Origin of the sequence: Streptomyces roseifaciens (assembly GCF_001445655.1) — a bacterium.
Taxonomy (GTDB): Bacteria; Actinomycetota; Actinomycetes; order Streptomycetales; family Streptomycetaceae; genus Streptomyces; species Streptomyces aureoversilis.
The window spans coordinates 115,091-170,960 of sequence record NZ_LNBE01000002.1 but is presented as its reverse complement, the minus strand read 5'-3'; the positions used below and the strand labels follow the sequence as shown (position 1 = coordinate 170,960).

52 protein-coding genes and 4 pseudogenes (2 of these 56 cut by a window edge) are annotated in these 55,870 nt (G+C 71.7%); 32 read left to right on the top strand and 24 right to left on the bottom strand.

The window, feature by feature from the left end; translation table 11 throughout:
- Together AS857_RS02605 and AS857_RS02600 are read left to right on the top strand one after the other, a co-directional pair.
- Positions 1-579, top strand: the 3' portion of a protein-coding gene (locus tag AS857_RS02605; RefSeq protein ID WP_058041461.1) for a hemolysin family protein. The gene continues 438 nt to the left of window position 1, outside the view; the window shows 579 of its 1,017 coding nt (coding positions 439-1,017); its start codon lies off the left edge, out of view; the stop codon is at positions 577-579.
- 90 nt (positions 580-669) lie between these two features.
- Positions 670-1,509: an SGNH/GDSL hydrolase family protein gene (locus AS857_RS02600; RefSeq protein ID WP_058041460.1), complete on the top strand. Its 840-nt coding sequence runs from the start codon at positions 670-672 to the stop codon at positions 1,507-1,509.
- Between the two features lie 49 nt (positions 1,510-1,558).
- Here the strand turns inward: AS857_RS02600 and AS857_RS02595 are convergent, their stop codons facing one another.
- Both AS857_RS02595 and AS857_RS02590 read right to left on the bottom strand, forming a co-directional pair.
- Positions 1,559-2,392: an ATP-grasp domain-containing protein gene (locus tag AS857_RS02595; RefSeq protein ID WP_058041459.1), complete on the bottom strand. Its 834-nt coding sequence runs from the start codon at positions 2,390-2,392 to the stop codon at positions 1,559-1,561.
- Between the two features lie 124 nt (positions 2,393-2,516).
- Positions 2,517-3,347 carry an alpha/beta fold hydrolase gene (locus AS857_RS02590; RefSeq protein WP_058041458.1) on the bottom strand — a complete coding sequence of 277 codons (831 nt, stop codon included), beginning with the start codon at positions 3,345-3,347 and terminating at the stop codon, positions 2,517-2,519.
- Positions 3,348-3,466: 119 nt separating this feature from the next.
- Between AS857_RS02590 and AS857_RS02585 the strand changes: the two genes are divergently transcribed.
- Positions 3,467-4,399: an RNA polymerase sigma-70 factor gene (locus tag AS857_RS02585; RefSeq protein WP_058041457.1), complete on the top strand. Its 933-nt coding sequence runs from the start codon at positions 3,467-3,469 to the stop codon at positions 4,397-4,399.
- 17 nt (positions 4,400-4,416) lie between these two features.
- On the opposite strand, the gene AS857_RS02580 is transcribed toward AS857_RS02585, so the two are convergent.
- Positions 4,417-5,163: an SDR family oxidoreductase gene (locus tag AS857_RS02580; RefSeq protein ID WP_058041456.1), complete on the bottom strand. Its 747-nt coding sequence runs from the start codon at positions 5,161-5,163 to the stop codon at positions 4,417-4,419.
- 205 nt (positions 5,164-5,368) lie between these two features.
- Between AS857_RS02580 and AS857_RS02575 the strand changes: the two genes are divergently transcribed.
- Complete coding sequence (locus AS857_RS02575) at positions 5,369-6,112, top strand: GntR family transcriptional regulator (RefSeq protein ID WP_058041455.1); 744 nt, start codon at positions 5,369-5,371, stop codon at positions 6,110-6,112.
- Between the two features lie 73 nt (positions 6,113-6,185).
- On the opposite strand, the gene AS857_RS02570 is transcribed toward AS857_RS02575, so the two are convergent.
- The 3 genes from AS857_RS02570 to AS857_RS02560 form a co-directional block, all read right to left on the bottom strand.
- On the bottom strand, positions 6,186-7,367 hold the full coding sequence (locus tag AS857_RS02570; protein WP_058041454.1) for an ROK family protein: 1,182 nt from the start codon (positions 7,365-7,367) through the stop codon (positions 6,186-6,188).
- Positions 7,368-7,451: 84 nt separating this feature from the next.
- Positions 7,452-8,102 carry a response regulator transcription factor gene (locus tag AS857_RS02565; protein ID WP_058041453.1) on the bottom strand — a complete coding sequence of 217 codons (651 nt, stop codon included), beginning with the start codon at positions 8,100-8,102 and terminating at the stop codon, positions 7,452-7,454.
- A gap of 9 nt (positions 8,103-8,111) precedes the next feature.
- On the bottom strand, positions 8,112-9,323 hold the full coding sequence (locus AS857_RS02560; protein WP_058041452.1) for a sensor histidine kinase: 1,212 nt from the start codon (positions 9,321-9,323) through the stop codon (positions 8,112-8,114).
- Positions 9,324-9,430: 107 nt separating this feature from the next.
- On the opposite strand from AS857_RS02560, the gene AS857_RS02555 reads away from it, so the two are divergent.
- Together AS857_RS02555 and AS857_RS02550 are read left to right on the top strand one after the other, a co-directional pair.
- Entirely contained in the window at positions 9,431-10,168 is a 738-nt protein-coding gene (locus tag AS857_RS02555) for an ABC transporter ATP-binding protein (RefSeq protein WP_058041451.1), read from the top strand.
- Positions 10,165-10,911 (top strand): ABC transporter permease, encoded by a 747-nt coding sequence (locus tag AS857_RS02550; RefSeq protein ID WP_058041450.1) that lies wholly within the window; start codon positions 10,165-10,167, stop codon positions 10,909-10,911. Before AS857_RS02555 ends, AS857_RS02550 begins: the two co-directional genes overlap by 4 nt.
- Positions 10,912-10,952: 41 nt before the next feature.
- Here AS857_RS02550 and mug read toward each other — a convergent pair whose 3' ends face one another.
- The 4 genes from mug to AS857_RS02530 form a co-directional block, all read right to left on the bottom strand.
- Positions 10,953-11,495: a G/U mismatch-specific DNA glycosylase gene (gene mug / locus AS857_RS02545; RefSeq protein ID WP_079110106.1), complete on the bottom strand. Its 543-nt coding sequence runs from the start codon at positions 11,493-11,495 to the stop codon at positions 10,953-10,955.
- The gene (gene purB, locus AS857_RS02540; protein WP_058041448.1) at positions 11,492-12,925 is read right to left on the bottom strand and encodes an adenylosuccinate lyase; all 1,434 of its coding nucleotides are present in this window, start codon (positions 12,923-12,925) and stop codon (positions 11,492-11,494) included. The genes mug and purB overlap by 4 nt, the downstream gene beginning before the upstream one ends.
- A gap of 123 nt (positions 12,926-13,048) precedes the next feature.
- Complete coding sequence (locus AS857_RS02535; protein ID WP_245699609.1) at positions 13,049-13,267, bottom strand: hypothetical protein; 219 nt, start codon at positions 13,265-13,267, stop codon at positions 13,049-13,051.
- Between the two features lie 76 nt (positions 13,268-13,343).
- Positions 13,344-14,012 carry an HNH endonuclease family protein gene (locus AS857_RS02530; protein ID WP_420823904.1) on the bottom strand — a complete coding sequence of 223 codons (669 nt, stop codon included), beginning with the start codon at positions 14,010-14,012 and terminating at the stop codon, positions 13,344-13,346.
- A 182-nt stretch (positions 14,013-14,194) separates the two neighbouring features.
- Between AS857_RS02530 and AS857_RS02525 the strand changes: the two genes are divergently transcribed.
- The 4 genes from AS857_RS02525 (at position 14,195) to AS857_RS02510 (ending at position 20,637) form a co-directional block, all read left to right on the top strand.
- Positions 14,195-15,766, top strand: coding sequence for an alkaline phosphatase D family protein (locus tag AS857_RS02525; protein ID WP_058041446.1), 1,572 nt, complete (start codon positions 14,195-14,197; stop codon positions 15,764-15,766).
- 63 nt (positions 15,767-15,829) lie between these two features.
- Positions 15,830-17,230 carry a dihydrolipoyl dehydrogenase family protein gene (locus tag AS857_RS02520; protein WP_058041445.1) on the top strand — a complete coding sequence of 467 codons (1,401 nt, stop codon included), beginning with the start codon at positions 15,830-15,832 and terminating at the stop codon, positions 17,228-17,230.
- Positions 17,231-17,488: 258 nt separating this feature from the next.
- The gene (locus tag AS857_RS02515) at positions 17,489-18,877 is read left to right on the top strand and encodes a GNAT family N-acetyltransferase (protein WP_058042057.1); all 1,389 of its coding nucleotides are present in this window, start codon (positions 17,489-17,491) and stop codon (positions 18,875-18,877) included.
- 74 nt (positions 18,878-18,951) lie between these two features.
- The gene (locus AS857_RS02510) at positions 18,952-20,637 is read left to right on the top strand and encodes a DUF885 domain-containing protein (RefSeq protein WP_058041444.1); all 1,686 of its coding nucleotides are present in this window, start codon (positions 18,952-18,954) and stop codon (positions 20,635-20,637) included.
- Positions 20,638-20,752: 115 nt separating this feature from the next.
- On the opposite strand, the gene AS857_RS02505 is transcribed toward AS857_RS02510, so the two are convergent.
- The 3 genes from AS857_RS02505 to AS857_RS02495 form a co-directional block, all read right to left on the bottom strand.
- A complete protein-coding gene (locus tag AS857_RS02505; RefSeq protein ID WP_058041443.1) occupies positions 20,753-21,124 on the bottom strand; it encodes a hypothetical protein in 372 nt (123 codons plus the stop codon).
- Entirely contained in the window at positions 21,124-21,354 is a 231-nt protein-coding gene (locus tag AS857_RS02500) for a hypothetical protein (protein ID WP_058041442.1), read from the bottom strand. The genes AS857_RS02505 and AS857_RS02500 overlap by 1 nt, the downstream gene beginning before the upstream one ends.
- A gap of 78 nt (positions 21,355-21,432) precedes the next feature.
- A complete protein-coding gene (locus AS857_RS02495; protein ID WP_079110009.1) occupies positions 21,433-21,945 on the bottom strand; it encodes a rhodanese-like domain-containing protein in 513 nt (170 codons plus the stop codon).
- A gap of 88 nt (positions 21,946-22,033) precedes the next feature.
- Here AS857_RS02495 and AS857_RS02490 point away from each other — a divergent pair, with 88 nt between their 5' ends.
- Positions 22,034-22,480 (top strand): Lrp/AsnC family transcriptional regulator, encoded by a 447-nt coding sequence (locus AS857_RS02490; RefSeq protein WP_058041441.1) that lies wholly within the window; start codon positions 22,034-22,036, stop codon positions 22,478-22,480.
- Positions 22,481-22,540: 60 nt separating this feature from the next.
- Here AS857_RS02490 and AS857_RS42230 read toward each other — a convergent pair.
- The 3 genes and pseudogenes from AS857_RS42230 to AS857_RS02475 all read right to left on the bottom strand — a co-directional run.
- A pseudogene (locus AS857_RS42230) lies at positions 22,541-23,299 on the bottom strand (SbcC/MukB-like Walker B domain-containing protein); the annotation flags it as partial.
- A gap of 8 nt (positions 23,300-23,307) precedes the next feature.
- Entirely contained in the window at positions 23,308-26,286 is a 2,979-nt protein-coding gene (locus AS857_RS41800) for an AAA family ATPase (RefSeq protein WP_058041439.1), read from the bottom strand.
- Positions 26,283-27,452 (bottom strand): exonuclease SbcCD subunit D, encoded by a 1,170-nt coding sequence (locus AS857_RS02475; protein WP_058041438.1) that lies wholly within the window; start codon positions 27,450-27,452, stop codon positions 26,283-26,285. The genes AS857_RS41800 and AS857_RS02475 overlap by 4 nt, the downstream gene beginning before the upstream one ends.
- 99 nt (positions 27,453-27,551) lie before the next feature.
- On the opposite strand from AS857_RS02475, the gene AS857_RS02470 reads away from it, so the two are divergent.
- The gene (locus AS857_RS02470; protein ID WP_079110008.1) at positions 27,552-28,523 is read left to right on the top strand and encodes a polysaccharide deacetylase family protein; all 972 of its coding nucleotides are present in this window, start codon (positions 27,552-27,554) and stop codon (positions 28,521-28,523) included.
- A 45-nt stretch (positions 28,524-28,568) separates the two neighbouring features.
- Here the strand turns inward: AS857_RS02470 and AS857_RS02465 are convergent.
- A pseudogene (locus AS857_RS02465) lies at positions 28,569-29,193 on the bottom strand (YigZ family protein).
- A 642-nt stretch (positions 29,194-29,835) separates the two neighbouring features.
- Here AS857_RS02465 and AS857_RS02460 point away from each other — a divergent pair.
- The gene (locus tag AS857_RS02460; RefSeq protein WP_144440701.1) at positions 29,836-31,470 is read left to right on the top strand and encodes a hypothetical protein; all 1,635 of its coding nucleotides are present in this window, start codon (positions 29,836-29,838) and stop codon (positions 31,468-31,470) included.
- Positions 31,463-32,338, top strand: a complete 876-nt coding sequence (locus tag AS857_RS02455; RefSeq protein WP_058041435.1) for a hypothetical protein — start codon at positions 31,463-31,465, stop codon at positions 32,336-32,338. The genes AS857_RS02460 and AS857_RS02455 overlap by 8 nt, the downstream gene beginning before the upstream one ends.
- Before the next feature lie 21 nt (positions 32,339-32,359).
- Here the strand turns inward: AS857_RS02455 and AS857_RS41795 are convergent, their stop codons facing one another.
- The gene (locus tag AS857_RS41795) at positions 32,360-32,656 is read right to left on the bottom strand and encodes an ADP-ribosyltransferase (protein ID WP_275477348.1); all 297 of its coding nucleotides are present in this window, start codon (positions 32,654-32,656) and stop codon (positions 32,360-32,362) included.
- Between the two features lie 12 nt (positions 32,657-32,668).
- Positions 32,669-33,067, bottom strand: a complete 399-nt coding sequence (locus AS857_RS37110) for a hypothetical protein (RefSeq protein WP_162492563.1) — start codon at positions 33,065-33,067, stop codon at positions 32,669-32,671.
- Here AS857_RS37110 and AS857_RS42520 point away from each other — a divergent pair.
- The 3 genes and pseudogenes from AS857_RS42520 to AS857_RS02440 form a co-directional block, all read left to right on the top strand.
- A pseudogene (locus tag AS857_RS42520) lies at positions 33,030-33,161 on the top strand (IS110 family transposase); the annotation flags it as partial. The gene AS857_RS37110 and the pseudogene AS857_RS42520 sit on opposite strands and share 38 nt — an antisense overlap.
- A 70-nt stretch (positions 33,162-33,231) precedes the next feature.
- Positions 33,232-33,663, top strand: a complete 432-nt coding sequence (locus tag AS857_RS02445) for a CoA-binding protein (protein ID WP_058041433.1) — start codon at positions 33,232-33,234, stop codon at positions 33,661-33,663.
- Positions 33,660-34,157, top strand: a complete 498-nt coding sequence (locus tag AS857_RS02440) for a GNAT family N-acetyltransferase (RefSeq protein WP_058041432.1) — start codon at positions 33,660-33,662, stop codon at positions 34,155-34,157. Before AS857_RS02445 ends, AS857_RS02440 begins: the two co-directional genes overlap by 4 nt.
- A 45-nt stretch (positions 34,158-34,202) precedes the next feature.
- On the opposite strand, the gene AS857_RS02435 is transcribed toward AS857_RS02440, so the two are convergent.
- The gene (locus tag AS857_RS02435) at positions 34,203-34,778 is read right to left on the bottom strand and encodes a helix-turn-helix domain-containing protein (RefSeq protein ID WP_058041431.1); all 576 of its coding nucleotides are present in this window, start codon (positions 34,776-34,778) and stop codon (positions 34,203-34,205) included.
- 112 nt (positions 34,779-34,890) lie between these two features.
- Between AS857_RS02435 and AS857_RS02430 the strand changes: the two genes are divergently transcribed.
- Both AS857_RS02430 and AS857_RS02425 read left to right on the top strand, forming a co-directional pair.
- Positions 34,891-35,757: an EamA family transporter gene (locus AS857_RS02430; RefSeq protein WP_058041430.1), complete on the top strand. Its 867-nt coding sequence runs from the start codon at positions 34,891-34,893 to the stop codon at positions 35,755-35,757.
- 413 nt (positions 35,758-36,170) lie between these two features.
- Complete coding sequence (locus AS857_RS02425) at positions 36,171-36,908, top strand: hypothetical protein (protein WP_144440699.1); 738 nt, start codon at positions 36,171-36,173, stop codon at positions 36,906-36,908.
- 207 nt (positions 36,909-37,115) lie between these two features.
- Here the strand turns inward: AS857_RS02425 and AS857_RS02420 are convergent, their stop codons facing one another.
- The 4 genes and pseudogenes from AS857_RS02420 to AS857_RS40910 form a co-directional block, all read right to left on the bottom strand.
- On the bottom strand, positions 37,116-38,414 hold the full coding sequence (locus AS857_RS02420; RefSeq protein WP_058041428.1) for an IS256 family transposase: 1,299 nt from the start codon (positions 38,412-38,414) through the stop codon (positions 37,116-37,118).
- Positions 38,414-39,784, bottom strand: coding sequence for an IS701 family transposase (locus AS857_RS40920; protein WP_058041427.1), 1,371 nt, complete (start codon positions 39,782-39,784; stop codon positions 38,414-38,416). The genes AS857_RS02420 and AS857_RS40920 overlap by 1 nt, the downstream gene beginning before the upstream one ends.
- 1,212 nt (positions 39,785-40,996) lie before the next feature.
- Positions 40,997-41,261 (bottom strand): annotated as a pseudogene (locus AS857_RS42225) (transposase); the annotation flags it as partial.
- Between the two features lie 20 nt (positions 41,262-41,281).
- Positions 41,282-41,443, bottom strand: coding sequence for a hypothetical protein (locus AS857_RS40910; protein ID WP_245699554.1), 162 nt, complete (start codon positions 41,441-41,443; stop codon positions 41,282-41,284).
- Positions 41,444-41,909: 466 nt separating this feature from the next.
- Between AS857_RS40910 and AS857_RS02400 the strand changes: the two genes are divergently transcribed.
- The 13 genes from AS857_RS02400 to AS857_RS02340 form a co-directional block, all read left to right on the top strand.
- Complete coding sequence (locus tag AS857_RS02400; RefSeq protein ID WP_079110005.1) at positions 41,910-42,908, top strand: LuxR C-terminal-related transcriptional regulator; 999 nt, start codon at positions 41,910-41,912, stop codon at positions 42,906-42,908.
- Positions 42,909-43,305: 397 nt separating this feature from the next.
- Positions 43,306-44,943, top strand: a complete 1,638-nt coding sequence (locus AS857_RS02395; RefSeq protein ID WP_058041425.1) for an AMP-binding protein — start codon at positions 43,306-43,308, stop codon at positions 44,941-44,943.
- 11 nt (positions 44,944-44,954) lie between these two features.
- Positions 44,955-45,191 carry an acyl carrier protein gene (locus AS857_RS02390; RefSeq protein ID WP_058041424.1) on the top strand — a complete coding sequence of 79 codons (237 nt, stop codon included), beginning with the start codon at positions 44,955-44,957 and terminating at the stop codon, positions 45,189-45,191.
- Between the two features lie 11 nt (positions 45,192-45,202).
- Positions 45,203-46,156, top strand: a complete 954-nt coding sequence (locus AS857_RS02385; RefSeq protein ID WP_058041423.1) for an amidohydrolase family protein — start codon at positions 45,203-45,205, stop codon at positions 46,154-46,156.
- A 28-nt stretch (positions 46,157-46,184) separates the two neighbouring features.
- A complete protein-coding gene (locus AS857_RS02380) occupies positions 46,185-47,111 on the top strand; it encodes a chlorinating enzyme (protein ID WP_160330172.1) in 927 nt (308 codons plus the stop codon).
- Positions 47,101-47,382 (top strand): hypothetical protein, encoded by a 282-nt coding sequence (locus AS857_RS02375; protein ID WP_058041421.1) that lies wholly within the window; start codon positions 47,101-47,103, stop codon positions 47,380-47,382. Before AS857_RS02380 ends, AS857_RS02375 begins: the two co-directional genes overlap by 11 nt.
- Positions 47,383-47,458: 76 nt before the next feature.
- Entirely contained in the window at positions 47,459-48,388 is a 930-nt protein-coding gene (locus AS857_RS02370; RefSeq protein WP_058041420.1) for a beta-ketoacyl-[acyl-carrier-protein] synthase family protein, read from the top strand.
- 49 nt (positions 48,389-48,437) lie between these two features.
- Positions 48,438-48,893, top strand: a complete 456-nt coding sequence (locus AS857_RS02365) for a GNAT family N-acetyltransferase (protein ID WP_058041419.1) — start codon at positions 48,438-48,440, stop codon at positions 48,891-48,893.
- Positions 48,894-48,920: 27 nt separating this feature from the next.
- Positions 48,921-49,868: a hypothetical protein gene (locus tag AS857_RS02360; protein WP_058041418.1), complete on the top strand. Its 948-nt coding sequence runs from the start codon at positions 48,921-48,923 to the stop codon at positions 49,866-49,868.
- Positions 49,865-51,199, top strand: a complete 1,335-nt coding sequence (locus AS857_RS02355; protein WP_058041417.1) for a cation:proton antiporter — start codon at positions 49,865-49,867, stop codon at positions 51,197-51,199. Before AS857_RS02360 ends, AS857_RS02355 begins: the two co-directional genes overlap by 4 nt.
- Positions 51,200-51,560: 361 nt before the next feature.
- Entirely contained in the window at positions 51,561-53,393 is a 1,833-nt protein-coding gene (gene asnB / locus AS857_RS02350; protein WP_245699607.1) for an asparagine synthase (glutamine-hydrolyzing), read from the top strand.
- A gap of 48 nt (positions 53,394-53,441) precedes the next feature.
- Complete coding sequence (locus AS857_RS02345) at positions 53,442-54,281, top strand: TauD/TfdA dioxygenase family protein (protein WP_058041415.1); 840 nt, start codon at positions 53,442-53,444, stop codon at positions 54,279-54,281.
- Positions 54,278-55,870, top strand: the 5' portion of a protein-coding gene (locus AS857_RS02340) for a GMC family oxidoreductase (RefSeq protein WP_058041414.1). 18 nt of this gene lie beyond the right edge of the window; only the first 1,593 of its 1,611 coding nucleotides appear in the window; it begins with the start codon at positions 54,278-54,280; the stop codon falls past the right edge of the window. The genes AS857_RS02345 and AS857_RS02340 overlap by 4 nt, the downstream gene beginning before the upstream one ends.

The window sequence follows — 55,870 nt, the reverse complement described above, 5'->3', positions numbered from 1 at the left end:
CGGGCGCTGCGCCCGTTCGTCTTCGCCATCAACGCCTTCGCCAACGTCCTGCTGAAGCTGCTGCGGGTGGAGCCGAAGGACGAGGTGGCGGCGACGTACTCGGACGACCAGCTCGCGCGGATCGTCGCCGACTCCAGCGCGGCCGGCCTGCTCGACTCGCGGTCCACCGAACGGCTGCGGGACGCGCTGGTGCTGGGCAAGCGCCCGGTGATGGACGTGGTCACGCCCGTCGAGCGGGTGGTCTCCGCGCCGCTCGGCATCACGCCCGAGGGGCTGGAGCAGCTGTCGGCCGAGTCCGGCTTCTCCCGGTTCCCGGTGGTGGACGCCTCCGGCCGGATCCTGGGCTACCTGCACGTGAAGGACGCGCTGGACGCCCGGCCGCGGGACTTCCCGTTCCCGCTGCAGCGGATGCGCCGCATCGCGACGGTGCGCGCGACGACGCCGCTGGACGACGTCATCACGACGATGCGCGGCACCGGCACCCACCTCGCGGCGGTGATCGGCGAGGACGGCCGGCCGGCCGGACTGGTCACGCTGGAGGACCTCCTGCGCGAGCTGGTGGGCCGCGCGGTGCAGTGACGCGCCCCGGATCCGCTTCCCCGCCCCCGTCCGGCAGTGCCCGGGCGGGGGCGGGGCGGTTCACGGCGGAGGAGTAGGATCACCCGCGCCATGCAGATGAATGTCACATACACCAGCTTTGTCGCGGTCGGGGACTCCTTCACCGAGGGCATGTCCGACGGGCTGCCGGACGGCTCCTACCGCGGCTGGGCCGATCTGCTCGCCGCGCGCCTGGCCGCCCGGACCCCCGGCTTCCGCTACGCCAACCTCGCCGTGCGCGGGAAGCTCATCGGGCAGATCGCCGACGAGCAGTCCGCGCCGGCCGCCGCGCTGGGCGCGGACCTGGTCACCCTGGTCGGCGGCCTCAACGACGTGCTGCGGCCCAAGTGCGACGTGGACGAGGTGTGCGCCCGGCTGGCGGAGGCCGCGGACCGGCTGGCGCCCAGCTGCAAGCAGCTGGTGCTGATGCGCAGCCCGGGCCGGCGCGGCCCGGTCCTGGAGCGGTTCCGCCCCCGCATGGAGCAGCTGTTCTCCTTCGTCGACGAGCTGGCCGAGCGGCACGGCGCGCTGGTCGTGGACCTCTTCGGCGCCGAGGTGCTGGGCGATGCGCGGCTGTGGGCCGACGACCGCCTGCACCTGAACGCCGAGGGCCACCGGCGGGTGGCCGAGGCGGTGTGGCAGGCGCTCGGCCACGAGGCCGGGTCCGACTGGCGCGAGGCGCTGCCGCCGGCCGTGCGCCCGGGCTGGGCGTCCCGGCGCGCCGCCGACGCGCGCTTCACCCGCGAGCACCTCGTGCCGTGGATCGGCCGGCGCCTGACGGGCCGCTCGTCCGGGGACGGGCGGACGGGTGCGCACTTCAGCGCCGACCTGGGCAGGGCGTTCTGGGTGACGCCGGCGGCGGACGGGGCGGGCCCCGGCGAGGTGGCGGCCTGGCTGCGGGCGGAGGGCTAGGCCCTGCCTCCCGGGCCGGTGCGGCCGCCGACGCCGGCGACCGCCCGGTCTACGAGACGCCGCCGAGCAGCCGGTGCAGCGAGGCCTTGAGCGCGTCGACGAAGGCGTCGCGCGTCCGCGGGGCGACGAGGTCGAGGGACAGGTAGGGGTTGAGGTCCTCCAGCTCGACCAGCAGGAGCTCGCCCTCCGGGGTGCGGCAGGCGTCCACGCGCTGGATCCCGTGCTCGATGCCGTTCCAGTCGATGAAGAGCTGCGCGAAGGCCAGATCTTCGGCGGTGGGCTCGTACGGTTCGAGGACCCAGCGCCGGGCGGGGTCGGGTGCGTGGAGGGCGTACTGGAAGGCGTCGTCGACGAAGTAGAACGAGACCTCGTAGCGGAAGTGGATGCGGGGCTGGACGAGGACGCCGTCGTAGTCGACGTCCGCGAGCTCCTCGCGCGGGACGAAGCGCAGGCCTATGGAGTCGGCGCCGAGCTTGGGCTTGACGACGTACTCGGCCACGTCGGGCAGGCGGCCGGCGTCCTCGGGGCGGTCGGCGGTCGGGATGACGGGGTGGCCCGCCGCGCTGAGGTCCGGCAGGTACTGCTTGCCGGCCATGTCGGCCCTGCCCGTGAGCTGGTTGTAGACGAGCACGCCGTCCTGCTCCGCCCGCCGGGCGAAGTCGTCGTACGCCTCCTGGTAGTGCAGCACCGGCCCGCTGTTGCGCACCACGACCGCGTCGAAGCCCTTCATCAGCGCGGCGGCGTCGAGCGGGTGGCACAGCGCCACGTCGAAGTCCTCGCGCAGCCGGGAGGACAGGAAGATGTCCTCGTCGCAGTATCTGCGTCCCTTCGCCGGGTAGGCGAGGTCGGTGACGTAGAGGACACGGGGCCGGACGGACGACATGGGGCTCTCCTGAAGCATTGACTGCCCACGGGCTGTCCACCCGATGGTATCCGTGCAGGTCAGAGAGGGTTCACCCAGACCCCGAGCGCCCCGGGGCCCGGCGGGCTCCCGGGGCGGGGAGTGTTCACCGCGTGGCGTCCAGGACGACTCTGGCCACCAGGGCCGGGTCGTCGTTCATGGGCACGTGCCCGCAGCCGGGCAGCCGTACCAGCCGGGCCCCGGGGATGACCTTCTTGGCCCGGACGCCCTGGCGCCGCAGCAGCAGCCGGTCGCGCGTGCCCCAGGCGATGGTGACGGGGACGTCCGCGATGTCGTGCGTGAACAGGACGCTGCGGCCGGCCTCCAGCGTGGGGGCGAAGCCGGTGCATTCGCGCAGCGCGCGCGTCTCGGCCATCACCGCGTCCGGCGAACGGCGGCCGGGGCGGGCGTAGATGGTGCCGGCCAGCGCCGCGCGGCCGGCGGCCGTGCGGGCCAGCCGGGCGACGGTCTGCGGCGGCAGCGACTCGGCGCCGCGCTTCATCCCGCGCAGCACGCCGAAGGCGTAGCGGCGCTCGCCCGCGGTCCAGAAGCCGGCGGGGGAGATGGCCGTCGCGGAGCGTACGAGCTTCTCGTGCGCGAGCTGCAGGGCCAGCAGTCCGCCGAGCGAGTTGCCGACCACGTGCGGCCGGTCGAGGTCCAGCGCCTCGAAGAGCGCCCCGAGGACGGGGACCACGCCGCGCAGGTCGTAGGCCACGCCGTCCGGCAGCGCCGGGGAGTCGCCGAAGCCGGGCAGGTCGACGGCTATGACGTCGCGCTCCGCGGCGAGGATGCCGGCGACCGGGTCCCACGCCTGCAGGTGGTGGCCGATGCCGTGCAGGAGCACCAGTGGCTCCCCGCCGCCGAGCCGTTCGTAGGACACCTCCGCGGTCCGCCGTCCGGCGGGGGTGTCGATGGGGAAGACGACCGTGTCGGCCATGGGTGGCTCCTCGTCATCCTGGGGTGCCGGTGAGGTATTGAGACAGGATGTCAGTAAGAGTTACCGCAGGGTAGACCTTGTGCGAGTCCTGTACGACGGTGCTCCGAGAGCGAGTTCACATGGACAAGCCCCACCGGGTCCGCTGGGATGGAGCGGTGACCGCACCAGACGCCGCATCCGACGCCGCACTCGACGCCTTCGAGGAGCACCGCTCCGTCCTGACCGGCGTGGCCTACCGGATGCTCGGCCGCGTCGCCGACGCCGAGGACGTCGTCCAGGAGGCCTGGCTGCGCTGGTCCGGCGCCGCCCGCGAGGACGTGCGCGACCCCCGCGGGTACCTCGTGCGGGTCACCACCCGGCTGGCCATCGACCGGCTGCGCCAGGTGCAGGCGCGGCGCGAGGCGTACGTAGGCCCCTGGCTGCCCGAGCCGATCGCCACCGACTACGGCCCGGCCGTCCCCGACACCGCCGAGCTGGCGGTCCTGGCGGACTCGGTCTCCCTGGCCGTGCTCGTGGTCCTGGAGTCGCTCTCCCCGCTGGAGCGGGCGGTCTTCGTGCTGCGGGAGGCGTTCGGCTTCCCCTTCGGGGAGATCGCCGTGACGCTCGACCGCTCGGAAGCGGCCGTGCGTCAGCTCGCGGCCCGTGCCCGCCGCCATGTCGACGAGCGCAGGCCGCGCTTCACCGTGGACCCGGCCGAGCAGCGCGACCTCACCGAGAAGTTCCTCGCGGCGGCCACGGGCGGCAGCATCGGGAACCTGCTGGAGCTGCTCGCGCCCGACGTGCGGCTCGTCGGCGACAGCGGCGGCAAGTCCAAGGCCCCGCTGCGCGTCATCGAGACGGCGGACAAGGTCGGCCGCTTCCTGCACGCGGTGGCGCAGCAGCCCCTGCCGGGGCTGGAGGTCCGCTTCATGGAGATCAACGGCCGCCCGGGCCTCCTCGTCCTCTCCGGAGGACGCCCGGACACCGCCTTCAGCCTGGAGGTGGCGGACGGCCGGATCACGACGGTCTACCTGGTGCGCAACCCCGACAAGCTCGGCGGCCTGGCGGGATAGCCGGCACGGCCCGTCGCCTACAGGCCGCCGGCCACCCGCAGGACCGCTCCGGTGGTGTACGAGGCGTCCGGCGAGAGCAGCCACGCCACCGCCGCCGCGACCTCGTCGGGCTCGCCGGGACGGCCCATCGGCACCCGGCCGGGGTTGCGCCACGGCCGCTCCGGGTCGCCCATCGCCGCGTGGATGCCGGTGACGATCATCCCGGGCTGTACGGAGTTGACGCGGATGCCCTCCTCGGCGAGCTCCTTGGACAGCCCGATGGTCATCGCGTCCACGGCGGCCTTGCTCGCCGCGTAGTGCACGTACTCCCCCGGGCTGCCGAGGGTGGCCGCGCCCGAGGAGATGTTCACGATCGCGCCGCCCCGGCCGCCGTGGCGGGTGGACATCTCCAGGGCGGCCCGCCGGGCGCAGATCAGAGCGCCCGTCACGTTGACGTCGACGACCCGCCGCATCCGTTCCACGGGCGTCTCGGTGAACCGGCCGAGCAGGCCGGTGATGCCCGCGTTGTTCACCAGCCCGGTGACCGGGCCCAGTTCCGTCCGCACCGTGTCGAAGAGGGCGTCCACCGCGCTCTCCACGCTGGTGTCGACCTGTACGGCGACGCATCCGACGCCTTCGGCGCGCACCGCCCGGGCCGTCTCCTCGGCGGCGTCGGCCGCCCGTTCGTAGCCGATGCCGATGCCGTGGCCGGCGCGCGCCAGCCGCACCGCGACGGCGGCGCCGATCCCCCGGCTGCCTCCCGTGACCACCGTGACCTGGCCCATCGCCCCTCCGCTCGCTCGCCCGGGCCCGTACGCACGTGCGCCGGGGCCCATGGGCGACGACCGTAACCGAAGGGCTCGAAGGGATCGCGTACCGGGCCGTTAATCGGGGCATTGGTCTTGACCAAGTCCGGGCACCGTCCTATGGTCGCCATACTGCAACAACCTTTAATAAAGAAGCGCGCAAAATGCTTTGCGGAGGATCAGGGTGGGGACCACGCAGCTCGAAACGGTGCCGGAGCCGAAGTACTGGCACCTGAAGACCGTGCTCAGCGAGGCGCTCGACTCCGAGTTCGCGGTGGGTGAGATCCTGCCGAACGAGCGGGAGCTCGCCGCCCGGTTCGGCGTCGCACGGGCCACGCTCCGGCAGGCACTCGAACAACTGGAGCTCGAAGGACGGCTGCAGCGCCGCCGCGGCGTCGGCACCACCGTCGCCCCGCCCCGCGTGGGCGTGGCCGTCGGTGAGGCCGAGGACGCCTGGCCGGGCGCCGCCACGGATTCCTGGCAGGCCGTCGACTGCCAGGAGACGGCGCCGCCCACGGCCGTCGCCCGGCTGCTCGGCACGGCCGCCGGCCAGACGGTGCACACGGTGCGCCGGATCCGCCGGACGCACGGCCAGCCCGTGGCCGCCGAGCTGCTGTACGTGCCGGGGTCGTCCGTTCCCGGCCTCGCCGCGATCGACGCCGCGTCGGGCGCCGCCCGCGCCCGTACCGTCCTGCGCGAGCTGCAGCGCCTCGGCCTGGAGGGCCAGGACCGCGCGGTCGAGCTGGGCTCGGCCCGCGCCGAGGACGCCAAGCAGCTCGACCGGCTGCCCGGCGCGCCCGTCCTCCTCGTCACCACGCGCTACTTCGCCGGGGGCGCCACGGCGGCCGTGGCCGTCGCCACCTACCGCGCGGACACCTGCCGGCTCACGTTCGGTGAGTCCGGAGTGCAGCTCCTGGCCGCGGGCTGACCGGGCCGGGCAGGATTGAGCCGGGCGTCCCCACCGCCCGGTTCCCCGCTCCCCGGCACCTGCGCCAGGGCGTTCACCGCCGCGCGGTGACCGTGCTCTCCACGGCGAACAGCTGCTTCTCCACGTGGTCGAGGGCCAGGCGCAGCGCGCCCGTGGCCACCGCGGCCTCGCCCAGCATCGACTGCACCACCTGCGGCGGCCGGAGGCAGTAGCGGGCCAGCTCCGTGCGCAGCGGCTCCAGCACTCCGCTGATCCCCGCCGCCCAGCCGCCGACGACGACCAGCTCCGGATCCAGGGCCAGCACCAGCGCGGCCACGTCGTGCACGAGCCTGCGCATGAAGCGCTCCACGGCCGCCGCGGCCTGCTCGTCGCCCTCGCGCGCCAGCGCGAAGACCCGTGCCACCTGCTCCTCGTCCAGCGGGTGCAGCGGCTCCCCCGTCGTGGACAGCACCTCTTCGGGGGTCGCCTCCCGGCCGAGCAGGTGCAGGGCGCCGATTTCGCCGGCCGCGCCCCCGAAGCCCCGGTGCAGCCGCCCGCCGATCAGCGAGCCGGCCCCCGGGCTGAGCCCGGCCAGGACGAAGACGACATCGTCCGACCCCGTGGCGGCGCCCTTCCAGTGCTCGGCCACCGCGGCCGCGTTCGCGTCGTTCTCCACGAGGACCGGGCACCGGAACGAGCGGCGCAGCCGCTCCCCGAGCGGCAGGCCGGTCCAGCCCGGCAGCGCCGTGCCCAGCCGGACGGTGCCGTCGGCCTCCACGATGCCCGGGCTGGCCACGCCGACGGCCCGCAGCCCGCTGCGCGGCACTCCCGAGCGCGCGAGCAGATCGGCGACCGCGTCCCGCACCCGGTCCAGCCGCTCGTCCGCCGGGGCGGTCTCCGGCACGTCCAGGGACGCCGAGCCCATGACCCGCCCGCTCAGATCGGCCATCAGGGCGGCGATCCGGTGCGGCCCGATCTCGATGCCCAGCAGGTGGCCGGCCTCCACCCGGAAGCGGAAGCGGCGCGCGGGGCGGCCCTGGCGGCGCGCCTCGCCCTCCCCGGCGGGCGCCTCCACCACCAGGCCGGACTCCATGAGGCCCTCGATCACGCCCTCCACGGTCGGCCTGGACAGGCCGGTGACCTTGACCAGGTCCGTGAGGGTGGGCGCGGTGGACAGCGGGGACGCGGGAGAGACGGCCGTGCGGAGCGCGTGCAGGACCACGGCCGAGTTGATCCGCCGCAGCAGGGACGGATCCCCGCCGGTGAGCCGCCCCAACGTTGCCGCCTCCTCGCTTTTGCGCATCCTTTGCTTACTGGCCGGATCGTATCGGGTGCGGTGACCGGCGGCGAGCCTCGGGACTCACCCGGGCGTGACGAATCCCGACTCGTACGCCGCGATCACCGCCTGGGTGCGGTCCCGCGCCCCCAGCTTCGCCAGCACCGCGCTGACGTGCGTCTTCACCGTCTCGGAGCCGAGCAGCAGGGTGGCCGCGATCTCCGCGTTGGACAGGCCGCGGGCCATCTGGCGCAGCACCTCCGCCTCACGGGCCGTCAGGGCGGCCTTCTCCATCGCCGCCCGGGCCCGCTCGTTGCCCCGGTCCGCCGCGATGTTGCGCAGCACGGCCGGGAACAGCAGCGAGTCGCCGGCCGCGACCGTGCGGACCGCATGGACGATCTCGGCGGGCGCGGCGCGCTTGAGGAGGAAGCCGTCGGCGCCGGCGCGCAGCGCGTCGTAGACGTACTCGTCGTTCTCGAAGGTGGTCACGACCATGATCTTCGGCGGCGGCTGCACCGTGCGCAGGACGGCACGCGTCGCCTCGATGCCGTCCAGCAGCGGCATCCGTACGTCCATCGCGACGACGTCCGGGCGCAGCTGACGCACCATCGGCACCACGGCCGCCCCGTCGGCGGCCTCGCCCGTCACCTCGATGTCGGGCTGTGCTTCGAGGATGGCGCGCAGGCCCGCGCGGACGAGCGGCTCGTCGTCGACCAGCAGAACAGTTATCGGCACCGGTTCACCCTAGGCGCTCAGCGGGAGCACGGCCCGCACCCGCCAGGCGCCCTCGTGCACTCCGGTCTCGGCGTGGCCGCCGAGCAGGGCGGCACGCTCGCGGATGCCCCGCAGGCCGCTGCCCGTGCCGCTGACGGCGCTGACCGCGGCCCCGGGGAGGGGGTTGCGGATGTCCAGCTCCAGGGCGTCCGCGCGGACCGCTATGCGCAGCGACACCGGCATCGGGCCCGCGTGCCGCACCACGTTGGTGAGCGCCTCCTGGGCGATGCGGTAGCCCTCGCGCGAGACCGGGCCCGGCAGGGCCTCCAGGGCGCCGCTGACCTCGGCGGTGACTTCGGTGCCGGAGCCCCGGGCGGCGGTGAGCAGCCGCTCGATGTCGGTCAGGGCCGGGCGTCCCGCCGCCGGTCCGGACGCGTCCTCGCGCAGGACCTTGAGGACGCGTTCCAGGTCCTCCAGCGCGTGCCGGCCCGTCTCCTCGATGGCCGCCAGCGCCTTGTCGGTGAACTCGGGCGAGCCTGCGGCACGCGCCGCGCCCGCCTGGAGCACGGCGACCGTCAGCGCGTGCCCCACGGAGTCGTGCAGCTCCCGGGCGAGCCGGTTGTGTTCCAGCAGGCGTTCCGTGCGCTCCTCCAGCGCGGCCAGGCGCTGGGCCGCCGAGGGGCCGAGGAGCGCCCGTGCGGCGCGCGCGGTCACCTCGCCCGCGACGACGACGAAGGCCAGGAGCAGCGCCAGGGCCGCCAGGGCCACGAGCGCGTACCACCAGTGGCTTCCCCGGGGCTTCCACAGGGACAGCACGCTCTCCGGCCGGCCGCCGCACGCGGCGCTGATGAGGTTCACCGCGAGCGTCGGCGTGTGCACCGAGAAGAAGGCCGTCAGCGTGCCCAGTTCGTACCGCAGGACCAGCCACAGCACCGTGCGCCGGCGATCGCTCCACGAGGCCGAGGGTGCGGGCGTGAAGTCCGGCTCCCGGCCGTCCCGGCGGGCCGGATGGAGCAGCAGCTGCGCCTGCATCCCCTCCGAGAGCCGCACCCTCGGGACCGTTCCGGCCACCACCAGCAGCGGCAGCGGCGCCACGAGCAGCCAGGCGCCCGCGAGCGTGTCCATGTTGGCGAGCCCGGGGAACACGAAGGCGAACACCGTGGCGACGACCATCGCCATCACCAGGTGCAGCCAGCGGGTGTACGTGACCGCGCGGGTCACCGGGCGCAGGGGAGCGATCATGGCCTCATCCTTCCAAGGCCGCCCGGACGACGGCCTCCCCCGTGTGGGGGAGGCGGTCCCCACGCGCGGGGGAAGTGCCGCCTCCGGCAGGGCGCGAGCCTTGAGCCATGACCTCGATCGAAATCCGTGAACTCACCAAGCGGTACGGCCCGGTGTGCGCCCTGGACGGGCTCACCGTGACCGTCCGGCCGGGCCGGGTGACCGGCTTCCTGGGCCCCAACGGCGCCGGGAAGTCCACCACGATGCGCATGGTCCTCGGCCTCGACCGGCCCACGTCCGGCGCGGCCCTGGTGGGAGGCCGTCCGTACGCCTCGTTCGCCGAGCCGCTGCGGCACGTCGGCGCACTGCTGGACGCCTCGGCCGCCCACCCCGGCCGGACCGCACACGACCACCTGCTCACCCTCGCCCTCGCCAACCGCATCCCCGCCCGACGCGTCGGCGAGGTGCTGGAGGAGACGGGCCTGGCGTCCGCGGCGCGGCGCCGCGTGCGGACCTTCTCCCTGGGGATGCGGCAGCGCCTCGGGCTGGCCGCGGCGCTCCTCGGCGACCCGCCCGTGCTCCTGCTCGACGAGCCCGCCAACGGCCTCGACCCCGAGGGCATCCTCCAGCTGCGCCGGCTGACGCGCCGCCTGGCGCAGGAGGGGCGGACCGTCCTGATCTCCAGCCACCTCATGAGCGAGATGGCGCAGACCGCCGACCACCTCGTCGTGCTCGGGCGGGGCCGGCTGCTCGCGGACGCCTCCCTGAGCGACTTCGTCGGCGGGAGCGCCTCCCTGGAGGAGGCCTACTTCGCCCTGACCGACGGCTCCGCCGAATTCACGCACCAGGAAGGCACGCCCTCATGAACGTCCTCGCACCCGTCCTCCGCTCCGAGTGGGCCAAGATCCGTTCGGTGAGGTCCCTGCTCGTCGCCCTGTCGGCCGCCTTCGTCGCCTCCGTCGGAGTCACCGTGCTGGTGCACGCGATGGTCGGCAGGGCCGAGGCCGACGAGGCGGACTTCGAAGCGGTGTACAGCTCGTACTTCGGCCTCAACTTCGGGCACATCGCCGCCGTCTGCTTCGGTGTGATGGCGGTGGCCGGGGAGTACGCGGGCGGCGGGATCCGCCTCTCGCTCGCCGCCGTCCCGCGCCGCGGCGTGTTCTGGGCAGGCAAGCTGCTCGTCCTGGGCGCTGCCGCCCTGCCGGTGGGGCTGGCGACCGGCTTCGGCTGCTTCCTCGGCGCGCAGGCGCTGCTGGGCGAGTACGGCGTGGGGCTGGGGACGCCCGGCGCGCTCCGGTCGGCGGTCGGCTGCGGCGTCTACCTCGCGCTGCTCACCGTGTTCTCGGCGGGGGTGGCCGCGGTGGTCCGCAGCCAGGTCGGGGCGCTGTCGGTGCTCACGCCCGTGGTGTTCCTGATCTCGCCGGTCTTCGCTGGGGTCTCCGGCATCGGGAAGGTGGTGGCCTTCCTGCCGGACCGGGCGGGCCAGCAGATCCTGCACCCGGTTCCCGAGGGCCCGCTCGGGGCGTGGTCGGGGCTGGGCGTGATGGCGCTGTGGACGGCGCTCGCGGCCGCGGCGGGGTGGTGGTCGCTGAGCCGCCGCGACGCGTGACCCCTCTGGGCGCGCGACGGCGGGCGCGGCAGCGCCCTGGCTCAGCTCTCGCGCCGAGCCGCCTCGCGCAGCCGGCCGTACTCCTCGGCCATCTTCGGCAGCGGCCAGTGGGCGTTGAGGCCGCTGGGGTTGGGCAGGGCCCAGATGCGGGTGGCGCCTATCGTCCGCTCCTGCGGGCCGATCTTCGCGTGCTTGTCGCCGAACGCGACGCGGTAGGCGGTCACCCCGACGACCGCGAGCCAGCGCGGCTTCAGCAGCTCGACCTTCTCCGTCAGGATGCGGCCGCCCTCGACGTACTCCGCGGTGCTCAGCTCGTCCGCGCGCGCCGAGGCCCGGGCGACGACGTTGGTGATGCCGAGCCCGTAGCCGAGCAGTTCCTCCTGCTCGGCGGGGCGCAGCTGCCGCGGCGTGAAGCCCGAGGCGTGCAGGACCGGCCAGAAGCGGTTGCCCGGGCGGGCGAAGTGGTGGCCGGTGGCGGCCGACATCAGGCCGGGGTTGATGCCGCAGAAGAGAACGCGGAGGCCGTCCGCGACCACGTCGGGTACGAGGCGGTCGCGGGCGGCCTCCAGCTCTGCCGGTGTCAGAGGATCGCCCCCGGCGCGTACGCCGCGGCCTCCGGGTGGCGCTTGGCGATCTCCTCGATGCGGGAGACCACCAGGGCGGCCTGGTCGGCCGCGGCGCCGGTGAAGGACAGCTTGTCGGCCATCAGGGCGTCCAGGCCGGCCCGGTCGAGCGGGATGCGCTCGTCGGCGGCGAGCTTGTCGAGGAGCTCGTTGCGCTCGGCGCCCTGCTCGCGCATGGCCAGGGCGGAGGCCACCGCGTGCTCCTTGATCGCCTCGTGCGCGACCTCGCGGCCGACCCCGGCGCGCACGGCGGCCATGAGCACCTTGGTGGTGGCGAGGAAGGGCAGGTAGCGGTCCAGCTCGCGGGCGACGACCGCGGGGAAGGCGCCGAACTCGTCGAGGACCGTCAGGAAGGTCTCCATCAGGCCGTCGAGCGCGAAGAACGCGTCCGGCAGGGCCACGCGGCGCACCACGGAGCAGGAGACGTCGCCCTCGTTCCACTGGTCGCCCGCGAGCTCGCCGGCCATGGAGGCGTAGCCGCGCAGGATGACCATGAGGCCGTTGACGCGCTCGCAGGAGCGGGTGTTCATCTTGTGCGGCATGGCGGACGAGCCGACCTGGCCGGGCTTGAAGCCCTCGGTGACCAGCTCGTGCCCGGCCATCAGCCGGATGGTCTTGGCGAGCGAGGACGGCGCGGCGGCCAGCTGCACCAGGGAGGTCACGACCTCGTAGTCCAGCGAGCGCGGGTAGACCTGGCCGACGGAGGTGAAGGCCTGCGCGAAGCCGAGGTGGTGGGCGATGCGCCGCTCCAGCTCGTCCAGCTTGGTGGCGTCCCCGCCGAGCAGGTCGAGCATGTCCTGGGCGGTGCCGACGGGGCCCTTGATGCCGCGCAGCGGATAGCGGCCGAGCAGCTCCTCCAGGCGCGCGAAGGCGACGAGCAGCTCGTCGGCGCCGGTCGCGAAGCGCTTGCCGAGGGTGGTGGCCTGGGCGGCGACGTTGTGCGAGCGGCCGGCCATGACCAGCTCGGCGTTCTCCGCGGCGAGCTTCCCGAGGCGGGCGAGGACGGCCACGGACCGGTCCCGGACGAGCTCCAGGGACAGCCGGATCTGCAGCTGCTCGACGTTCTCGGTGAGGTCGCGGGACGTCATGCCCTTGTGGATGTGCTCGTGGCCGGCGAGGGCGTTGAACTCCTCGATGCGGGCCTTGACGTCGTGCCGGGTGACCTTCTCGCGCTCTGCGATCGAGGCGAGGTCGACCTGGTCGAGCACGCGCTCGTAGTCGGCGAGGGCGGCGTCCGGCACCTCGATCCCCAGGTCCTTCTGCGCGCGCAGCACGGCGAGCCACAGCCGCCGCTCCAGCGTCACCTTGTACTCGGGGGACCACAGGACGGCCAGCTCGGCGGAGGCGTAGCGGCCGGCCAGGACATTGGGGATGCGGGGCTTCACAGACACGCTGCCGAGTCTACTGTCGGTTGCTGCAGACTCCGGCACGGGGCTCGTTCGTAGCTTGCTACGAGAACGCCGCCGGGGCGTGGCCGCCGGGCCCGGGCGACGCCCCGATCCTACGCGGGGGCCTCAGCGGGGGACCTCGGCCGCGCCTCCCTCGCGGATGCGGGCGAGCACCTGGTCGTGGAGGGCCGTCAGGCCGGCCGCGGGGAGGGGCACCGGGCTGCCGGTGAGCGTGTACCACTCCTCGGCGCCGGTGTACTGGACCTCGACCCGGGCCTGCGCGCCGGGCAGGGCGGTGGTGGCGACGGTCAGGTCGCCCGTGATGACGCCGACGTCGTCGGTCATCGCCCCGCCCGGCCCGGCGGTCACCTGGTCCACGAGGTGCCCGCCCGGGGCTCCGCCGCCGGTCACCGGCTGCTGCTCATCGATCGCATGTGTCCAGCATGGCAGTAAGGGTGTCCTGCTCGCTCTGCGTCACGCTGAGCTTGTACAGGTGCTTGATGTGGGTCCAGGAGCGGGAGTACGCACACCAGTACGAGTTCAGCGGCGGCCGCCACTGGTCCGGGCTCTGGTCGCCCTTGGACCGGTTGGAGGCGGCGGACACGGCGATGAGCTGGGGGTTGACCAGGTCGTTGGCGAACTGCTTGCGGCGGTCCGTGGTCCAGGTGTCGGCCCCCGACCGCCAGGCGTTGGCGAGGGGCACCATGTGGTCGATGTCGAGCTGGCCCGCCGCCGTGAAGTCCTTGCCGTCGTAGGCGCTGTGCCACTGGCCGGAGGCCGCGCGGCACTGGTCGTCGGTCCTGACCTCCCGGCCGTCGCGGGAGAGGACCACCTCGCGGGTGTCGCAGGTGCCCATCTGCTTGATCCAGTGGGGGAACTTCGCGCGGCTGTACCCGGCCATCGAGTGCGGCGCCTCGACGGTCAGGTCGGCCAGCTCCACCCGGGCGGCGGACACCGCCGGCGGCTCCGGCAGGTCGCGCGGCGCCGGTGGCGGTGCGGCCGACGCCGGCAGGACGGCGGGGGCGATGACGGCGGACAGGCACAGGGCTGCGGCGGTGGCGGCGCGGCGCCACCGGATTCGTAGGATCACAGACTCATGAATACCGGTAGCAACCCCTCTATACGGGACATATAGCCCGGACGGCGACGTGCCGCCGTGCCTCGTTGACGCCGTTGTTCACGGCGCGTTCCGCCGTCGGGCACCTCGCGCCGGTAGGAACGTCGGGAGCGATCACCGAGCACGGCGCAGCCGTCGGCACAGGAGGAGTTTCCATGGCGCAGGGGTCCGGGCACGCAGTCGGCAGACGCGCGGTGCTGCTGGGGGCGGTGGGCGCCGCCGCGGCGGCCGCGGTGCCGCCGGCCGTGGGCGCCGCCCCTGCGCTGGCCCTGGCGGGCCGGCCGGAGGCGCGGTGGGGCGTGCAGGCCGGTGACGTGACGGCCTCCTCGGGCCTGGTGTGGGTGCGGGCCGACCGCCGCGCCCGGATGATCGTGGAGACCTCGGCCACGGAGTCCTTCCGCTCCGTGCGCCGCTGGCACGGCCCGCTGGTCGGGCCGGGTACGGACTTCACCGGCAGGACGGCGCTGCGCGGCCTGCCGCCCGGCGAACAGATCCACTACCGCGTCCTGCTGGCCGACCCGGACGACCCCCGCCGCACCGGCCGCCCGGTCCACGGCACCTTCCGCACGGCGCCCGCCTACCGCTCGGACGTGCGCTTCCTGTGGTCGGGCGACCTGGCCGGGCAGGGCTGGGGCATCAACCCCGACCGCGGCGGCTACCGCATCTACGAGCACATGCGCCGCCTGGAACCGGACTTCTTCCTGTGCAGCGGCGACACCATCTACGCCGACGGCCCCATCGCCCCGTCCGTGACGCTGCCCGACGGCAGCGTCTGGCGGAACGTCACGACCGAGGAGAAGGCGAAGGTCGCCGAGACGCTGGCCGAGTTCCGCGGCGCGTTCCGGTACAACCTGCTCGACGCCAACCTGCGCCGGTTCAACGCCGAGGTGCCCACCGTCGTCCAGTGGGACGACCACGAGGTGCACAACAACTGGTACCCGGGCCAGATCATGGACGACGCGCGCTACACGGAGAAGAGCCTGGACGTGCTGGCCGCCCGCTCGCGGCGGGCCTTCTCCGAATACTTCCCCCTCTCCACGCAGCAGGAGGACGGCGACGGCCGTATCCACCGCGTCCTGCACCACGGTCCCCTGCTGGACGTCTTCGTCCTGGACATGCGCACGTACCGCAACGCCAACTCGCCCGGCCGCCGCCCCGACGACGCCCAGGGCATCCTGGGCGCCCGGCAGCTGGAGTGGCTCAAGCGGGAGCTGTCGCGCTCGCGCGCGGTGTGGAAGGTGATCGCCTCCGACATGCCGCTGGGGCTCGTGGTCACCGACGGCCCGGCGGACTTCGAGGCGGTCGCGCAGGGCGACCCGGGCGCGCCCCTCGGCCGCGAGCTGCAGATCGCCGAGTTGCTGCGGCACGTCAAGCACCGGCGGATCACCGGCACGGTCTGGCTGACCGCGGACGTGCACTACACCTCGGCGCAGCACTACGCCCCGGAGCGGGCGGCGTTCAAGGACTTCGCGCCGTTCTGGGAGTTCGTCTCGGGGCCGCTGAACGCGGGCGGCTTCCCGGCGAACAAGCTGGACGGCACGTTCGGCCCGCAGCAGGTCTTCCTCAAGGCGCCGGCCACCGCCAACGTCCCGCCCGGCCGGGGCAGCCAGTTCTTCGGCGAGGTGTCCATCGACGGCGAGGGCGGCGAGCTGACGGTGCGGCTGCGGGACGAGGAGGGGGCGGTGCTGTTCACCAAGGTGCTGCAGCCGGGGCGCGTCGGACAATGACGCCGCCTGCGGGCGGTGGGAAGGTGGGGCTGTCCGGCCGACCCGAGCGGAAGGTGGCTTGCCATGGCCGAGCAGGTGGACGTCGTCGTCATCGGCATGGGCCCCGGCGGAGAGCACGTCGCGGGCCGGCTCGCCGAGGCGGGGCTGAGCGTGGTGGGCGTCGAGGCGGAGCTGGTCGGCGGCGAGTGCCCGTACTGGGGCTGTGTGCCGAGCAAGATGATGATCCGCGCGGGGAACCTGCTGGCCGAGGCGCGGCGCGTGCCGGGCATGGCGGGGTCGGTGCAGCAGGTCGTGCCCGACTGGGCGCCGGTGGCCGCCCGGATCCGCGACGAGGCGACGGACGACTGGAACGACCGGGTGGCGGCCGACCGCTTCACCGGCAAGGGCGGCCGTCTGGTGCGCGGGCGCGGGAGGCTGGCGGGCCCGCACCGGGTGGTGGTCGAGGGCGGCGAGGGCGCCGGGCAGGAGTTCGAGGCGAGGCTGGGCGTGGTGCTCGCCACCGGCTCCCGGCCGCAGATCCCGCCGGTGCCGGGCCTGGCGGACGTCCCCTACTGGACGAACCGGGACGCGGTCTCGGCGAAGGAGCCGCCGCGCTCGCTCCTCGTGCTCGGCGGGGGTGCGATCGGCCTGGAGGTCGCCCAGGTCTACGCCCGCTTCGGCACGCGCATCACGGTGGTGGAGGCGATGGACCGGCTCGTCCCGGGCGAGGAGCCGGAGGCGGCCGCGCTGCTGGCGGAGGTCCTCGGCGGGGAGGGGTTGACGCTGCGCACGGGCGCACGGGCGACCGGGGTGCGGCACGGCGGCGACGCGTTCGCGCTGACGCTGGAGGACGGCACGGAGCTGACGGGCGATCAGCTGCTGGTGGCCACGGGCCGCCGGGCGGACCTGAGCGCCCTGGGCCTGGAGACCGTGGGCCTCGACCCCGGCGGGCGGGCCCTGAAGACGGACGGCCGGATGCAGGCCGCGCCGGGGCTGTGGGGCGTGGGCGATGTGACGGGCCACGGCGCGTTCACCCATGTGGCGATGTACGAGGCGGAGGTCGCGATCCGCTCGGTGCTCGGCGAGCCGGGCCCCAAGGCCGACTACCGGGCCCTGCCGCGGGTGACGTTCACCGACCCGGAGGTCGGCGCGGTGGGCCTGACCGAGCACCAGGCCCGCGAGAAGGGGCTGCGGGTGCGCACGGGGCTCTCGCGCGTGCCCTCCTCCGCGCGCGGCTGGATCCACAAGGCGGGCAACGAGGGGCTGGTCAAGCTCGTCGAGGACGCGGACCGCGGCGTGCTCGTGGGGGCGACGGCGGCCGGTCCCATGGGCGGCGAGGTGATGTACGGTCTGGCCGTGGCCGTCCAGGCCGAGGTGCCCGTGGAGACGCTGCGGCACATGATCTTCGCCTACCCGACGTTCCACCGGGGCGTGGAGGACGCGCTGGCCGACCTCCGCACGAGCGAGACCCGGCCGGACGCGTAAGCCTCCGGCGGTCCGGCCGGCACGTGCCGGTTGCGGGAACCGCGCACACCGCCGGGCTCTCACCGCTGTGGCATTCGCCGTTGCGGCGGGCATCCTTTTCCGCCGCAACGGCGAGAAGCCACGCCGTGCCGGACCGGCGGTGCCGAGCCTCCCTCGGCGCGGCTGCCCAATCCGGACAGTTACCAAAAAGAAGGCGCTTAACCCATCGGTCACAGACTGTTCGTGATCACGCAACACCCCTCCGTCAGGGTGGTGCCCATGACGGACGAGACCGACGCGAAGCCCCACCGTGCCCATCACTGGCGGCGGGACCTGGTCGAACTGGCCGCCCTGTTCACCGCGGTCGCCGCCGCCGACACCCTGGCCGACACCGTCGCACACGGTCCCGACGGACCCGTACTGCTCGTCTCCTCGGCCGGCGCCCTGCTGGCCACGACGGCCTTCCACACCTGGTGGGCGCGGCGGCACCACCACGCTCCCCCGGCCCCGCCGGCCGCCGCGCCCTCCCCCGCCCCGGCCGCCGCGGGCTCCGGCCGCGCCCCGGCGAAGGACACACCGGATTCCGGCGCCACCACCCTGTGGCGGATGCGCACGACCGTGCGCGACGAGCCCGGCAGCCTGGCCGCGCTCTGCTCCTCCCTCGCCCGCCACGGCGTCGACATCCTCTCCCTGCAGACGCACCCCCTGGCCGACAGCGTCGTCGACGAGCTCCTGCTGCGGGCCCCCGGCACCCTGGCCGCCGGCGGCCTCGCGGAGGCCGCGGCCGCCGGCGGCGGCAGCGACACCTGGCTGGAGCGGGCCGACGCCCACGACCTCGTGGACGCCCCCACCCGGGTCCTCAACCTGGCCACCCGCACGGCGCTCGACGCCGCGGAACTCCCCCTCGCGCTGCGCCGGCTGCTCGGCCGCTGCACGATCCAGTCCGTCCCCGCCCGCTCGCCGCGCGGCGGCGCCCCCGCCGAACCCGTTCCCGCGGAGGGGGTGTGGGAGGAGACCGTGATGCGCCTGCGCGACCCCGCGGGCGGCTCCATCACCATCGAGCGCCCGTACCTGCCGTTCACGCCCACCGAGTTCGCCCGGGCCCGCGCCCTGGTCGAGCTCGACGCCCGCCTCGGCCCGCGCATCCCGCCGCGCACCGACGTGCTCACCCTGCCCGAGGGCAACGCGATCACCGTCCGCCGCGCCGACACGGGCGACCTGGCCGCGGCGCGCGCCATGCACGAGCGCTGCTCCCCCGCGACGCTCGCCCAGCGCTACCACGGGCCCGTGGGCGACGCCGACCGCTACCTGCGCCACCTGCTGAGCCCGCGCTTCGGCCGCACCCTGGCCGCGTACACCGCCACGGGCCGCCTGGTCGCCCTGGGCCACCTGCTGTGGGACGGCGACGAGACCGAGGTCGCCCTGCTCGTCGAGGACGACTGGCAGCGCCGCGGCGTCGGCGGCGAACTCCTCGGCCGCCTGGTCGACCTGGCCGTGGAGGCCGGCTGCGGCAGCGTCTACGCCGTCACACGCTCCTCCAACACGGGCATGGTCGCGGCGATGCGGGCGCTGGACCTGCCGCTGGACTACCAGGTCGAGGAGGGCACCCTCGTCATCACCGCCCGGCTCGCCCCGGCCCGTGTCCCGGTCCTCCCGCCCGCACCGTGACGTTCGCCCGGGTCCCGGCCCCAAGTGCCGAAATGCCGGTGACGCCGCACGCCCCGCCGTACGAGGATGTCGGCATGCCGAACGACACGAGCACCCCGCTTCCCCGCCAGGTCGCCGACGCCTACGTCGACGCGTACACCGAACTCGACCCCATCACGGGCACCTATCTCGGAGTTGCGGGGTCCGAGACGCGGCTGCCGGACTTCTCCCCCGCGGGCCAGCAGGCCGTCGCCGACCTCGCGCGCACCACGCTCGACCGCCTCGCCGAGGCCGAGCGGCGGCCCGGCGCCGACTCCGGCATCGAGCGCCGCTGCGCCCGCCTGCTGCGCGAGCGCCTCACCGCCCAGCTCGCGGTGCACGACGCGGACGAGCACCTGCGCGCCGTCAGCAACATCCACTCGCCGCTGCACTCGGTGCGCGAGGTGTTCACCATGATGCCGACCGACACCGCCGAGGACTGGGCGGCCATCGCCGAGCGGCTGCGGGCCGTACCCGCGGCCCTGGAGGGCTACCGGGCCTCGCTCGCCGAGGGCCTGGAGCGCAAGCTGCCGGCCGGGCCGCGCCAGGTCGCCACCAACCTCACGCAGCTGGACGAGTGGATCGGCACCGGAAGCGGCTGGTTCGGCGACTTCACCGCGGACGGCCCGCAGGAGCTGCGCACCGAGCTGGACGCGGCGGCCGCCGCCGCGACGGGCGGCCTCGCCGTGCTGCGCGACTGGCTGCGCGACGTCTACGCGCCGGGCGTCGAAGGGGCCCCGGAGGTCGTCGGGCGCGAGCGCTACGCCCGCTGGTCGCGCTACTGGAACGGCACGGACCTCGACCTCAACGAGGCCTACGCGTACGGCTGGTCGGAGTTCCACCGCATCCTCGGCGAGATGCGCACCGAGGCGGAGAAGGTGCTGCCCGGCGCGAGGACGCCGTGGGAGGCGCTGGCCCACCTCGACGAGCACGGCACGCACATCGAGGGCGTCGAGGAGGTGCGCGTCTGGCTCCAGGGCCTGATGGACGAGGCCATCGAGGCGCTGGACGGCACCCACTTCGAGCTGGCCGAGCGGGTCAAGCGGGTCGAGTCCCGCATCGCCCCTCCGGGCGGCGCGGCGGCCCCGTACTACTCCGAGCCGTCGGAGGACTTCTCCCGCCCGGGCCGCACGTGGCTGCCGACCATGGGTCAGACCCGCTTCCCCGTCTACGACCTGGTGTCCACCTGGTACCACGAGGGCGTCCCGGGCCACCACCTCCAGCTCGCGCAGTGGATGCACGTGGCCGAGCAGCTCTCGCGCTACCAGGTCACCCTCGGCGGGGTCAGCGCCAACGCCGAGGGCTGGGCGCTGTACGCGGAGCGGCTCATGGACGAGCTGGGCTTCCTCACGGACGCCGAGCGCCGGCTCGGCTACCTCGACGCCCAGATGATGCGCTCCACCCGGGTCATCGTGGACATCGGCATGCACCTGGAGCTGGAGATCCCCGCGGACTCCCCCTTCCACCCCGGCGAGCGCTGGACGCCGGAGCTGGCACAGGAGTTCTTCGGCATGCACAGCGGGCGCCCGGCGGACTTCGTCGAGAGCGAGCTCGTGCGCTACCTCGGCATGCCGGCCCAGGCGATCGGCTACAAGCTGGGCGAGCGGGCCTGGCTGGCCGGCCGTGACGCGGCCCGCGCCGCGCACGGTGCCGCCTTCGACGCCAAGGCATGGCACATGGCGGCGCTGTCGCAGGGCTCGCTGGGCCTGGACGACCTGGTGGCCGAGCTGTCCGTGCTGTGACGGCGAGGGGGCTGGCCCGCGGGCCCGCCCCCTTTCGTCTTCAGAACCTTCAGAACCTCGGGGCCTCGGGGCCTCAGGGCCTCAGGGCCTCAGGGCCTCAGGGCCTTCAGAACGTTCAGATCCGCCAGGTCCGGATCCGGTCGGCGCACTCGTAGACGTCGACGCGGTACTCCTTGATGTCGCGCGCGAGATCGACTATCGACCCGTACGGCGGGTCGATGCCCTCGCCGGCCGCGGCCATGTAGGCCACGACGACCATGCACGCGTAGAGGCTGCTGCGCACGGGCAGCGGCTGCAGGCGGACGAGGGTGTGCATCAGGGCTGCCGCGCGCCAGGCGGCGTCGGGCTCGTGGTCGAACTTCGCCACGTCGAAGGCGTGCCGCGAGACGGCGGCGGCGAGGGCGGTGTAGTCGTGGACGGCGGGCTCTTCGTACAGCTTCTGCTCCTGTACGCCGAGGAGCCAGGGCAGATCGATGAGCAGCGACATCAGGCAGCCGCACCACCCGTGGACGGCGGAGCCTCCTCGGGGAAGGCGGCGTCGAACTCCGCCACGTGCTCGTTCCAGAACTTGGCGGCGCGCTCCACGAAGCGGCGGCGCTGCTGCTCGCGCACGGACAGGTCGTGCACGTACGCCTTGATGCTCTTGCCGTCCGCGGCAGCGGCCTCGCGGATGGCCGCGAGTTCCTCTTCCGTGAATTCGATGTTGAGTGCCGGCATGACCCCACGGTACCGGCCGAGTACCGCGGGCGGCAGCGGCCCGGGCGGACTTCGCGCGCGGGGCGTCCGCCCGGCCGGTCAGCAGCCGCAGTCGTCGGTGCCGAGCGGGGCGGTGAGCGGGTCCGGCGGGAGCTGCCGGGTGCCGTCGGCGGTCTCCACGGCGTAGCCCTCGCGGATCCAGTACTCGATGCCGCCGAGCATCTCCTTGACGCGGTAGCCGAGCCGGGCGAGGGCCAGGGCGGCGCGGGTGGCGCCGTCGCAGCCGGGTCCCCAGCAGTACACGACGACGGGGACGGCGGGGTCGAGGAACTGCCGTGCCAGCTGCGGGATCTGCGCCGTGGGCAGGTGGACGGCGCCGGGGACGTGGCCCTGGTCCCAGGAGGCGGTGGAGCGCGAGTCCACGACGACGAAGTCCCCGGCGCCTTCCGCGAGGGCGGCGTGCACGTCGGCGACGTCGGTGTGGAAGGCGAGCCGGGCGGCGAAGTACGCGGCGGCTTCGGCGGAGGGTGCGGGCGGCACGGCCATGACGCGGCTCGCGGCGGGAGCGGTGGCAGCGGAGCCGGCGGTGGGGGCGGTGGTGTTCATGACCATGAATCTACGGCGCAAGATCACGGAGGAGAACCGTCATTCCTCGGCAAAACTCTTGAGTTACCAGGGATTTCACTGCTAAACATCGCCCATGACCGGCTATTCCCCCGACGCCACCGACTGGCGCATTCTCGACGCCCTGCAGCTCAACGGACGCGTCGGCTACGCCGAGCTGGCGCGGATCGTGAACATGTCCTCCAGCGCCGTCACCGAGCGGGTGCGCCGGCTGGAGGAGGCGGGCGTCATCGGCGGCTACACGGCCGTCGTCGACCCCGAGAAGCTGGGCATGCCCGTCCTCGCCTTCGTCCGGCTGCGCTACCCCAACGGCAACTACAAGCCCTTCCACGACCTGCTGGAGAGCACGCCGGAGATCCTGGAGGCCCACCACGTCACCGGCGACGACTGCTTCGTGATCAAGGTCGCGGCCCGGTCGATGCGGCACCTGGAGGAGGTGGCGGGCCGGATCGGCGCGCTGGGGTCGGTGACCACCAGCGTCGTCTACTCCTCCCCGCTGCCGCGGCGCGCGATCGGCCGCTGAAGCCGCGGCCGTACCGGGCTCGGTGCGGATTGCTCAGTTGTGCGGGCCGGTGCGGCGCGCTCAGTCGTGCGGGCCGGTGCCGGCGACCTCGTGGCGGACGGCCGAGCCCGAGCGGCCCTTGACCACCCGCAGCTGGGCGGGCACGCGCCGGCGCAGGTCGGCGACGTGGCTGACGATGCCGACGGCGCGGTCCCGCTCGCGCAGCGAGTCCAGGACGTCCAGCACCTCGTCCAGGGTCTGCTCGTCGAGGCTGCCGAAGCCCTCGTCGATGAAGAGGGTGTCCAGGCGGACGCCGCCCGCCTCCTCCGTGACGACGTCGGCGAGGCCCAGGGCGAGGGCGAGCGAGACGAAGAAGGTCTCGCCGCCCGAGAGCGTCGCGGTGTCGCGCTCCTTGCCCGTCCAGTGGTCGATCACGTGCAGGCCGAGGCCGGAGCGGGCGTTGCCGCCGGCCCGGGCGTCGGAGTGGACGAGGGTGTAACGGCCGGCGGACATGCGCCGCAGCCGGGCGGTCGCGGCGGCCGCGACCTGTTCGAGGCGGGCGGCCAGGACGTACGACTCCAGGCGCATCCGGCGTTCGTTGCGGGTGGACGTGCCCGCGGCGAGCGCCGCCAGCTCGGCCACGCGGTGGTACTCCTCGCGCAGCGGGGCGAGCCGTCGGGCGTCGGTGACGGCCGCGGCGGAGAGCCGGTCCAGCTCCTGGCAGCGAGTGCGGGCGGCGGCCTCGGCGGAGGAGGCGTCGCGCAGCCGGGCGGTCGCGGCGGCGAGGGCAACGGCGGCGGCCTCCGGGTCGGCGGCGGGGCGGGCGGCGGCGGCCACGGTCGAGGTCGTCACGGCCGAGGAGCTGGGCGGCGGCGAGGGCAACGGCGGCGGCCTCGGCGGAGGAGGCGTCGCGCAGCCGGGCGGTCGCGGCGGGCGCGGCCGGCCGGCTGAAGGGGCCCGGCGCCCGGGGGGGGGGGGCGGGGCCGACCGGCTGAAGGAGGCCGACGCCCGCCTCGCCGACGCCGCCTTCCGCGCCGGCTTCGGCAACCCCACGCTCGCCGCGGGCACGTCCACCCGCAACGAACGCCGGATGCGCCTGGAGTCGTACGTCCTGGCCGCCCGCCTCGAACAGGTCGCGGCCGCCGCGACCGCCCGGCTGCGCGACGCCTCCTCCGCCGAGGCCGCCGCCCGCCCCGCCCCCCCCCCCGGGCGCCGGGCCCCTTCAGCCGGTCGGCCGCGTCCGCCGCGGCGCGGACGGCCTCGACGGCGCCGGCCAGGACGTACGACTCCAGGCGCATCCGGCGTTCGTTGCGGGTGGACGTGCCCGCGGCGAGCGCCGCCAGCTCGGCCACGCGGTGGTACTCCTCGCGCAGCGGGGCGAGCCGTCGGGCGTCGGTGACGGCCGCGGCGGAGAGCCGGTCCAGCTCCTGGCAGCGAGTGCGGGCGGCGGCGGCCACGGCGGCCTCCTCGCGGGCCCGTGCGTCGAGGCGCTCCTGCAGCTCCCGCCGGGCCGCCGGGCCGAGTACGGCCTCCTCGGCGAGCGTGGGGTTGCCGAAGCCGGCGCGGAAGGCGGCGTCGGCGAGGCGGGCGTCGGCCTCCTTCAGCCGGTCGGCCGCGTCCGCCGCGGCGCGGACGGCCTCGACGGCGCCGGCCAGGACGTCCAGCTGCCGTTCCAGGTGGGCGGCCCGGCGGGCGACGGACTCCTCACCGCCGCGGGCCCGGGTCAGCTCTTCCTCCAGGGCGGCCAGGTCGCGGTCGAGCTGTTCGCGGCGCGTCGTGCGTGCGGTGGTCCGCGTCAGGGCGGCCTGCCGGGCCTCGCGGCGCAGGTCGTGCTCGCGCTCGGCCCGCCGGAGCGCCTCCTGGGCGGCGTGCAGGTCGGCGCCCGCCGCACGTGCCTCGGCCAGGGCGCGGCCCAGTTCGCCGGCGAGCGCTTCGAGCTCGGCCGCCGTGGCTCCGCCGGCGTCGGCCTCGGCGCGGGCGAGGGCGTCCTGGAGCCCCTGGAGCTCGCGGGCGGCCTCCTCGCGGCGGGCGTCGGCGCGCTGGAAGGCGGCCAGCGCGGCCTCCTCGTCGGCGCGGTCGACCCGGCCGGCCGCGGCCCGTGCCGGGTCGGGGTGCTCGGTGGCTCCGCACACCTTGCAGGCGACGCCGGGGGCGAGCCCGCCCGCGAGCTCGGCGGCGATGCCGTCCAGGCGGCGTTCCTTGAGGTCGAGCCAGGTGGTGCGGGCCGTCACGGCCTTCTCCCGGGCGTCCGTCAGCCGCTGCCCGGCCGCGGCGGCGGCGCCGGTGAGGCGGTCGCGTTCGCGGGCGGCGGTCAGCCGGGTGCGGACGGGGCCGGTCTCGGCCTCCAGGCGGACGGCCCGGGTGGCTTCCTCGTGTGCGGTCCCGACGCGCCGTTCGCAGGCGGAGCGCAGGGCCTCCCAGCCGTCGAGCCAGCCGTCGGCCTCGGCGAGCTCGTCCTCGTCGGCGCGGGCCTCGCGCTCCAGTTCGCGCAGCTGGACCGCGATCCCGGCGGCGCGCTCCTCCGCGCGGCGGGCGGCCGAGAGCGAGCCGAGCTCCTCGCGGAGGCTCCGCTCCCGTGCGGCGAGCTGCCCGGCGCCCGCTTCCTGCTGCCCCTCGGGGAGCGCCGCGCGGACCCGCTGCTCGCCGGTGACGGCCGCGCGGTGGGCCCGCTCGGCTTCGGCGCGCAGGTCCAGGAGGGGGACGACGCCGTCGGCGGCGCGGGCCTGCCGCATCCTCTCGCGGGCGGCCTCGTGGGCGTCGCCCTGGGCGGCGAGGGCGTCGGCGCGTTTGCGGGCCTCGGCGTGCCGGTGCTGGAGGCGGGCGAGTTCGCGTACGGCGTCGGCGTGTTCCTGGGCGGCCCGGTGGGCGTGCTCGGCGGTGCGCGCGGCGACGACGGCGATGTCCCGGCGTTCCCGGGCGCTGCTGCGGGCGAGGGCGGCCCACTCCAGGACGGCTTCGGCGAGGCCGGGGTCGCCGGGGGTGAGCGGGGCCGCGGCAGTGCGCTGGGCCGGGACGGCCCGTCCGGCGGCGGCCGGACGGCCGGACGCGGTGCGGGGTGTCGGGACGCCGTCGCGGGCGCGGCCGGTGGGTGCGGTGGCGCCGCCCCCGGCTGCCGCGGCGGGCGCGGGCGTGCCCACCTCGGGCAGCGCCGGGTCTCCGGCGGCCTGGCGCATCCGGTGGGCGAGGGCGAGCAGCCCGTCGTCGCCGGCCCGTACGCCCGCCTCGGCTGCCCGGCGCAGCTCTGCGAGGCGCTTCTCGACGGCGCCGAAGCGGCCGGTGTCGAAGAGCTTGCCGAGCAGCTCGCCGCGGGCGGCGTCCTTGGCGCCGAGGAAGCGGGCGAACTCGCCCTGGGGCAGCAGGACGACCTGGCAGAACTGCTCCCGGCTCATGCCGAGCAGCTGCTTGATCTCCTCGCCGATCTCCTGGTGGGAGCGGCTGAGGCCCTCCCACGCACCGGAGCGGTGCTCGCGCAGCTCGCTCGCGGCCCGTTCCTTGGTGAAGCCGGTGCCTTTCTTCTTGCGGCGCAGCTGCTCGGGGCGGCGGGTGATCTCCAGCCGCCGCCCGCCGACGGTGAGGTCGAGCACCACCTGGGTGAGGGTGCCGTCGGCGGCGTGGTCGCTGCGCAGCACGGGGGCGCCGCTGCCCTGGCGGGTGCCGGGCACCTCGTTGTAGAGGGCGTAGCAAACCGCGTCGAGGACGGAGGTCTTGCCCGCTCCGGTGGGGCCGTGGAAGAGGAACAGGCCGTCGGCGGAGAGCGCGTCGAAGTCGATGTGCTGGGTGCCGCCGAAGGGCCCGAAGGCGGTGACGGTCAGCCGGTGCAGCCTCATCGGGCCCCCGCCTCCTCGCCGGCCGCGGCCAGCCGTACGTGGTCGAGGGCGTCGGTGAGGATCTTGCGTTCGGCGTCGTCGGGTCCCAGGCCGTCGCGCACGTGGGCCACGAAGTCCTCGGCGATCTCCCGGTCGGTGCGGTCGCGCAGGCGCCGCGCGTAGGAGGCGAGGGGGTCCTGGGGCGGTCGCTCGGGGTCGAGGACGAGGCTGAGCACGTGGGGGAAGCGGGCGGCGAGCCGGGCCATGGGTTCGTCCGGGCGGTGCGGGTCGGTGAGGGTGGCCTCGACCCACGCGTCCTCGTGGCGGGCGAGCCGCGGGTCCTGCAGCAGGTCGTCGAGGCGGCCGCGGATGCGGGCGAGCGGGCGCGGCACCGGGCAGTCCAGGCGTTCGGCGGTCACGGCGCCGGCGGCGTCCAGGTCGATCAGCCACATGGACTTGCGGTGATCGGTCTCGGAGAAGGAGTAGGCCAGCGGCGAGCCGGAGTAGCGGACGCGCTCGGTGATGGCCTGGCAGCCGTGCAGGTGACCGAGGGCCGTGTAGTCGACGCCGTCGAAGACGGCGGCGGGGACCTGGGCGACGCCGCCGACGGTGATGTCGCGCTCGCTGTCGCTGGTGGTGCCGCCGGTGACGAAGGCGTGCGCGAGGACGACGGAGCGGGTGCCGGCGGGCCGCGCGGCGAGGTCGGCGCGGACGCGGGCCATGGCGGCCTCCAGCACGGCCGTGTGGCCGGCGCGCTCCGCGCCCAGCTCCTCGCGGACGAGGGCGGGCTCGAGGTAGGGCAGGCCGTAGAAGGCGACGTCGCCGTGGGCGTCGGTGAGGACGACGGGGGTGGCGCAGCCGGCCGGGTCGGTGCGCAGGTGGATGCCGGCCCGGTCGAGGAGCCCCGCGCCCACGCCCAGGCGGCGGGAGGAGTCGTGGTTGCCGGAGATCATGACGGTGGGCACGCCGAGGTCCGCGAGGCGGTGCAGCGCCTCGTCGAACAGGGCGACGGCGCCGAGCGGGGGGACCGCCCGGTCGTAGACGTCGCCCGCGACGAGCACCACGTCGACCCTCTCGTCCCGGACGGTGCGGACGAGGTGGCCGATGAAGTCGCGCTGGGCGTCCAGCAGGTTCACCCGGTGAAACGAGCGGCCCAGGTGCCAGTCGGACGTATGCAGGATCCTCACGGGCCCCAAGTGTTCCATCCTCGGGCGGGTGGCGGGGCATGGCCCCGATGGGTGAACCGGGCGGGCGGGCGCGGCAACCCGCTGAAAGGATCCGGAAATATGCGACTTATACGAAACGCCTTCGGGCGGCGGCGGCACGGCGGTGCCCGCAGCTCCATACGCCGCCGGACCCCGCGCCCCCTCCACCTGGTGCTGACCGCAGTCCTGCTGCTGGCCGTCGGAGCCGCGTGCGCGACCCGGAACGGCTCCCTGCCCGGCACCGGGGACGGCCAGAACGCGGCCGGCCTCGGGCATCGGCCGGGCCACCCCCACCAGCAGGCACGGGAGCAGCCGCCACCGGTGCCGAAGGCGAAACTGACCCCGGAGCAGCGGCTCGCCGTGGCACAGCGCTGGGGCCTGGACGAGGCGCCGCTCGTCGCACCGTCCCCGCCGAAGGAGAAGCCGGAGCTGTCCACGCCGGAGTGGGCGGACAAGGGATCGGGGCTGATCCCCGCCCCCGCCTCCGTGCCGACCACCGAGAAGATCGCCTTCCTGACGATCGACGACGGCGCGGCGAAGGACCGGGAGTTCCTGGACATGGTGCGGGACCTGCAGGTGCCGCTGTCCGCCTTCCTCACCGACGAGTCCGCGGCCGAGGACTACGGCTACTTCCGCGACCTGCACGCGCTCGGCGTCTCCATCCAGAACCACACGCTGCGCCACCCGCAGCTGAACCACGTCTCCGAGGACGAGAAGTACACGGAGATCTGCGGCCAGCAGGAGATCCTGGAACGTGAGATAGGCGTCACACCGACGCTCTTCCGCCCGCCGTTCGGCGACTTCGACGCCGACACCCTCGCCGTCGCCGAGGACTGCGGGATCCAGGCCGCTCCCCTGTGGAACGAGGAGGCCTTCGCGGACCGGATCGACTTCCGCCACGACGACCAGCAGTTCCACCCCGGCGACATCATCCTGACCCACTTCAACGGGCCCAGGGCCTGGGGCGGCACCATGTGCGACATGCTGCGGACGGTGCTGCGCAAGCTCACGGAGCAGGGCTACGCGCTGGCGCGGCTGGAGGACTACGCCTGATGCGGCCCGCGGGAACGGGCGGGCCGCGCCGGTGGGCGGGCGGCCTCAGGCGTCCCCGTAGGCCTCCCCGCCCAGTTCGAAGCGGGCGGCGCCGGCCGTGGTGTCGGCGAGCCAGGCGCGGAACCCCTCGACGTCCGCCTCGGGCAGTCCCACCTCGATGCGGACCTCCGCGCCGTAGCTCACCTCGCACGGCGCGGCCCGTCGCCCGCAGGTCGTTCTCCAGCTTGCCGGCGCGCTGGTGGTCGACGGTCACGGCCGCCAGCCGGAAGCGCTGCCGGGTGACGGTCCCGAGCATGTCCAGGGCCTCGCCGACCACGCCCCCGTACGCGCGGATCAGCCCGCCCGCGCCGAGCTTGACGCCGCCGAAGTAGCGGGTGACGACGGCGACGGCGTAGCGGACCTCGCGGCGGAGCAGCATCTGCAGCATGGGCACGCCCGCGGTGCCGCCCGGCTCGCCGTCGTCGCTCGCCTTCTGCACGGAGCCGTCGGCGCCCAGCACGTAGGCGAAGCAGTGGTGGCGGGCGGTGGGGTGCTCCTTGCGGATGCGCGCGATGAACGCCTGCGCCTCCTCCTCGGTGGCGGCTGGCGCGAGCGCGCAGATGAAGCGCGACTTGCTGATCTCGATCTCGTGCACGCCCTCGCGCGCGACCGTCCGGTACTGCTCCGTCATCCCGCCAGCCTAATTCCTCGTGCTGATGGTGGCGGTCGCGCGGGCGCCGGGCGGATGCCTATTGGCTGCCGGGCGCTCGATGCCTCAGTGCAGAGCGGCGGCGTCCGGCGTCTTCATGACCCGCCACCACCTTCCGTGCTGTCGACTCGTTGATCTTCGTGGTGCGAGCCCGCTACACGGTGACCTCTCGATTCGCCCGAGTCTGTCCGAGCTCCCGCATAGACCGAGGCCCGCGCGGCGCGCTGGTGCCACGAACGGCTAGCGAGGTGGCGGCCCGGTCTCTGGCCGAGTCCTGGAATTTTGGTCGCTGCGTGGCCCGCATGCGCTCGTGACCAGCGCAAACAGCTCATGTTCAAAGAGAGGAATGACTTGATCTCCTGCGGAATCGACTGGGCCGAAGCATCCTCAACCCGCCCGCCGAGGACAAGGTGACGACGTACGAAGGCACGGCCGTCCTCACCTGCGTCCGCGCACGGCCGGTCACGGCCGGCCCTGCCGACTGACCATCGTCTTTCGCGTTTGTGCCCTGGCCACCGGTCCGGTGGCCAGGGCACAAACGCATCACGGCACGGGAATCGCGCGCGGGGGTCCCCGTACGCCCGAGTTCAAACGCTTTGACGTGACCGTGTCAGAATGTCGTTCATGAGCGACCGTCCGCCCGAGCAGCCCCCGCCGCCCCAAGAGGCCCCGCCGCCCGAGCCCGTCGACGCCCCGGAACCGACGAAGGCGACGGACGCGGCGAATGCGGACTCCGGTACGGGCCCGGCGGACGCCCCGGAACCCACGGGCGGGCGCGCCTCGGATGCCGAGCAGTCGGACGACGCCCCGGAACCGGCGGCTGCGGAGGAACCGGACAACGCGCCGGAGAACAGCGACGCGCCAGAGCCGGAATCCGAGCAGCCGAAAGCCGACGCCCCGGAACCGGCGAGCGCTGACGGCGCGGACTCCGACCCGAGCCCGACGGACGCTCCGGAACCGACGGACTCACGCACCCCGGACACCGAGCAGACGGACGACGCCCTGGAACCGGTGGGCGCGGAGGAAGCCGACCGCACACCGGAGAAGGCCGACGCCCCGGAACCGGGGCCCGAGCGACCCGACTCCGATGCTCCGGAACCGACGGATGCGCAGGACTCACGGGAAACGGGTGCCGAGGAAGCGAGTGCCGAAGACACGGGTACCGACGAAGCGGACGAGGCCCCGGAGTCGGAGGCCGTAGAGGAATCCGACAGTGCGCCCGAGCAAGCCGAGACTCCGGAACCGGAAGCCGAGCGATGGGATGCTGACGCCCCGGAACCGACGACCGCTGAGGACGCAGACTCCGGCATAGGCCCGACAGACGCCCCAGAACCCACGGACGGAGAAGAATCCGACGCTCCGGATCCGGAGGCTGAGCAGTCCGACGATGCTGCCCCGGAACCCGTTGACGCGGCGGACGCGGACTCCGAGACAGACCCCGCAGTCGCGCAGGACGCGGGTGCCGAGCAGGCGGACGATGCTCCGGACCCGGGTGATGAGTCGCAGGGCGAGCCTGCGGATGCCTTGGGCCCGGTCGATGAGGCTTCGGAAGGACGGTACGGCAACGACGCGCTGCGCGACGGCCCCAACTACCAGGATGAGCTCGATGACGAGTTGGGCGCACGCGGCCTGGACCGCTCCGAGCACGACAAGCTCCGGATCAGCCGGACCAACGAGCTGACGGATGAGCAGGCCCGTGAGGTCGTCGGGGTCCGTGACGCGATCAAGCTCGGCGAGGGCCAAATGGTGACCAAGGTGGTCACACCCGAGCGCGCGCAGGCCTACCTGGAGAACTTCACACCGTCCGACGAGGACGACAAATTCAGGCCCGGCCAGTTCGGCGGCTCCATCGCGCGCGGCTGTGACACCGCCGACCTGCGCAGCATGGACCAACTGCGCGACGGGCTCGCTCTTGACGATGGCGGCGCCGGCTGGTCCGCGGTCCCACCGGGCGCGTCCGAGACGTACCAGCTGCGCTTCCCGGCACCGGACGACATGCGTGCCGAGCCGTCTTTCGGCGCCGTCGGCGACCAGGAGCGGGCCGACCACGTCGCCCGCATGACCGGCCGGAGCGAGGGACTGGCCTATCTTGATCCGTTCCTCGGCACCGGCTACACCGGCGGGGGTGTCCCGGAGTGGATGGCCGAGCCCACCGGCTTCCCCCACGATGCTGAGATCTGGCTCATGCATGACGATGGCACCGAAGAGGCCGTCGGCTTCTTCGACAAGAACGAAAGGCTGTGGAAATACTATGGCTGACCCCGTGGGCCAACCCTCCCCGGTCAAGGGCGAGGTCGCTGTCTTCCGAGGTGAGCTCTATCAGGCCCGTGGCGCCGAGGGTCTGTGGCCGTGTGTCGAGCTGCTGCCCGAGCCCGGGCGCCCCGCACCCGAAGAGGTCGCGCCGCGCCGGGCCGCCGACGGATCGGTGGGATACCCGGTTCCGCTGGAGCGCCTGGAAGCCTGGTATGCCGTGACGTGGACGTTCCGCTGGCGCGGCGAGCTCTTCGAGTGCACCGCCGCCACGCCCACCACGCTGTCGGGCAACTACCTCGGCTCCGACGAACGCTTCGCCAAGGAGCACCTCAAGCGCCGGGTCATCGGCTACCGCGGCGTCTTCCCGCGCGACGAGGTCACCGAGCTGGAGCAGCACCGCAAGGATCTCCTCCAGCCCCGGCACGCTCTCGTGCGGCGTCTGGACGAGGTTGACCATTTCCGCCCCAAGGCCTACGCGGTTCACCGCGGCCGGACGTATCCGGCCGCTGCTGAGGCAGACGCGTCGGGCCTCATCGCTCTGACCACCGGGGATGACCGGCCTGAGGAGCTCGTCGCCGATCCCCGGGACCCGAGCGGCGAGCACTTCCTGGCCTCCCCGGAGCAGCTGGACGCCTGGTACCGCACCCACTGGACCTTCCGCTGGAAGGGCGAACCCTTCGACGCCGCCGGGACGGTGGACGGCAGGATCAAGGGCGTCTATACAGGCGGCAGCTGGGGTTTCGTCGCGAACAGCTTGCAGCTGACCCCGGAGAAGGGTCCCGACGGGGTCCACACCCGGTACACGGTCCAGGCGGGCCTCAAAAACGTCACCGACCTCGAACAGCACCGCACCGACCTCCTGGCCAAGCCGTAGCCGAGCCGGAAAGCACCGGAGTCAGCCGGTCGCTTCCGTGGCCCAGACGAAGTCGTAGCGGATCTCCTGTCCCTGGACGCGTACGACTTCGTTGCGGTTGCGCAGTTGTACGGTGAACGCCGCCCCTGGCAGGAGGAGCACTTCCTTCTCCTCCGGCTTTTGCGAGAAGGCGGAGATGTCCCGCCCGCTACGTCCGGCGAGCTCGAGCTGGTAGAGGACCCTGCGGCCGCCGGCGGTCGGGTACTGGAGCGGCAGGAATTCCTCGGCCTTCTTCCGTTTCTCGCTGGTGCTGGTGCTGGTGAAGCCGCTGAAGGACAGCCGCTTCCGGGGTCACATCTCCCACCCCGCGCGGTACACCGTTCCCTTGACGGGAGGCAGCCGGTGCAGGAAGTCGGCGAGCATGTCGGCGTGGGTCTTGGCCTCGTCCCGCAGTGTGCCGGCGAGGGCGTGCAGCCGTTTCCTGACGGGCTCCAGCCGGGCCGTCCGCTCCCGGTCGCCGAGCCCCGGTGCCCGGTAGTCGTCGATCAGGCGTTGCAGCTCGTCGTCGCGCCACCTGGTGCAGGGGACCTCGGTGGGCACGCCCTCGGCTATCCGGGAGATCATCTCGTCGATCAGCCGGCCGACGCCGATCGACGTGAATCCGCCGGGGGTGGTGAGAACGCGGTTGATGAGCTGGTGGTTGTCCCCGCACGGAGACTGGCACGCCTCCGCGCAGAGGAACCTCTTCAACCGCATGATCGGACAGCTCTACCACTGCCTGCAGAAAGGCGAGCTGTTCGATGAACAGCTCGCCTTCCCCACACCTCTCACCGCCGCCGCTTGACGCCTTAGCGTCGCGAGGTGTCTATGCGCCGCCCCGGGAATGGCGGCGGGGGGATGATCGTTGAGCGGGCATGTACGCAGAACCGGGGATCATCCGGAAGATCATCGAGGAGACCGGCGACACGTGGGCGCTGGTCGGACTGTCGTCCAACACGCGGCGGGCGGCCTACGGCGTGGCCGAGGTGCTGCGGCGCCACGGCAAGCGCGTCGTGCCGGTGCACCCCAAGGCCGAGACGGTGCACGGCGAGCAGGGCTACGCCTCCCTGGCGGAGATCCCCTTCGAGGTCGACGTGGTGGACGTCTTCGTCAACAGCGACCTCGCGGGCCCGGTCGCGGACGAGGCCGTCGCGATCGGCGCGAAGGCGGTCTGGTTCCAGCTGGGGGTCGTGGACGAGGATGCCTACGAGCGGACGCGCGCGGCGGGCCTGGACATGGTGATGGACCGGTGCCCGGCCATCGAACTGGACGCGCTGCGGCTCCGGAACGCCCGCGTCACCTCATGACCGGGGTGCGGGAAGCGACCCCCGGGGATGCCGAGGAAATCGTCCGGCTCCGCCGGCTGATGTTCGCCGCGATGAGCAGCGACGACGCCGGGGGCGACTGGGAGCGCGCTGCGGAGGAGCAGGCGCGTCGGCAGCTCGCGGCACGGCCGCGCCTGCTCGGGGCGTTCGTCGTGGACGGCGACCCGGCGCAGGGCGGGCCGCCGCACCTGGCCGCGTGCGCCGTGGGCCGGGTGGAGGAGCGACTGGCCGCGCCCGGGCACCCGCACGGGCGGTTCGGCTTCGTCTTCACCGTGTCCACCGACGAGCGCTACCGGGGCCGGGGCTTCGCGCGGGCGACGACGGAGGCGCTGCTGGAGTGGTTCGCCGGGCAGGGCGTCACGCGCGTCGACCTGCACGCGACGCCGGACGCCGAACACCTCTACCGGAGCCTGGGGTTCGCCGAGCACTCGGTCGCACTGTCCCTGAACGTGGCGTCGCGCGCGGTGCGGCCCTGACGGAGGCGCCTCGACGGGGCCGCCCGTACGGCGCCCCAGGGGCGGTCAGTGTGCGGGCGGCACGACGACGGCCATCGTCATCTCCACCGGCTCCCCGCCGTCGTTGCGGTAGGTGTGGGGCACGTTCGCCTCGAACGTCGCGGAGGCGCCGACGGGCACGGTGAACTCCTCGCCGTCCACCACGAGGCTGAGCTCGCCCGCGGTGACCGTGAGCAGTTCGAGCGTTCCGGCCGGGTGCGGGTCGGAGTCGCTGACGTCGCCGGGGGCGATGCGCCAGTCCCACAGCTCGACGGGCCCGGGGCCCTGGGCACCGACGAGCAGGGTGGTGTGGCTGCCCGCCTCCGTCGACCACATCCGCACCGTCTGCTCCTTGGGCACCAGCTGGACGCGGGTGCTCTGCTCCTGGTCGAGGAGCGTGGTGATGCTGACGCCGAGCGCGTCGGCGAGCTTGACGGTCGTCCCCACGCTGGGGTTCGTACGGGCTTGCTCGATCTGGATGATCATGCCGCGGCTGACCCCGGAGCGGGCCGCCAGCGCATCGAGGGTGAGGTGGCGCTCGCCGCGCCAGCGCTTGAGGTTGCGGGCGAGCGACTGGGTGAGCCGGTCGAGGTCCGTCGCCATTCCGTCCGTCTCTCTCCGTCTTCCGTCGAATATATTGATACCGAAGTCAAAGATAGTGAACTACGGTGTGCTGCACTGCACTGTTCACCACACTGTACTGCGAGGTGTCCCAATGACGGCGGTCTTCGCCCTGACCACGAGCTTCCTGTGGGGGCTGGCCGACTTCGGCGGCGGGCTGCTCACCCGGCGCATACCGGCCCTGACCGTCGTCCTGGTCTCACAGCTGCTGGCCGTGGGCGCCCTGGGAGCGATCGTCGTCGCCACGGGCGCCTGGTCGGAGACAGGCCCCCAGCTCTGGTATGCGGTGGCGGCAGGCGTCGTGGGCCCGGCGGCGATGCTCGCCTTCTACCGGGCGCTGGCCCTGGGCCCCATGGGGGTCGTCTCGCCGCTGGGCGCACTCGGCGGCGTCGCGGTGCCGCTGGGCGTCGGCCTCGTCCTGGGCGAGCGCCCCGGCATCCTGCAGGTCGCCGGCATCGCGGTGGCCATTGCGGGCGTGGTCCTGGCCAGCGGCCCGAGCAAGGGCGGCGCCCCCGTACAGCGCCAGACCCTGATCCTCACGCTCGTCGCCGCCTTCGGCTTCGGCTCGGTAATGGCCCTGATCGCCGAGGCCTCCCACAACCTCACCGGCCTCTTCCTCGCCCTCTTCGTCCAGCGCGTCTGCAACGTGGTCGTGGGCGGCGGCGCCCTCTACATCTCCGTACGGCGCGGCGCACCCGCCCTCCCGGAGGACGGCTGGAACGGCATCCGCTCCTCCCTCCTCCCGCTCGCCTTCATCGGCCTCGCCGACGTGGCCGCCAACGGCACGTACTCCATCGCCGCGAACAACGGCCCTGTGACGGTCGCGGCCGTCCTCGCCTCGCTCTACCCCGTCGTCACGGCCCTGGCCGCACGGGGCGTCCTGAGCGAACGCCTGCGCACGGTCCAGGCCGCGGGCGCCGGCCTGGCACTCATGGGCACGGTCCTGCTGGCCACGGGCTGAGCCCCCCGCGCGCGGGTTCACCGGCACGCCAACCGGCCGCAGACGGTTACGCAGTGTCAGCGTGCACGGGCCGACTGCGGGTCCGGTCCCGGACATGTCGATCAGCAGCAGTCCTACCTACGGAGGCGAGGCCAGTGCAGCACGGGTCGGGTGGGTGACAGGTCGCTGAGTGTCTTCTTCCGTATGCGACAGCTCGGCCTCCTGCCGCCCGGTGAGGACCTCGCCGTCCAGCACCGCGAGGGGTGAGACGTAGCGCGTCTGCGTCCGGTAGTCCCCGGCCCTGGACTACGTTCGCGAGTTCGACTCCGTCCTCGCCCCCTGGCGCCGGAAGCCGACTGTCCGCGAGCTCCTCCACCGAATCCGCGAAAGCCCTGGGAACCGCCGCTTCACAGTGCACCGTAAGCTTCTCGATCATGTGCGAGAACCGACTGGGTGCCTTGTTGGAGGCCGGATTCACCGACCGGCTGGGACAGCGGGACAGGAAGCTGCTGGCGCGCCGCGCCTTGCTCAAGGGCGTGGGCGAGAAGCCGCCGTTCTACCTTCCGACCAGTTGGTGGTACGTGGTACTGGGTGAGAACTACGAGGGCTTGTTCGCGGCGCTGGACCTCCACGACCGGGTCCCGGTCACCTTCCGCGAGGGACTCGACGTGGCTGACCTGCCGGCCCGGCCGGACGCCGACCCCGTCTTCGTCACGCCTGAAATCGACGGCTGGCGTCTGATATTCGGAAACCTCGACAGTGTCATCGGCTGGGACTGGGACGACATGATGGGCGCCGTGGAGCGGCTGAGCGCCCGGTGCGGCCAAGCGCAGATGTTCTTCGAGGACATCGCGGGCGGAGCGGATATCTGGGTGGTCGCCGAAGCGGGTCGCATCCGGCGCCGGTACGCCCGGGAGAGCAACCCCGAGTGGGTGGGCGAGCCCCTGCCATGGGAGACGCTGGCTGTCGACGACGAGGATTTCGACCCGGAATTCGACGAGGCCGACTCCAACGAGGGCACAGCCGACGCCATGACAGCGTGCGAGCACCTGTCCGTGCACCCGAGCCCGGTGGACGCCGACACCGAGATACGCGGCCACGGCTGGCTGGCCATGAGCGCCCCGAACGTAGGCCACAAGGGACTGGAAGACCTGGCTCGATCTTGGAAGTGACACCAAAGAGAGCCGCTCGAACATGGCGACACTGATGGTCTTCACCCAGATGACAGCGGATTTCGTCACTCATGTCAGTAGTGCTTCGGCACGGATTGTCAGCGCGAGACGCACGCACTGGCCGATCTACTCAACCTCCATGGGTCAAGAATGGACTAGCCCACATGGGGGTCTGTCCAATCAACGGCTGATCTTGGTTGTTGAGGTTCAGTGGCCGGTGGCGGGGGTGAGGCGGCCTTCGAAGGCGATCTGGAAAGCGTTCAGGGGCGCCTTCCAGCGCATGATCCAGCGGCGCCGGCCCTTGCCGGTGGGGTCGAGGCTCATCAGGGCCATATAGACGCACTTCAATGCGGCGGCCTCACTCGGGAAGTGCCCGCGGGACCGGACGGCTTTGCGGATGCGGGCGTTCACGCTCTCGATCGCGTTCGTCGAGCAGATCACCTTGCGGATCTCCACGTCGAACGACAGGAAGGGCACCATCTCAGCCCAGGCGTCGGACCACAGCTTGACCACGGCCGGATACTTGGTGCCCCACTTCTCGGAGAACTCCAGGAACCGCTCGGTGGCCGCGGCCTCGCTCGGCGCGGTGTAGACGGGCTTGAGGTCACGCGCGACCTTGTCCCAGTCCTGCCGGGCGACGTAACGGATGCTGTTGCGAATGAGATGAACGATGCAGGTTTGCACTACCGTGCGGGGCCAGACGGCCTCGACCGCGTCCGGCAGGCCCTTGAGCCCGTCACAGACGAGCATGAGGACGTCCTCGACGCCGCGGTTGCGGAGCTCGGTGAACACCTGCAGCCAGTGCTTGGCGCCCTCGCCGCCGTCACCCGCCCAGATCCCGAGGATGTCGCGGGTGCCTTCGACGGTCACGGCCATGGCGAGGTAGATGGGACGGTTGGCGACGTGGCCGTCGCGGATCTTCACGTTGATGGCGTCCACGAAGATGACGGGGTAGACGCGGTCGAGCGGACGGGACTGCCACTCGGCCATGCCTTCCATCACCTTGTCCGTGATCGTGGTGATGGTCTGCTTGGAGACCTCCGCCCCGTAGACCTCGGCCAGATGCGCGGATATCTCCCCGTGGGTGAGCCCCTTCGCGGACAACGACAGCACCATTTCGTCGACACCGGTAAGGCGTCGCTGGCGCTTCTTGACGATCTGCGGCTCGAACGTGCCGGCCGTGTCCCGGAGCACCCTGACCTCGACGGGACCGACATCGGTCAGCACGGTCTTGGCCCGGGTGCCATTGCGGCTGTTGCCGCTGTTCCGGCCCGACGCCTCGTGCTTCTCATAGCCGACGTGGTCCGTGATCTCGCCCTCCAGGGCGGACTCCAGCACGCGCTTCGTGAGCTGCTGGAGCAGCCCGCCCTTCCCGGTTAACTGCAGCCCGTCCGTGCGGGCACGGTCGACCAGCATCGCGATCAACTGCTCGTCCGACACTGCCTCCGCGGCCGACTCGATAACCGACTCCTCGACGGTTTCGTTCTCGACAATGGTCTCGCTCATCAGGCGTCTCCTTGATCATCGGATCCGCCGTTGATTAGACACTCCCGCCGGAGGCGACCGCGTCGAGCAGGGCCTGGAGTTCGGTGGGTGGGTCTTTGTCGGTCCAGGCTTGCCACCAGCGGTGGAGGGTGGTGGCGAGGGTGAGCCAGGCGCGGACGGCGCGAAAGGCTCTGGGCCAGCAGGGTGGCTGGGGCTGGTGGGGTGTGGTGGGTCCCCCTCTCTGGTCCGTTGTCGGGGCAGGGGTCCGGTGCGGTGGCGTCCAGTGGCCCGGGTGGGGCGAACCACTGGTCCCGGCAGAAGGTGAACGCGCAGTTGACCAGGGTCTGGTGGCGTTTGATGGCGCGGGCGGAGCGGACCTGGAAGTCGGCCCAGCCGAGTTCGTCCTTGATCTGTTTATAGCTCTGCTCGATCCAGGGCCGCAGCCCGTAGAGGTGGACGATCTCCGCAAGGTCGGCTGGCGGGTGCGGGGAGGTGGTGGCGTGGGGTGCGTCGGGGTGGGGCAGGTTGGTGGTCAGGTACCAGGTGGTGTGCTCCGGCAGTCTGCCCGGGTCGGTGGTGGCCACGACCAGGCGGCAGGGGCTGTTCGGGCCGTAGCCGCCCAGGCGGGCGTCGGCGGTCCACCAGGTCTCGGTGTGCCCGTCGCGGAAGTGGCGCTCGACCGGCATCCAGTCGCCCGGGTGGTCGGGGCCGGTGCCGGCCAGGGCACGGGCGGCGTCGACCGGAGTGTGCGGCTCATCGGCGCGGGCCCAGGAGCCGCGGTGCGGCTTGAGTGCGACGACATAGGGCAACCCGGCGTCGCGCAGGGCGAGGTACCAGTCGTCGCTCGTGGAGTAGGCGCAGTCGGCCACCACGGCCCGGCAGGCGAAGCCCGCTTCCTTGCCCTGGGTGGCGAGAGCGGCGGAGATCTGTGGTTTCGTGCGGAAGGCGGGATCGGCCCGGCCGCGGTCGAAGTGGTGGGCGGGGGTGTACGGCTGTGTGTGCAGCGGGTAGTAGATACGCCCGTCGGTCCACACCGTGGTTACCGTGACGACGCCGTTGTCGGCCTTGCCGTACCGGCCCAGCCACTGCCGGCCCACGTGCGCGGTCGCCGTGCCGCCCTTGCGGTCCCCGGAATCATCGATCACGATGACCCCGCCGTCGTGCGCAGTGGTCTCCGGCTGCTCGCGCAGCAGCTCAAGCCGCCGGTCGTTGACCAGCCCGGCCTCCCAGGGGGACTCGGACAGGAAGAACTGCAGCCGCTGCACCGGCGGGCCGCCAGCCCCGGCCATCGGCTCCGCCCCGGCCAGACACGTGAAGAAGAGGTCGTCGAACCGGGCCGCGTACTCCTCCAACGGCCCCGGCGCGGGCGGCCACGGACGGCGAGCGGTCATCTTCGCCCCCAGCAGGACAGTTCACTCCTCCTACCGGACTACGACCAACCCGACCTGCCGTCAACCCACCCCACCACCGGAATCAACGAACTACGGGTAGTCCTCCGGCGGCACTGACGGGTGAGCGTCGAGCCAGTCCGCCAGCCTCCCCGCCGCCTTCGGAGAGAAGGTCGACACCAAGAACACCCGCGCCTCGCGTCCCATCCGAAGCCGGGCATGGACGGCTGGACGCCGCGCTATGGGCGGCTCCTCGACGATGACATAGGCATTCGTCCCGGCCAGCCCGTACGAGCACACCCCGGCAAGCCGCGGCACCCCGTCAACCGGCCACGATGTCAGCTCCGTGGGCACGAAGGCAGTCGCTCTGCGTAGTGCCCGTAGCCTCCGGTCTTCCGTCGTTCGGGCGTGAGGATGTTGGCAGGAACGTACGTCGGACGGGCGGCTTGGGGCACAACAGGGAGTCCTTGTGCGAACGGCATGGGCGGCGATGGAAGGACAATGACGGCGCGAGAAGTGTGAAGCGATGGTCGCGATCGCTCAGCGGGGAACTCCGGCTTCTGGGACGACAGCGAAACGTCAGCGTTGCGTGAGCGACGCGCCGTACCGTCGTGGGCATGAACAAGATCAAATCCGCATTCGTGGCAGCCGCAGTCCTTGCCGGTGTGGGCGTGATGGCCGGCCCGGCCCAGGCAAGGAATGGAATCACGGTTGGGGCCACCATCGTCTGTGAGTAGGCGGGCTGAGAGGCTTACGGCAGAAGTACAAGTGGCCTGCGGCTGAACGGAAAGCCATCGCGAAGATGCAGGAGATCGCCCGACGGTACCCCCGCTTCGCGCATCGGCGCTGCACCGTTGCAGCCGTAACCTGACGAACAGAACGACAAGAGTCCTGTAACGGGAGACTGTTACGCACGGATCTGTGAGAGCCGGGAGGTGAGATCCCCCCGGCTACTCGGCAGGCCCCCGGGAGCGTCCCAGGGACGCACGGCCCTCCGCCTCCTCGCGGACGCCGCCCCTTTTTGCGGGTGGTCGGACGGCGCGCGGCGTCGTGCTCCGGCAGCGTGCCCGTAGCGTTCGGGCGGGTCGCGCCAGCCCACTGAGCGTTGGTCAGCTCATGTCGCCGCACCATGATGCTCCTCCCCGGAACGGCAGCAGACCCACCAACCGGGGCAAGAGCCGTCAGACACTGCTTATTGATCAGAACTCATTGGGTTCATTCGTCGTGGATGTAGCGGACGTGTGGGACTTTGAAGTAACCGGTGACGACGTGTGGCTGGTGTTGGCGTCTGCGGAAGAAGCGGCGGGTTTCGGCGGCGGGTTGGTCTTGGTTCCTGGCCCGGTGGGTGGGGCAGGCTGCGTTTGAGGTCGGCGTTGACCAGTTCGTCCGGGTTGAGCTCGGGTGAGTACGAGGGCAGGAAGTGCAGCTCGATCTCGTCCTGGTGGTCGGCGAGCCAGGCCCGGACAGTCTTCGAGCGGTGGGTCGAGTGCCGGTCGGCCATCAGGTGGCCTTCCGGTCGAAGTGCCCGACGAGCAGGGTGAGGAAGCGGCACATGACCTTCGCGTCGAACGACTCGGTGAAGACCATGAAGTGCATCCGGCCGCGGGTTTTGATCGCGGCCATCGCGTTCACGGAGAACCGATTCCCGGTGCGGCGGACCACCAGCGTCGTCTCCTTGGCGCCCCTGCAGGTGCCGGAAGTGGACCGCCACGGCGACGGCGGTGATCACGGCGGCGAGGGGGCCGTGGGCTGCCAGGAACCACCAGTCGGTGATCTTCACCCACTGCCCGGCGAGGAGCAGGAGGGGTGAGGTCATTGGCCCGGCGGCGCTGGTGGGCGACGGGCTCGGCGGCCGAGGAGCGGAAGAAGTCACCGCGCCAGTCCCCGACCCTACTCAATCGTGTTCCCGCACGATGCGACACTCCCGGTCAGTGTGGGGCACCCCGCCGAACTACGGGGTTGTCGCGCCGTGGCAGCGGCGACAGGTTTGAGAAGCCAAAAGGCGTCTTATTGATCCAAAACTCTTGCTCTTCCGGGCCCGTTGCCGCATCACTGCAAGTCAGGGGCTCGCGTGAAGGAACCCGAAGAGTTTCGGATCAATAGCTGCCATGGAACGAGAAAGTTGCTCATGAAGACCAAGTCCCGCATTGTGCAGACTTTGATCAGCGACGAGGTGCTGCAGGGGGTGTACGGCTATGCGCTCACCCTTCCACTCGATGACGTCGTCGACGTCGAGGGCGCGGCCGCACGGCTCGACCTCTCCGTCCTGGACACCCAGGCGGCTTTCGCCGAGCTGACCGACATGGGTCTTCTGCGGAACCGGCCAGGGCGCGGCATCGTGGCGGTGTCGCCGGAGGAAGCGGTCAGCCGGGTGCTCGGTCCGCTGGAGTTCGAGATACGCACCCGGCGCGCACAGGCCGAGGAGGCGCGGCGGAGGCTCTTGTCGTTCGCACCGCTCTTCGAGACGAGCCACAGCGCCGACAGGCAGCGCCGGCAGGTCGAGCTCATCGAGAGTCTCGTGGAGGTTCGCACCGCCATCGCCGAGCTGTCGGCGAGCTGCAGTTCGGAGATCCTCACCGCTCAGCCCGGCGGCGGGCGCCGGGAGGACGTGCTCGTGGAAGCGGCGCCGCGCGACTACGAGACGCTCCGCAGGGGCGTGGAGATGCGCATCCTCTACCAGCACACCGCGCGGTCGAGCCGCGGCACCCACTCCTACGTCGAGCAGGTGGCTCGTCTCGGCGCCGAAGTGCGCACGCTGGACGACCGGTTCATGCGGTTCCTGATCTTCGACCGGGAGTGCGCGATGTTCGCCGTACCCGGCAACCCGAACGGTGCCGCGCTCGTCCGGGACCCCTACGTCGTAGCATTCATGGTCGAGGCGTACGAGCGGCTGTGGCTGACGGCCGAGCCCTTCGTCGTCGACAGCGACGCGCAGCCCGAGATCGCGGACGCTCTGAAGGAAATCATTGTCCGGCTGCTCACCACGGGACTGACCGACGAGGCCGTCGCACGGCGCCTGGGCATGTCGGTCCGCACCTGCCGGCGCCACGTCGCCGAGCTCATGGCGGCGCTCAACGCCGAGAGCCGTTTCCAGGCCGGGTACCTGCTTGCATCGCAGGGAGAGTGAGCAAAAAATGATCCTTTTGCCCTCTTCTTCCCTCGGGCATCAAGCTGCCATGCAGCATGATGCTCAGCCGCGCCGACGCATTCTCGCCCCCGTTCCTGGCACTGTCATGGCAGAGCTCCGCACCGTCTTCGCAATGACGCGGAGTTCTGGCGTCGTGGAAGTTGCACCAGGAACAGTGCGGGGAGCGGGGAAAGTGAAGCGATTCGGCGAGTTCTCCAGCGTCGGGTTCACGGTTTTCTTGGTCATGGTGGTGGGAGGGCGCGTTGCCGCGGCCGAGCCTCGGCCCGAGGCCACGGCGACGATGCCGGCAGCCCAAAGCGATACCGGCTGGGGGTGAGCCTGCGTTCGCTCGTCGTTTTCAGTTCCTGGATTCCTGTGAACGAACCGAGGATTACTGTTGCCGATCAACGAACTTTACAAGAACCTGGCCAAGCATGCGGATCGCCGGATTCAATTCTTCGCCATCGACGGGAGAACGGTCACCAAAACGTTCCCGGAAGTCCACGATGATGTCGTACGGCTCATGTCCGAGCTGCGCGACTGCGGTATCGGGGCCGGGGACCTCGTGGGACTCGCCGGGCCGAACTCATACGAGTGGGTTGTCGCCGACCTTGCTCTGCTGGGGCTGGAGTGCGTCTCCGTGGCGCTGCCGCTGGAGCGCCGGACGGACGCGGCGACGGTGGACGAACTGGCCGGGAAGTACGGGCTCTCGGCCGTCCTGGTGACCCAGGTGTTGGCAGGTGAATCCGGCCTGCCGCAGGGCATCGCGCGGTTGGAGCACCGGCCGCTGAGGCTCGAGAAGAAAACGCGGCCCCGGAGCGGGACGGAAGCCGGCAACGGACCGCACGCGGACGGCGGCTGTCCGCCGCCGGCCTTGCCGGACGACGTCTTCTCCATCGTCTTCTCCTCGGGCACTTCGGGCAGCAAGAAGGGCCTGATGATGTCCAAGAAGGGCGTCGAGAACACCATCCGGACATCCGGCGAGGCATGGCAGGTGGACGGGCGTGACAACCTCCTGATCGTCATGCCGTTCTCCAACTTCCAGCAGCGCTACCTGATGTACCTGGCCGTCCGGTACGGACTCGACGCGACGGTCGTGGCACCGGAGCGGATGTTCCAGAAACTCAAGGACTTCGAGCCGACCATCATTCTCGGCCCTCCTTCGTTCTTCGAGGTCGCCTGCAACCGGGTCGACTCCGCCGGCTTGAAGGGAAGGCTGCCGGTGTTGCTGGCCACCGCGCTCGACGCCGTGGCACCGGGCCGGGCCGGCCGGTGTCTGCGGAGGCGCCTGGGCAGGAAGTGGATGGGCATGTACGGCTCCCGGGTGCGGCTGATGCTCACCGGATCCGCACCGGTGCCGCCGCGCACGGTCCGGCTGTTCCAGTTGTTCGGCGCCCCCCTCCACGAGGTGTACGGGAGCACCGAGATCGGCTGGATCGCCCTCAACCTGCCGGGGCGCAGCAAGGTGGGCAGTGCGGGCCGGCCGGTCGACGGGATCGAGGTCGAGGTCGCCGACGACGGCGAGGTCGTGGTGCGCACGGACCGTCCGCAGTGCCTCGGCTACGTCTTCGAGGGGACGGAGACCCAGGATGCGGTCTTCCTGCCCGGAGGACGGGTGACGACCGGTGACCTGGGCCGGTTCGACGAGGCGGGGTTCCTGCGCCTGGTTGGCCGGAAGAAGAACGTGATCATCACGCGCAGCGGGGTCAAGATCAACCCCGAGGAGCTCGAACTCGCCGTGGAGAAGGGCTGCCGCGCCGGGCGGGCGATGGTCCTGTCACCCGACGGGGACGGGCTGCTGACCTGTGTCGTCTGGCTCGACGACTGGCAGTCGCCCGAGCGCACGGCCGAGGTCGAGGCGTACGTCAGCGAGTCGAACAAACAGCAGGAGGCCGCCCGCAGGATCTCGGACGTCGTTTTCAGGCCCGCGTCCGAACTGACGGTGGAAAGCGGTCTGCTGACGAGGAACTTCAAGGTCGACAGGGGCGCGGTCACGCGCAGGATATTCGGCGAGAGCACCCGGGCGGGACGATGAACAAAGGTCATGTGAGCGACGACGAGATCTGCCGGATCATCGCGAGCGCCATCGCGCAGAAGGCGGCTAAGAAAGGAGTGTCACCGGAAATGAGCCTCCGGGGCGATTTGGGTGTCGATTCGCTCACGCTCGTGAGCATCGTCTTCGTCCTGGGGGAGAAGACCGGTATCGATGCCTTCGGTCGTGTCGAGGAGTTCGTCCGCGCCGAATCCGTCGCGGACATCATCAAGGTCGTACGGCAGAGTTGAGGGGCCTTTCTGTGTCCGACGTTCCGAAGGTCATCGATTTCCACAGTCACATCGCCTCGGGCATGTGCTTCCCGCAATCCTTCCAGGGCGGTGTCGTCGACAACATGACGGTTGCCCTGGAGAGCCGCGGGCTGCCTGTGACCCGGGAAAAGGTCGCGAGGATGCACGCCAGCACGCTGACGGACCCGCTCTGCGACGAGTTGGTCGGACAGATGGACGAGGCCGGCATCACGGAGTCCGTCCTTCTGCTGCCCGATTTCACCTATGCGCTCAAGGACAGCACGCACACCATCGAAGAGCTCGTCGAGCATCACAAGAAGGTCGTGGAGCGCCACCCCGGCCGTTTCCGGGTCTTTGTGGGCGTCGATCCCCGGTGGGGCGCGGACGGCCTGGCGCTTTTCGAGAAGGCGATCGTCGACTACCGCTTCGACGGAATGAAGCTGTACCCGCCGTGCGGGTACCGGCTCTCGGACGACATGCTCTACCCGTACTACGAGATCTGCGCGCAGTACTCGCTGCCCGTCCTCTCGCACATCGGGGCGACGTCGCCCGTGCTCGACTTCGAGATCGCGCAGCCCATCTACGTCGACAGGGCGGCCAGGGACTTTCCCGGCATCGACTTCGTGCTCGCGCACGGCAGCGTCCACTACCCGGACGAGGTCGCCATGCTGTGCAACAACCGGCCGAACATTTACGTGGACGTCAGCGGTTACGAGGCATTCGGCGCCGCGGCACTGAACACACTCTTCCGGCGCGGGATCAACCACAAGATCCTCTTCGGCACGGACTGGCCGGTGTTCCGGCTCCAGGGCCGTCAGAGGAGCCTGGTCGAGAAGCTCGAAAAGGAAGGCGCATTCCCCGGGTCGATGACCGACGCGGACCGGGACCTATTTTTCTACAAGAACGCGGCGCGGCTGCTCGGCAAGAACAAGCTGAAGTCCGCAGAGGCCGCTGCCGCGCTTTGACGGCCGGCAACCACAGAAAGGTATGAAGGTGACGGAACGTAAGACGGAGACGGAATTCCTCGGACTGACCGAGGAACAGATCGAGTTCTTCAAGGAGAACGGTTTCGTGGGACCGTTCGACCTCTACTCCGAGGAAGAGGCTCCGCTGCTGTGGAACCAGGCCATGATCGAGATGGTCACCTCCGCGAACAAGCCCCACAACTCGACGGTCATCAACTACGACCGGCACCTGGACTGCAACACACTGTCCGACCACATCAGCCGGCCGGAGATCGTCCACAAGCTCCGCAGCCTCATCGGTGACGACGTCCTGTGCTGGAAGACGAACATCTTCAAGAAGGCGCCTGGTGAGGCCGGAACCGGCTGGCACCAGGTGGAGACCTTTGTGGTCGGCGAGACCACCACCTCGGCGACTCCCTCTCTCAAGTACACCCAGGAGACGGAGGGTGTGACGCAGGAGCTGACCGTGTGGACCGCGTTCTCCCCCGCGGGCCGGGAGAACGGCTGTCTGCGTTACATCCCCGGCAGCCACAAGAGGTGGTACTACGACGAGAGCAAGCCGCTGACGCGCAATGTGGAGAGCAAGTCCCACGACTTCTTCGGATACGACTACGCGGAACTCAAGCTCGACCAGGACTGGGACCCCAGCGACGAGCGGGTCGTCGAGATGGAGATGAAGCCCGGCCAGTTCGTGATCTTTCTGGCCAAGTGCATCCACGGCTCCCTGCCCAACGTCAGCGACACCACTCGCCTGGGTTTCGCCTCGCGCTACGTCTCGCCGTCGGTGAAGGTGTACGAGGACGTCGACAGCCTCAGCGAGTTCGGCGACACCATCAGCCTCGACTACCACGGCAGCGTCCTGGTCTCCGGCGAGGACAAGTACGGCCACAACCGGCTTCACGACAAGAACCTGAACGGGCACCCCTTCGAGAAGGCCGACGCCGATGAGCACTGACGAGTACCGGAAGAAGTTCGCGGAATACCTCCAGACGCAGCCCATGACCGAGCGGCTGGCCTACGAGGACGTCATCAAAGCGAAGACGCGCGACGAACTGGGCATCAGCTCGCTGAACATCATCCTGCTCCTGCTGAACTACATCAAGGAGCACAAGAACGACAGCGTGCAGCTCAAGCCCGAATGGGTGTCCCTGCTCCACGACATCGACGGCATCGCGTCCGTGCTGCGTGAGATAGACGAGACCGGCCTCGCGCAGGCGTCGGTGTGACGCCCGCCGTGATGTGCTCCCCGGGCTCGGAGGCCGTGATCGCCACCGGGCCCCGGTGCGGCGGAGGCGAGGCACGGTGACCACTGACCACTCCGGCATCGGCATCGGCTCGTTCGCGTGCGTCTGGGGAGAGCAGCAGCGCAAGCCCTACGACATAGCGGACTTCGAAGCGCTCTGGCGCGAGAGGTCCTCCGGCGCCGATTTTTCCTCCATGGGCTGCGAGACCTTCCGGACGATGACGGCTCCGGTCGAGGAGTACGTGATCGAGGCGGTGCGGCGGACGCTGGCCGATGGCTCCGTCTCCCCCGAGGACGTCGACCACCTCCTCTTCACCACCAGCGACGGCCGACTGGCCTCGCTCGGCAGCGACTTCACCACCCGCGTCCTCGATGCGCTGGGGCTGGTCGACTGCGTCCCGATGATGCTCTCCTTCCAGCAGTGCTGCAGCTCCCTGACGGCCCTGCGCCAGGGGTGCGAACTGCTGCTGCGCGATCCGGACGTGCGCAACGTCGTCCTCGTCTCACTGGACTTAACCCCGGACGACAGCGACCGCGTGCGCTCCTTCGCCCTGTTCAGCGACGCGGTGGCCAGCTGCCTGATCACCCGGGGCGGCCAGGGGCTGGTGCGGCTGCTCGCCTCGGCGGTGCGTGCCGACCACGAGGGGCTCCTGGGCCGCGAATCGTTCGTCTCGCGGCAGAAGGCCGCGCAGTCCGCGTTCGCCAAGGCCGCCGCGGACAGCGGCCGTCGGCTCGCGGACGTCACCAAGGTGTTCCCCACCAACCTCTACACGCCGATCACGCTGTTCAACAGCACGATTGCGGGGCTGCAGCGGGACCGCCTGCACTTCGCCAGGACGCTTGCCGCGTACGGTCACTGCGGGAACTCCGACTGGATGATCAACCTCGTCGACCACCACGGCGACACTGGGATCCGTCCTGGGGAGACCTATCTGGCCGTTTCCTCGGCACCCGGATTTTTCGCCTGCGGGCTGTTTGAGGGAATCTGAGTCAGCACAGCTGAACAATATCCGAGGAACCTTGAGAAAGGGGACACCTGTGCAGATTTCCGTCGACGACCTCTCCGGGCCGGAGATCGCCGCTTTCCTGGAGGAGCACGTCCAGGACATGAGGGCCGTCACGCCGCTGGAGAGCAAGCACGCGCTCGACCTCGACGGTCTGCGCGGGCCGGAGGTGACCTTCTGGGCGGCCAGGGACGGCGGGATGCTGCTGGGCTGCGGCGCCATCAAGCGGATCGATGCCACGCACGGGGAGATCAAGTCGATGCGGACCGCCCCCGCGCGCAAGCGCGGCGGGGTGGCCTCGCGCCTGCTGGCCCACGTCGTCTCCGAGGCCCGGCGCATGGGGTACACCCGGCTCAGCCTCGAGACGGGGGCGACAGAGTTCTTCGCCCCCGCCCGCGCCCTGTACGAGAAGTTCGACTTCGAGTACTGCGCACCCTTCGCGGACTACAAGGAAGACCCCAACAGCGCGTTCATGACGCGGCTGCTCTAGCTCGAGCCCCGAGGGGGACCACAACCGATGGACGTGACCTATCCGTACGACAGAGAGCTGTACAGCCGGCTGTTCCTGAATTGTTCTCAGCGCCAGTCACTCGTGATGCTCGCCGAGCGCGAGCCGCTGGCGTACCAACTGCTCCACCGGTGCATGGTCAGCACCGACGAGATCCTGCGGCAGATCGTCAGGGAGCAGCGGCCCAAGTACTCCTTCGAGAGCGGGCTTCTCCACCGCGATGACCTGGCGAACATCGGGATCGTCGCGGAGGAGTCCGCCTTCGGCACCTACGCCGAGGCGCGCGGGCTGTTGCTGGATGTGGTGGCCCAGGAGGGGTACGCGATCCTGGTGGGGGACGTGTTCTACTGGCCGCACTGCCCCGAGTACACCAACCAGCACTTGATGCACACCATCGTGCTCAAAGGGTATGACGAGGACACCGCCCGGTGGTCGCTCGTCGACGACAACCCGGCGAGCCTGCTGTGCGCGTACGCCTACCCCGAGGAAGTGATCGCGGCCGGCTTCGACAACAGTGAGCTGCGCCGAGTTCGCTACTTCACCGCCAAGGAATTCGACGCGTCACAGGCCGCGGCGGCCGCGCGCCGGACCTTCGCCGGGCAGCTCGACCGGTACGAGGACGGCCTCACCTTGTTCTCCGGGGTCGGGGAGCTCATCGCCTGCCCCTGGATCGCGCCGGAGCGGGTCGTCTTCCTGCTGCACGATGCCTTCTCCCTCTACCAGGGATCGCGCGCCGGACTCCTCGAGTACGTGCGCCGCGCGCTGGACGACGCCCGCGCCGAGGAGCTCCTCACGTCGATCGTGCGCCAGAGCACCGACGTACGGAACCAGTTGCTGCTCGGCAAGGTCACCGGCTCCCTGGACGCCGGCCGGACGGCGGCGGCCTGCCTCGGGCTCAAGGAGGCCGAGGAGGAGCTGCTGCCCCGGCTGCGGGCCGCGGCGGGGGAGCGGGCGTGACGGAAGGACAGATCACTCTCCTGCTCGTCGACCTCGCTCTGATCATCGCACTGGCGAAGGCTGCGGGCCGGTTGGCCCGGGCGCTCGGGCAGCCGCAGGTCATCGGCGAGATCTTGATCGGCGTGGCGCTCGGCCCCACCTTCTTCGGCGGCGCGCTCTCCGATGCGCTGCTGCCGGTGGAGGTGCGGCCCTACCTCGGCACCCTGGCCAACCTGGGCCTGGTGCTGTTCATGTTCGTCGTGGGCCTGGAGCTCGACTTCGGGCGGCTGCGGGGCTCGGGCCGGATGGCCGGGGCGGTCGTCGCCGGGTCCACCCTCGTGCCCTTCGTCCTCGGGCTGGGGCTCGCGGCGTACTTGCTGTGTACGTACGAGCCTGCCGACCACACCGCCTTCGTGCTGTTCATCGGGGTCGCGGTGTCGGTGACCGCCTTCCCGGTCCTGGCCCGGATCCTGTCCGACCGGGGCATGAGCGGCACCTGGCTGGGCACCGTGGCCCTGTCTACGGCGGCGGTCTGCGACCTCGCGGCGTGGACGGCGCTCGCCGGCGTCCAGGCCCTGGTCGGCGCGAGCGGCGGGCACCACTGGAAGGTGCTGCTGGTCGTACCGTACGCGGCGGTGCTGTTCCTGGTCGTACGGCCGCTGCTGAAGCGGTTCCTGTCCGGGGAGAGCGCCACGGGGCCCCGGTCCGCGGGCGGCCTCGCCCTCGTCCTGGCCGGTGCCCTGGTCTCGGCCGCGGCGACCCAGTGGATGGGCCTGCACTTTGTGATGGGGGCGTTCCTGTTCGGGCTCGTCGTGCCGCGCCTGAAGGAGACCTCCGTACGGGAGGACCTGCTGCAGGGCACCCAGTACACGACCGAGCTCCTGCTGCCCGTGTACTTCGTCGTCGCGGGCCTGAAGGTGAACCTCTCCGGCATCGGCGCCGACGGACTGGTGCAGCTGGCGGCGATCCTCTTCGTGGCGATCGCCGGCAAGTTCGCGGGCACCTGGCTCGCCGCCAGATCCCAGGGGCTGTCGCCCCGGGGCTCCGCGGTGCTGGCCTGCCTGATGAACACCCGGGGGCTGACCGAGCTCATCGCCCTGGGCATCGGCCTGGAGGCGGGACTGCTGGACGAGCGGCTCTACTCGCTCTTCGTCGTCATGGCGGTCCTCACGACGGCCATGGCCGGCCCCCTGCTGCGGCTCCTGGCGGGGTGCGGCGACGAGCCGCTCGAACTGGACTACGTCGTGCCCGCGCCTACCCCGCGCGCCGAGTCCCGTCCACCGGGGCAGGGCCCCGCGCGCGGGCCGAGGAACGCCCCTGTGCGTCCGGAGCCGCCCCGCGCGCGCTGGTGAGCGAAACAGCCCCGCACACGGGGGAGTCGTGCCCGATTTGTGGCCCTACTTCTGTCCTGCATCAAGTTGCCATGCAGCTTGTGCGCCGATAGGCCGAACCCATTCGACGGCCTGGTCTGGCACGGTTGTTCCAGCTGCCATGCGGAAACCGTCGACATGTGAAATCTGCTGAGCGCGGCGTTTACTACGCAGGGTGGGCCCCATGCGCTGTGATTTCGGGCGCAGCTTTCTCTTCGTGAACCGAATTCCTCGCAAAGGAATCCTCCGCAAACCAAATGTACCGCTTCCCGGAATCTTCGCGTACCGAACGCTCCGGGCGGCGGATTCCTCGAATTCCCAAGGGGTGAATTGATTGAGCGGCGTGGTGGGCTGGATCGACTTCCGGCGTGATCTGAGCGACCAGGGCGACGTGCTGAACTCGATGACGGAGGCGCTGCGGCACCGTGGCCCGGACACCCGAGACGTCTGGCTGTCCGCGCAGGCCGGCATCGGGCACCGGGGACTGGCCACCTCGGGGTCGCCGGACGACGTCCGGCCCGCACGGGCCGAGACGGACCGGGGCGTCGTGTATGTCGCGCACGCCGGCGAGGTCTTCAACAGGGACGAGTTGCGGCGGGCCGTCGAGGCGGCCGGCGGCCGCCTCAGGAACCGCTCCACCGCCGAGGTCCTGCTCTGGGCGTTCCTGCTGTGGGGGCCGGAGTTCGTGGAGCAGGTCGACGGCACCTTCGGCCTCGCCGTCTGGGACGGCAGGGACCGCCGGCTGCACCTGGCCCGCGACCGGATGGGCATCAAGCCCCTCTACTACTACGCGTACCCGGGCGGCGTCCTCTTCGCCTCCGAACCCAAGGGTGTCATCGCCAACCCCCGCTTCGAGGCGCGCCTGGAGCTCTCCGCGCTGCCCATCGTCCTGCAGCCGAGGCTGAGCCTGCCGGGAGAGACCCCGTTCAAGGACCTGTACGAGGTCCCGCCCGCCCACGTCGTCACCTTCACGGAGTCCGGCACATCGCACCGCCGTTACTGGGAGCTGGTCAGCCGGCCGCACCACGACACCTTCGACGTGACGGCGCGGCGTGTGGCCGAGCTGCTCGACGACGCGGTGCACCGGCAGCTCGTCACGGACGTGCCACTGGGTGCGATGCTCTCCGGCGGCGTCGACTCGACCTCCGTCGCCGCCCTCGCGCTGCGGGCGCTGCGCGAGGAGAACCCGGACCGCGAGCTGGACTCGTACTGCGTACGGTTCGAGAGCGACCCGGCGCACTTCGTCGCCACGGAGCTGCGTCCCGACGTCGATGCTCCGTACGCCGCCGCGGCCGCCGAGTTCATCGGCACCCGGCACACCACGCTCACAGCCACGCTCCAGGACGTCCTGGATGTCATCCCCGCCACACGGCGCGCCCGCGACCTGCCGGGCTGGGGCCAGTTCGACGCGTCGATGTACCTCATCTTCCAGCAGATCAGGCGCGGTTCGACGGTCGCGCTGACGGGAGAGGCCGCCGATGAGATCTTCGGTGGGTACCCGTACTTCTTCAAGCCGGAGGTCGTGGGGCGCGACGGCTTTCCCTGGCTGGGCGACGGCCCCAAGCTCTCCCGCTTCCTCAACCCCGAGCTCCTGGCCGCGGACGACGCGGCCGAGGGCGAACGCGCCCGCTACGGCGAGCTGTTGTCGCGCGTGCCGCGCCTGCCCGGGGAGAGCGCCGAGGAGGCCCGGATGCGGGAGGTCTTCTTCCTCGGGCTGTCCGGGCCGCTGTCGGTGATCCTCGACCGCAAAGAGCGGATGAGCATGGCGCACGGGCTGGACGTGCGCGTCCCGTTCTGCGACCACCGGCTCGTCGAGTACGTCTGGAACGTCCCCTGGGCGCTCAAGTCCCAGGGCGGCGTGAAGGGCCTGCTGAAGGCTGCCATGGCCGACGCTCTGCCGCCAAGCACGGTCAACCGCAAGAAGAGCGCCTATCCGCACGTGCAGAACCCGGTGTACGACCAGGCCCTGATCCGCGAGGCCGCGTGGATCGTCGGCGACAAGGAATCCCCGCTGACCGGGATGTTCGACGGCGAGGGGCTGAGCGGGCTGATCGAGCGGATTCGCGCCAACGCGGTGCGCGGCGAGCTGCCCGGCGGATCCAACCAGGCCGCCTTGCTGATCCAGCTCGTCGAAATGCGCAACTGGATGGACGAGTACCAGGTGTCCCTCCCCTGACGGGGAGCCGCCTGATGTCACGACAGAATCCCCAGGGAGTCTCCTTTTATGCTTGAACTGGTCCCCATAACCGATGGCATCGGCACGGAAGTCCGTGGCATCGATGTCTCCGGTCCGATCTCCGACCGCGAATTCGACCGGATCCACCAAGCCTGGATCGACACCACGATCCTGCTGTTCCGCGGGCAGGAGATGACGCCCGCGCAGCACATCGCGTTCACCCGCCGCTTCGGTGAGGTCTACGCCTACACGCGCTCGCAGTTCAACCACGACGAGCACCCCGAGATCCTGATCCTGTCCAACATCACCCGTGACGGGAAGCCGATCGGGTCCGCCTACAGCGGGCGCGTGTGGCACAGCGACGGCGCCTATCTCACGGACCCTCCGGTCGGCTCCATGTTGTATGCCCGCGAGGTCCCGCCGGAGGGCGGCGACACCTGGTACGGCAACATGTACGCCGCGTACGACGCCCTGCCCCCGTCGGTCAAGGAGCGCATCGAGGACCTGAAGGTGGTCATCAGCCGGGTCCGGTCCCGGCCGTACAACTACCCCGACCGCCCCGCGCCCACCGCGCGGGAGCGCGCCGAGTGGCCCGACGTCACCCACCCGTTGGTGCGCGTCCACGAGGAGAGCGGCCGCAAGGTGCTGTACGCGGGCGGCAACGTGCCGTGGCGCATCGAGGGCATGTCCGAGGACGAGAGCGCACCCCTGATCACCTTCCTCCAGGAGTTCTCGATTCAGCCCCGGTTCACCTACCGCCACCAGTGGCAGGCCGGCGACATCGTGCTGTGGGACAACCGCAGCGCGATGCACCGGGCCACCTCCTACGACCACGTCAAGCACCGTCGGCTGATGCACCGCACGACGATCTCGGGTGGGCGCTCATGACCCGCTACGACTACGTCGTCGTCGGCGCGGGCGCCGCGGGCTGCGTCCTGGCCGGACGGCTCACCGAGGACCCCTCGATCAGGGTGCTGCTGCTGGAGTCGGGCGCCGAGCGGCGCAGCCCGCTGCTGACCATCCCCGCCGCCGAGACCGTGCTGATGGGCAACCCGAAGTACGACTGGTGCTTCGAGACCGATGCTGACCCCACGATCGACGGCCGCAGCGTGAGCATCCCCCGGGGCCGGCTCCTGGGCGGGTCCAACGCGATCAACGGCATGATCTTCGTGCGCGGCCAGCGGGAGGACTACGACGACTGGGAGCGGCTGGGCAACCCCGGCTGGTCGTGGGAGGGCGTCCTGCCGTACTTCCGCAGCATGGAGCGCGCCGCCGGGTTCGCGGGCGACAGCCGTGGCCACGCCGGACCGATCTCGGTCGGGGTGCCGCGCGATCGGGACGAGCTGACGGACGCGTTCCTCGACGCGGCTGTGAAGGCCGGCTACTCGCAGAACGCGGATTACAACTCCGGGGACCAGGAGGGCTTCGGCTACTACCAGGTCAACCACGAGGGCGGACGGCGCTCCTCGGCGCTCGGCGGCTACCTCAAGGAGGCCAGGAATCGCCCGAACCTCACCGTGGTCACCGAGGCGCATGTCACCCGGCTGCGCTTCGAGGGCACCCGGTGCACCGGCGTCAGCTTCCGGCACGGCGACACCGAGCGGACAGTCCGCTGCGGCCACGAGGTGATCGTCAGCGCCGGGACCGTCCAATCCCCGCAGCTCCTCGAGCTCTCCGGAATCGGCTCGGCGGAGGTCCTGGGCGACGTGGGGGTGCCGGTGGTGCACCACCTGCCAGGTGTGGGCGAGAACTTCCGTGACCACTTCGCGTCCCGGCTCCGATGGCGGGTGCGGCAGCCGATCACCTTCAACGAGCGCTCCCGCGGTCTCGCCCTGGCCCGCGAGGTCGGCAAGTACGCGCGCGAGCGCCGGGGGCTGCTGAGCCTGCCCATCGCGCTGGGGTACGGCTTCGTCCGCTCGGTGCCGGAACTGACGCGTCCCGACCTGCAGTTCCACTTCGCCCCGGCGAGCTACGGCGGCGGAGCGAGCAGGCGTCTAGACACCAGGCCCGGCATGACGCTCGGGGTGTACCCACTGCGGCCGGAGTCCAAGGGCTCCGTCCACATCCGTTCCCGCAATCCGATGACCGCGCCGTCCATCCGACCGCGCTTCCTGGACTCCGAGCGTGACTGCGCCACGCTGATCGAGGGCATGCGCATCGGCCGGAGGATCGTCGGCGCGCCGAGCCTGGAGGACTACCGTTCGTTCGAGCTGATGCCCGGCAGCGACGTGCACACCGACGACGAACTGCTGGCGTACGCCCGACAGCACGGCGACACCTCGTACCACCCCATCGGCACCTGCCGGATGGGTGACGACCCACTCGCGGTGGTGGACGAGCGGCTGCGCGTGCACGGCGTGCACGGCCTGCGGGTCATCGATGCGTCCGTCATGCCCGCCATGATCTCGGGCAACACCAACGCCACGAGCATGATGATCGGCGAGAAGGGCGCGGCCATGGTCCTGGCGGACCACAAG

Bases quoted from the DNA above. Each gene is read 5' to 3' on its own strand.
- AS857_RS02555 (WP_058041451.1), top strand. From the start codon at position 9,431: ATGACCTCGATCGAAATCCGTGAACTCACCAAGCGGTACGGCCCGGTG.
- AS857_RS02585 (WP_058041457.1), top strand. From the start codon at position 3,467: ATGGACAAGCCCCACCGGGTCCGCTGGGATGGAGCGGTGACCGCACCA.
- AS857_RS02440 (WP_058041432.1), top strand. From the start codon at position 33,660: ATGACCGGGGTGCGGGAAGCGACCCCCGGGGATGCCGAGGAAATCGTC.
- AS857_RS02510 (WP_058041444.1), top strand. From the start codon at position 18,952: ATGCCGAACGACACGAGCACCCCGCTTCCCCGCCAGGTCGCCGACGCC.
- AS857_RS41800 (WP_058041439.1), bottom strand. From the start codon at position 26,286: ATGAGGCTGCACCGGCTGACCGTCACCGCCTTCGGGCCCTTCGGCGGC.
- AS857_RS02430 (WP_058041430.1), top strand. From the start codon at position 34,891: ATGACGGCGGTCTTCGCCCTGACCACGAGCTTCCTGTGGGGGCTGGCC.
- AS857_RS02420 (WP_058041428.1), bottom strand. From the start codon at position 38,414: ATGAGCGAGACCATTGTCGAGAACGAAACCGTCGAGGAGTCGGTTATC.
- AS857_RS02595 (WP_058041459.1), bottom strand. From the start codon at position 2,392: ATGTCGTCCGTCCGGCCCCGTGTCCTCTACGTCACCGACCTCGCCTAC.
- AS857_RS02425 (WP_144440699.1), top strand. From the start codon at position 36,171: ATGTGCGAGAACCGACTGGGTGCCTTGTTGGAGGCCGGATTCACCGAC.
- AS857_RS02455 (WP_058041435.1), top strand. From the start codon at position 31,463: ATGGCTGACCCCGTGGGCCAACCCTCCCCGGTCAAGGGCGAGGTCGCT.
- AS857_RS02535 (WP_245699609.1), bottom strand. From the start codon at position 13,267: ATGACCGACGACGTCGGCGTCATCACGGGCGACCTGACCGTCGCCACC.
- AS857_RS02360 (WP_058041418.1), top strand. From the start codon at position 48,921: ATGGACGTGACCTATCCGTACGACAGAGAGCTGTACAGCCGGCTGTTC.
- AS857_RS02470 (WP_079110008.1), top strand. From the start codon at position 27,552: ATGCGACTTATACGAAACGCCTTCGGGCGGCGGCGGCACGGCGGTGCC.
- AS857_RS02435 (WP_058041431.1), bottom strand. From the start codon at position 34,778: ATGGCGACGGACCTCGACCGGCTCACCCAGTCGCTCGCCCGCAACCTC.
- AS857_RS02400 (WP_079110005.1), top strand. From the start codon at position 41,910: ATGAAGACCAAGTCCCGCATTGTGCAGACTTTGATCAGCGACGAGGTG.
- AS857_RS02505 (WP_058041443.1), bottom strand. From the start codon at position 21,124: ATGTCGCTGCTCATCGATCTGCCCTGGCTCCTCGGCGTACAGGAGCAG.
- AS857_RS02600 (WP_058041460.1), top strand. From the start codon at position 670: ATGCAGATGAATGTCACATACACCAGCTTTGTCGCGGTCGGGGACTCC.
- AS857_RS02490 (WP_058041441.1), top strand. From the start codon at position 22,034: ATGACCGGCTATTCCCCCGACGCCACCGACTGGCGCATTCTCGACGCC.
- AS857_RS02560 (WP_058041452.1), bottom strand. From the start codon at position 9,323: ATGATCGCTCCCCTGCGCCCGGTGACCCGCGCGGTCACGTACACCCGC.
- AS857_RS02550 (WP_058041450.1), top strand. From the start codon at position 10,165: ATGAACGTCCTCGCACCCGTCCTCCGCTCCGAGTGGGCCAAGATCCGT.
- AS857_RS02495 (WP_079110009.1), bottom strand. From the start codon at position 21,945: ATGGTCATGAACACCACCGCCCCCACCGCCGGCTCCGCTGCCACCGCT.
- AS857_RS02525 (WP_058041446.1), top strand. From the start codon at position 14,195: ATGGCGCAGGGGTCCGGGCACGCAGTCGGCAGACGCGCGGTGCTGCTG.
- AS857_RS02580 (WP_058041456.1), bottom strand. From the start codon at position 5,163: ATGGGCCAGGTCACGGTGGTCACGGGAGGCAGCCGGGGGATCGGCGCC.
- AS857_RS02460 (WP_144440701.1), top strand. From the start codon at position 29,836: ATGAGCGACCGTCCGCCCGAGCAGCCCCCGCCGCCCCAAGAGGCCCCG.
- AS857_RS02515 (WP_058042057.1), top strand. From the start codon at position 17,489: ATGACGGACGAGACCGACGCGAAGCCCCACCGTGCCCATCACTGGCGG.
- AS857_RS02375 (WP_058041421.1), top strand. From the start codon at position 47,101: ATGAGCACTGACGAGTACCGGAAGAAGTTCGCGGAATACCTCCAGACG.
- AS857_RS02345 (WP_058041415.1), top strand. From the start codon at position 53,442: ATGCTTGAACTGGTCCCCATAACCGATGGCATCGGCACGGAAGTCCGT.
- AS857_RS02445 (WP_058041433.1), top strand. From the start codon at position 33,232: ATGTACGCAGAACCGGGGATCATCCGGAAGATCATCGAGGAGACCGGC.
- AS857_RS02520 (WP_058041445.1), top strand. From the start codon at position 15,830: ATGGCCGAGCAGGTGGACGTCGTCGTCATCGGCATGGGCCCCGGCGGA.
- AS857_RS40920 (WP_058041427.1), bottom strand. From the start codon at position 39,784: ATGACCGCTCGCCGTCCGTGGCCGCCCGCGCCGGGGCCGTTGGAGGAG.
- AS857_RS02500 (WP_058041442.1), bottom strand. From the start codon at position 21,354: ATGCCGGCACTCAACATCGAATTCACGGAAGAGGAACTCGCGGCCATC.
- AS857_RS02590 (WP_058041458.1), bottom strand. From the start codon at position 3,347: ATGGCCGACACGGTCGTCTTCCCCATCGACACCCCCGCCGGACGGCGG.